We start from the raw sequence: 54,627 nt of genomic DNA on the forward strand, positions 1-54,627 counted from the left end.
GCCAGGCGGCGGCCGGCCAGGCGGCGCCCGACCGACGCCCGACCGACGTCCGCCCGGCGCCCGGCGGACCGCCGCCCGACGGCCTCCTCAGCGCAGGCCGAGGGTCGCGAGCGCGCCGGCGTGCCGTGCGAGACCCGCATCGACGGCGTCGGGATGCTCCGCGTACCAGGCGAGATGGGCGGCGCGGACCTCGTCGGTCGAGACGGACGCGCCGTCGACGACCCAGTGGTCGGTCGGCGACGCATCGAGGCCGAACGCCTCGATCACGGCCGCCTCCCGCGGCGCGTGCACGCGGTCGAGCAGCGGCCGGCCCGGATCGACGACGTGCTCGGGCAGACCGAGTGCGGCGCGCACCCGCGTCGCGGCCGCACTCCAGACCGGGTTGCCGGGGTGGTTCAGCGTGCGCATCTGGTCGAACGAGGGGCGCTCGAACAGGTCGGACAGCACGACGGTCTCGTTCGCGGCCTCGCGGCGGCGCAGCTGGTCGAGCGACTCGTCGGCGATGGTGTGGACGGTTCTCGTGTCGAGGCGGGCGGCGACTCCGGCTGCCGGCACCGCGCCTCCTTCGCGTCGGATCGCCGCTTCGATCAGCACCCGCAGGTCGTGGTACTCGACGACGGGCGGCACGAGCGACGTGTCGCTCGGCGGTCGGACGATCGCGTGGGTCGGGTAGAGCCCGGCGACGCGGATCACCGGCACGCGCAGCACGCGCCCTCCGGCGGGCAGCAGCGCGGCCAGCTGAGCCGTGCCGAGGGGCATGCCGTGGTAGTCGGTGCGCACCGGCTGCGACACGAGCACCGCCGCCCGCGACAGCCAGTACCGCAGATACGGCAGGTCGCTCGCCGTGAGCTCGTGCACCGCCGGGATGCGGATCGTCGCGAGGCCCGGCCCCTCGAGCATCTGCCGCAGACTCTCGGCCTGGCAGTTGCCGACCACGATCGCGACGTCGTCGGCCGGGCCCTCCGCCAGCGAGTAGAAGACGCCGTAGTGATGCGCGCGGGGGTCCGCGTCGACCGGAGGCGCAGGAGGCGCAGGAGGCGCGGCAGAGGGAGAGGAGTCGGTCACCGTCCCAGCATGGCCCGGTGCGGCGCCGGGTGCGTCGCGGTCGGGCCCGGACGTCGGGCACCCGGCACCCGGTGCGGCGCCCGGTGCGTCGCGGTCGGGCCCGGACGTCGGATGCCCGGCACCCGGTGCGGCACCGGGTGCGTCGAGGTCAGCGACCGTAGCTCAGCCGACGGAGCAGCCGCTCGGCCGGCCCCGGCGTCCACGTGCGCTCGAGCACCACGGCGACGACCACGGTGGCCAGCCACACGCCGACGGCGACGAGCGCCACGCGCAGCGTCCCCGCTTCGACACCGAGCCCCAGCGCCCACGGCTTCAGCAGCACGACGAAGAGCACCGACTGCAGCAGATAGCAGGTGAGCGATCGACGGCCCACCGCGACGAGGGCCGACAGCACGAAGCCCGGCTGCGCTCCAGGCCCCACGACGGACCCCGCGGCGGGCTCGGCTGCGCGCCCCGCCGCCCCGGCACCCGAGGAGGCGCGCTCGGCACGCCGCGCCGCCCACCAGCCGACGAGCCCGAAGAATGCCAGAGCGCCTGCGATGCCCGTCGTGCCGTGCAGCATGCCGAGCAGGTAGAGCAGCCCCTCGCCGGGCTGCCAGAAGCCGATGGCGGCGAGCACGAGCGGCAGGGCGCCCAGGATGCTGATCGGGAACCCGACGAGCGTCAGTCGGCGCAGCAGCACGACGTGCCGCTCGGGCTGCTCGAGCACGCGGCGGCGGCCGAGCAGGGTGCCGATCGCGGCGAGCGGCAGCAGCATCGCGACGGTGAACGGCGCGGTGAAGACGAGCCCCGCGAGGGCGATCACCCGCCAGAGGAGGTCGCCGAGCACGGTGCGCTGATCGAAGGGGAGCCAGGAGGTGTCGCCCGCACCGCCGCCGAGGCCGTCGACCCCGGCCATGACGACGAAGACGACGAGAGTCGACCAGCCCACGACCCGGAAAACCTTGTCGCTCGCGGCGAACATCGCCGCGAGCACCAGCCCGAGGGCGCCGTAGCTGAGCAGGATGTCGCCCTCGAAGAGCAGCACGATGTGCAGCGCGCCGAACACGATCAGCCAGAGGCTGCGCCGCAGCAGCAGCGACCGCGCTCGGCCCCGATCGACGCCCCGCTCGGCCTGTCGGCGGATCAGCACGGTGAAGCCGTACGCGAAGAGCAGGGTGAACAGCGGGAAGGCCCGGTTGTCGACGAAGGTGCCGACCAGCACGTCGGCCACGTGGTCGCCCGTCGAGCCGTCGACGGGTCGGGCCAGCGGACCCATGGTGCGGCCGACGATGTAGTAGACCGAGTTCGCGAGGGCGATGCCGAGCAGCGCGACGCCCCTCAGCAGATCGGGTGCGACGAAGCGTTCGGACGCGGACACCGGCCCGCTGTACGCGACGGGCGGCGGCTTCGGCGAGAGGTCGGTGCTCATGCGATCAGCCTGGCCGAGCGCGACCGTGCGACACCACCGCCGGGAGAGGGAGATGGGGACGACGCGCAGGCCGCGCGGCCTGGGGAGGACCGGTCAGAGCTTGGCCGCGAGCTCCGGGTCGGTCGGCTCGACGAGGTGCGTGCCGTCGGGGAACACGACGACGGGGATGTTCGTGCGACCGCTCACGGCGTAGGCGCGATCGGCGCCGTCGGCGACGGCCTCGAGGTCGACGTAGTCGTACTCGACCCCGCGCGAGTCGAGCAGCGCCTTCGAGCGACGGCAGTCGCGGCACCATTCGGCGCCGAACATGAGGATGCGGTCGGGGGCACTGTCAGACATGAGCGTGATTCTAAGCCTCGGTTCCGAGGGCATGCTGGGACACCGGCGGAGACACCCGTCCGCGGGCTCCGTCACGCGGCAGCCGGCGGGTCGGGCCGAGGAGGCGCGGGTAACGTCCCCGACACACGTCGCTGCTAGACACGCCCCATGCTCGAGATCACCGGCGCCACCCGCATCGTCGTCGACGACCAGACCGAGACCACAGGCAGCCTCTTCGTCGAGGGAGGGGTGATCGTCGACGGCTCGTCGGGCGAGGTCACCGAGACCCTCGACGCGAGCGGCTGCGTCGTCACTCCCGGCCTCGTCAACGCGCATCACCATCTGCTGCAGAGCGGGTTCCGCACCCTGCCGGGCACCCGCGGGGTCCCGATGGCCGACTGGCTGCCCGCGATGGCCGGGGCCTACGGCGCCGCCGGCATCGTTCCGTCGCTCGTCGCCGCGACCGCGGCCGTCGGCGTCGCCGAGGGTCTGCTCAGCGGGGTGACGACCGTGGCCGACCACCACCTGAACTGGCCGGTGCCGGCGGTCTCCGCCGCCGACACGGTGGCCATCGCCCGGGCCGTCGCCGAGGCGGCACGAGCGCTCGGGGGGCGACTCGTGTTCGTGCGCGGCTCGGCGCGCGACGATCCGCAGACGGCGGCCGGCTCGGCGGAGGCGATCGTGCGCGGCCTGCTGACCCGCGCCTCCGGAAGCATCCCGACCGGGGGCGTCTCGGACGACGGCATGCTCCAGGTCGCCGTCGGACCGGCCGGCGTGCACAGCGACGGCCGCGAGACGTTCGAGCTGCTGGGCGAGGTCGCCGCCCGCCACGGGCTCAGGAGGCGCACCCAGGCGAACGAGCAGGTCGACGTCGTCATCGCCCTCGAGCGCTACGGACGACGCCCGCTCGACCTGCTCGACGAATGGGGCTGGCTCGCGGACGACGTCACGATCGCCCACCTCTGCGCCGTCGAGCCGGGCGAGATCGCCCGTCTGGCCGCCGCGGGCGTCAGCGCGACGCACGCCCCGGGGTGCGACCTGCCGATGGGCTGGGGCATCGCCCCGGTCGCCGCCCTGCTGGCCGCCGGAGTGCCCGTCGGCCTCGGCACGAGCGGGGGCGGCAGCAACGACGCCGGGCATCTGCTCGCCGACGCGCGGCTCGCGATGCAGGTCGCACCGCTCGTGGGGCCGCCGATCGCGGCGCGCACGATGCTGGGCCTGGCGACGGCGGGCTCGGCGGCAGGGCTCGGACGACCCGAGCTGGGGCACCTGCGACCGGGCGCCGCGGCCGACCTCTGCCTGTGGGACGTCACCGGGGTTGCCGACGCGGGGGTCGCCGACCCCGTCGCCGGGCTGCTCTGGGCGGCGCCGGGGCGCCGACCGCGCGACGTGTACGTGGCGGGGAGGCGCGTGGTCGAGGGCGGGCGGCTGGTCGCCGCCGACGAGCGCGACCTCGTCGTCGCGCTGGCGACGCGCCTCGCCCGCTGACGCGCCGGAGGCGGAGCCGCCCGCACCGCACCGCCCCGCACGCACCGACTCGCCGAGGAACCGCGTTCGCGAAGATGAACCGCGATATATCGCGGTTGATCTTCGCGAACGCGGTTTTTGGCCGAGGCTGGGGGCTGGCGGGGGCGGGCGGGGCGGCGCGCCGCTACAGGTCGAGCACGAGGCGGGCGCAGGCGGCGCGCGAGACGCAGACGAACATGCGGTCGCCGGCGGCCTGCTCGTCGGGTGTGAGGATCGAGTCGCGGTGGTCGACCTCCCCCTCGAGCACGGTGGTCTCGCAGGTTCCGCAGGTGCCCTCGCGGCAGCTCGACAGCACGAGCACGCCGGCCTCCTCCACCACGTCGAGCACCGAGCGGTCGGGCGGCACCGTGACGGTCAGCCCCGACTCCGCCAGCTCGACCTCGAACGACTCGTGCCGCACCGGCTCGCCGACGGCCTTGGCCTCGAAGCGCTCGACGACGACCTGCCGCCCGGCCCCCGCGGTCTCGACCGCCTCGACGAGCCGCTCGGGCCCGCAGCAGTACGTCGTCGTGAACGGGGCCATCGACGCGAACAGACCGTCGACGTCGAGCCGGTCGCCCTCGTCGGCGACGTGCAGCCGCAGCCGGTCGCCGTGCAGCGCGACGAGCTCGTCGATCAGCGCCATCGTCGAGCGCGACCGCCCGGCGTAGTGCAGCACGTAGTCGACCCCGGCCGCCGCCGCGGCCCGCGCCATCGCCGACACCGGGGTGATGCCGATGCCGCCGGCGACGAAGACGTACGACGTGCCGCGACGGGGCTCGAACTCGAAGTGGTTGCGGGGGCCCGCGAGGCGGACCGTGTCACCGACGGCCACATTCTCGTGCAGCCAGGCCGAGCCTCCTCGTCCGTCGGTCTCGCGCAGCACGCCGATGCGCCACCCGTCGGCGTCCGGGTCGCCGCAGAGCGAGTACTGCCGCACCTCGCCCGTCGGCAGGGCCACGTCGATGTGGGCGCCGGGCTGCCAGCGGGGCAGGGGCGAGCCGTCGAGCGCGGCGAACTCGAACAGGTCGACGGCGTCGGCCGCGGCGGTGCGGGCGGTGACGACCGCGTCGAGCGCGGTCTCGGGAAGTCGGGTCGGGGCGGTCACACGGGCTCCGGTCTCTGCTTGACGACGAACAGCGTGTAGCCGTCGTCGCCGACGGCGCTCCAGCGGTGGCGGGTGCCGCCGCCGTAGTACAGCGAGTCGCCCGCGGCCAGAACCCGCGCGCCCTCGGCATCGAGGTCGACCCGCAGCCGCCCGGCGACCACGTGCACGAACTCGTCTTCGGCGTGCACGAAGAAGTCGCCGGGATCGAGGTTCGCCCCCGACATCTCCATCACCCGGAACGGCCGGTCGGACGGGGTCAGGAGGCGCGCGGCGGCCTGTCCGTAGCGCCCGGTCGACCCGTCGGCGGCACCCACGAAGCCCACGACCGGCCCGTCGGCGGCGCGTCGGTCGTCGACCGCGGCGAGGATCTCGACCTGGCTCGACCCGAGCGCCCGGGCGATGCGCTCGAGCGACACCATGCTCGGCCTCGCGAGCCCGCGCTCGAGCTGGCTGAGGAACGGGTGCGACAGCTGAGCCTCGGCGGCGAGCTGCACGAGGGTCAGCCCGCGAGCGCGGCGGAGGGCGCGGATCCGACCGCCGACCGCCAGGGCCTGCTGATCGACGGGGGCGTCGAGGGACGTGACGGGGGCCTCCTGGGTCGGGTGGTCTGACGAGGTCTACCACGGGGTCCGGTGCTCGATCCGAGCAATTTACACGGCGAAACGGTCGCGTCATCTGTCGGAAACGAGCACTCCTTAGATTGACGCATGTTGACGCCATCAACATTCTGCCCCGTCGACCACCTGATCGCCAGCCCGACCCGAGAGGCCCTCCGTGACCCGACTCCCCCGCCAGCTCGCCCTGCTGCGGAACGCCACCCTGCCGAGCGGCGACGTGGTCGACGTGCTCATCGAGGGCGACACCGTGGAGGCGGTGGTCGCGGCGGGCACGGCGCCCGCAGCCCCCGAGTCGGAGACCCTCGACCTCGCCGGCCACGTGCTGCTCACGGCGCCCGCCGAGCCGCACGCGCACCTCGACAAGGCCCTCTCGTTCGACGCGATCCGCCCGCCGATGGGCGACCTCGAGCTCGCGATCGCCTCATGGCGCGTCTACGCGGCCACGATGACGGTCGACGACATCGCCGATCGCGCCCGACGCCAGCTGCTCGCGATGCTCGCCCAGGGCACCACGGCCGTCCGCACCCACGTCGACGTGCTGCTCGGCGACGGGCCGACCCGCGGGGCCGAGGCGCTCGTGCGGGTGCGCGACGAGCTCCGCGGGCTGATGGACGTCGAGATCGTCGCCCTCGCCTCGCAGGACTCCCCCGACTCCGACGTCGAGGCCGTGCTCGATCTCGGGGTGGACCTCGTAGGAGGCGCGCCCCACCTGGCGAGGGATCCCCATGGGGATCTCCACCGCCTCCTCGACATCGCCGAGCGCCGCGGAGTCGGCGTCGACCTGCACACCGATGAGAGCCTCGACGGGGCCGTCACCCTCGACGAGTTCGCCCGACGGGTCGTCGGCTGGACGACGAGCGTCTCGGCCGGGCACTGCAGCCGACTCGGGTCGATGCCCGTCGCGCAGCGCGACGACATCGTCGCCGCCGTGCTGGCGGCCGACATCGGCATCATCGCGAACCCGATCACGAACCTGTACCTGCAGGGCTGGGACCACCCCGTCGCGACGCCCCGGGGGCTCACCGCGCTGCGGCCGCTGCTCGACGCGGGCGTCCGACTCGCGGCCGGGGCCGACAACGTGCGCGACCCGTTCAACCCGCTCGGCCGCAGCGACGCCCTCGAGACGGCCATGCTGCTCGTCACCGCCGGCCACCTGACGATCGACGAGGCCTACGCCGCCGTCAGCGACTCGGCGCGATCGGTCATGGCGCTGCCCCCGGCGGGCGTGACGGCCGGGGCGCGGGCCGAGCTGCTCGCCGTCCGCGCGACCTCGCTGGCCGACGTCGTCGCGAACGCCCCGGCCGACCGGTACGTCGTGCACGCCGGTCGCCTCGTCGCCGAGAGCCGCGTCACCCGCGAGGTCGCCGACCCCGCGGCGGCGCTCGCGACGGCGTCCACCACGACGTCGGCGAGCGCGACGTCGCCCGCCGCGACGTCGGCGGCACCCCCGACGTCTCCCTCCTCGCCCCGCCCGACCCTCGCAGAGACCCGGTGACCCGATCATGACCATCGCCAGCCCTCCCGTCGCCCCGCCGACGTCGACCCGGGTCGACACGCTGCTCGACTTCCGCGACGTCGCCATGCGGTTCGCCAACGGCACCGTCGCCCTGCAGGACGTCGACCTCACCGTCGACCGGGGCGAGTTCGTCACCGTCGTCGGCCCGTCGGGCTGCGGCAAGTCGACGCTGCTCCGCATCGCGTCGGGTCTGGAGCAGGCGTCGCACGGCAGCGCCGAGGTCGACACCGACCGCATCGGCTACGTCTTCCAGGACGCCACGCTGCTGCCCTGGCGGAGCGTCCGCGACAACGTCGAGCTGCTCGCCGAGCTGAACGGGGCGCCCAAGGCGACGCGTCGGGCGGCCGCGCAGGAGTCGATCGACCTCGTCGGCCTCTCGGGGTTCGAGTCGAACCTGCCGAAGGAGCTCTCGGGCGGCATGAGGATGCGCGCGTCGCTGGCCCGCTCGCTCACCCTCGACCCCGAGCTGTTCCTCTTCGACGAGCCGTTCGGCGCCCTCGACGAGATCACACGCGAGCGTCTGAACGACGAGCTGCTGCGGCTGTTCGTCGAGAAGCGCTTCGCGGGCCTGTTCATCACCCACTCGGTGTCGGAGGCCGTCTACCTCTCGACGAGGGTCGTCGTGATGTCGGGCCGCCCCGGTCGCATCGTCGGCGAGTTCGACGTGCCGTTCCCGATGCCCCGCGACCCCGAGATCCGCTTCACCGCCGAGTTCGCCGAACTGGTCGGCGAGGTCAGCCACGCACTCCGAGAAGGGCACAACTGATGGCCGTCGACACCCGCGTCTCGCGCACCGAGCCCGCCGCCACGACGGCCACCCGCCTCTCGGGGCCGAAGCCGCCGCGTCGCCAGGCGTCGCCCCGGGCGACGCGCGTCCGCGACATCGTGCTGCCGATCGTCGTCTTCTTCGCGCTGATCGGCGTCGGCTACGGGGTCGCCGCGTACTACGACCAGGTGCGCGGTCTGCCGTTCCTGGTGCCGTACCCGCACCTGGTCGTCGAGGCGCTGCTCTTCGACGGCGACTTCCGACCCGACCTGCTCGAGGCGCTCGGCAACACGACCCTGATCGCCGTCATCGGCCTCGCGATCGCCATCGTGATCGGCATGGCCTGGGCCGTGCTGATGGTGCAGGCCAGCTGGATCGAGAGCGCGCTGTTCCCCTACGCGGTCGTGCTGCAGTGCATCCCGATCCTCGCGCTCGTGCCCCTGATCGGCTCGCTCTTCGGCTACGAGATGCCGTCGCGGATCATCGTCACGGTCATGTTCGCGCTGTTCCCCATGGTGTCGAACACGCTGTTCGGCCTGCAGTCGGTCGACAAGGGCCAGCGCGAGCTCTTCCAGCTGCAGGGCGCCTCGCGTCTCACCCTGCTGACCAAGCTGAGGTTCCCCGCCGCGCTGCCGTCGATCTTCATCGGACTCCGCAACTCGGCCGGGCTCTCGGTGATCGGCGCCATCGTCGCCGACCAGTTCTTCCAGCGCGGCGACGGCGGCCTCGGCGTGCTCATCTCGGTGATGAACCAGCGCCTCAACGGCGCCGAGATGTTCGCCGCCATCGTCGTCGCCAGCGTGCTCGGCGTGGTCGTGTTCGTCGCCTTCGGCTGGCTCCGCCGCCTCGCGATCGGGCGCTGGTACAGCGCGAACTGACCCGCGCCTCCTCGGCTCCTCCCCTCTTCCTCCCTCCGCACCTCCCGCACACAGCCCCGCACCATCCCCTGCTCCACCCCCGACAGGAGACCCCATGCCCCGCACCTCCCGCACCCTCACCGCGCTCGGCCTCGTCGTCGTCACCGCCGCCGCGCTCTCCGCCTGCTCGAGCGGCTCGAGCGACGACGCCGCCCCGCAGGCCGCCGCCGGCTCGGCCGTCGACCTCTCGGGCGTCTGCCCGGCGACCGTGGTGATCCAGACCGACTGGAACCCCGAGGCCGAGCACGGCCACGCGTACCAGCTGCTCGGCGACGACTACACCGTCGACGCCGACCAGAAGTCGGTCTCGAGCGATCTCGTGATCGGCGGCGAGCCCACCGGCGTCAAGGTCGAGATCCGCGCCGGCGGCCCCGCCATCGGCTTCAACACCGTGCCGTCGCAGATGTACCAGGACGACGAGATCACGATGGGCTACGTCACCACCGACGTCGCCGTGCAGAACTCGGCCGACCTGCCCACCACCGCCGTCTTCGCCGAGAACGACATCTCGCCGCAGATGATCATGTGGGACCCGGAGACCTACCCCGACGTGTCGACCATCGAGGAGCTCGGCACCGAGCTCGAGGCCGACGGCGGGGTCGTCCGCTACTTCGGCGGCGCCGCGTACATGGACTACCTGGTCGGCAACGGGATCCTCCCCGAGTCGGTCGCCGACGGCAGCTACGACGGCACCCCGGCGAAGTTCGTCGTCGCGCAGGGCAAGGACGCGCAGCAGGGCTTCGCGACGGCCGAGCCGTTCGTCTACGAGAACCAGGTCTCGGCCTGGGGCAAGCCGCTCGACTACCAGCTGATCAACGACACCGGCTACCCCATCTACCCCGAGGCGATGTCGGTGCGCACCGGCGACCTCGAGGAGCTCAGCCCCTGCCTCGAGAAGCTCGTGCCCGTGCTGCAGCAGGCCGACGTCGACTACTTCGCCTCGCCCGACGCGACGAACGAGAAGATCGTCGACCTGGTCGACCAGTACGACACCGGCTGGGTCTACGACGAGGACGTCGCCGCGTACGCCGTCGACAAGATGAAGGAGCTGAAGATCGCGACCGACGGCGACAACGGCTACGTCGGCGACATGGACGAGGAGCGCATGCAGACGGTCATCGACCTCGACACCGAGATCTTCGAGAAGCAGGGCTCGACGCTGAAGGAGGGCCTGGTGCCGTCCGACCTGTACACGAACGAGTTCCTGGACGACTCGATCAGCCTCGGCTTCTGATCACCCGGGGGCCCGGTGCGAGCCGGGCCCCCTCCCCTCCTTCTTCAGACAGGACGCACCATGAACGACATCCGTCCCCCGGCAGCCCAGGAGGCGCTGGTCGCCCTCGAGGGCGAGCTCCGCACCCTGCTCGGCGAGCGCGGAGTCTCGGTCGAGCTCGCCGCCCGCGAGAAGGCGTCGCTCGACGGCTCGCGGCTCTCGCCCGTGATCAGCGAGCAGCTGCCGCTCGGTCTCGCCGACCTGGTCGCCTACCCGGCGAGCGCCGAGCAGATCGCCGAGGTCGTCGCCGCGGCGGTGCGCCACGGCGTGCCCGTCACCCCGCGGGGCAAGGGCACCGGCAACTACGGCCAGGCGATCCCGATGTCGGGCGGGCTCGTGCTCGACATGACGCGCGCCAAGGCCATCGTCGAGGTCGGCGACGGCGTCATCACCGCCGAGGCGGGTGCGACGATGGTCGCCCTCGAACAGGCCGCGAACAAGACGGGTCAGCAGATCCTGATGTATCCGTCGACGGCGCAGTCGTCGCTCGGCGGGTTCCTGTCGGGCGGCTCGGGCGGCACCGGGTCGATCAAGCACGGCTCGAACAGCTCGGGCTTCGTCACGGCGCTCGACGTCGTGCACGCGTCCCCCGAGGCGCGACTCGTGCACGTCGAGGGCGACGACGCCCAGCCCTACGTCCACAACTACGGCACGGCCGGCATCATCGCGCGCGCCACGGTTCAGCTCGAGCCGTTGCAGGACTGGCGCGGCTTCTTCGCCAGCTTCGACACGTTCGAGCAGGCTCTGAGCCTGATCCGCCCGTTCGCCGGCCTCGAGCCCACGCCGCGGCTGGTCAGCGCCGATCTGCCGACCCTGGCCGACGCCCTGCCCGCCGACCCCGGCATCCCGGCCGGGCGGGTGAGCCTCCGCGCCATCCTCGACGTCGCCACGGTCGAGCTCGCCACGCGGATGGTCGAGGAGGCGGGGGGCCGCGTCGAGGACGTCCGCGAGGGCGCGCAGACCTCGATGAAGATCAGCATGATGTCGTACAACCACCCGATCGAGTGGCTGCAGAAGGCCTACCCCGACCGGTACTTCCATGTCGAGGTCTCGGGTGACGCCCTGGTCGACCGCATCGACGAGGTGCACGCCGTCTACGAGGGCGGGATGCTGCACATCGAGTCGCAGCACGGTCGGCCGATCGGCATGCTGGCCGGCGTCTACACGACCGCCGCCGACGTCTACGCGGGCTTCGCGAAGCTCAAGGCGCTCGGCGTCGGCTATCACAACCCGCACCAGTGGTTCGTCGACTTCGAGCCGGCGCGCACCCGCGAGCTGGCGGCGTCCACCGACCCCGAGGGGCTGCTCAACCCGGGCAAGCTCGTCGACCCCGCGACCGTCGGCGGCCCCGACACCGGCGTGAAGGGCGGGCACGCCGTGCCCACCGGACGCCTCGGCATCGACACGGGGGTGAAGGTCTCGTGAGCCGCCTCGACGACGTCACCCGCGCCTCCTCGGCCCCCGGGCGGCGCTCGCGCGACCTGATCGAGCTGAGCGGGCCGGCCGCGGCGGCCGCGCTGACCGAGGAGAGCATCATCGTGCTGCCGACGGGCGCGATCGAGCACCACGGGCCGCATCTGCCGCTCGCCACCGACTGGCTGATGGCCGACATGATCGGCCGAGCCGTGGTCGAGGAGGCGGCGGCCGACGGGCAGGACGTCTGGCTGCTGCCGTCGCTCGCCTACACGAAGTCGGACGAGCACCACTGGGCGCCGGGCACGATGTGGCTGACCGCCGAGACGCTGCTGCAGACCGTGGTCGACATCGGCCGGTCCGTCGCCGCGACCCCGGCGCGCACCCTCGTCTTCTACAACGGGCACGGCGGCAACATCGCGCTGCTGCAGGTCGCCCTGCGCGAGCTGCGGCGCCGGTTCGGGCTGCGGACCTTCCTGATGGGCACCGGCATGGCGCCCGGCGACGGCGTCAACGGGCCCGACGAGCACGGCTTCGGCGTGCACGGCGGGCACAGCGAGACGTCGATGATCCTGCACCTGCGACCCGACCTGGTCGACATGACGCAGGCCGCCCGGTGGATTCCCGACCACATGATCGACCTCGACTACGTGAAGTTCAACGGCGGGCCGGTGCACTTCGGCTGGCTGAGCGACGACTTCGGCCCGGCCGGCGTGGTCGGCGACGCGAGCGGGGCGACCGCCGAGTGGGGCGCCGAGCTCTACGAGACGGCGCTGCGCAAGGGGGTCGCGTCGCTCGCCGAGATCGCGCGGTTCCGCCACCTGCCGGCGCCCGGGCCCGTCGGCTTCGGCGCGTGACCGGCACCGCGAGCCACCCGCTGCCCGCCGAGGCCTGGGAGCTCGCCGCCGAGTGGCTGCCGCCGAACGACGACCCCGAGCGCCCGCAGGTGACCCTCTCGACGGTCGACGTCGACGGCGCACCGGACGCCCGCACCGTGCTGCTCAGCTCGTTCGACCGCGACGGCTTCGCGTTCCACACCGACGCGGCGAGTCGCAAGGTCGAGCAGATCACGGCCAGGCCTCTGGTGGCGATGACCGTGCTCTGGCCCGGGTTCACCCGGCAGCTGGTGGTGCGGGGTCGCGCCGAGACCGCCGACGACGCGGCCCTCGCCGGCGCCTACGCCGCCCGCTCGCCCTACCTGCAGCAGCTCGCCTGGCTGAACTCGCACGAGTTCGCGGCCCTCCCCCTCGACGAGCGTCGCCGACGCTGGGACGCCTTCGAACGCGAGCACGCCGACGGGTTCGAGCAGCCGGCGGGCTGGACGGGCTTCGTCGTCCGCCCGACCCGCCTCACCTTCTGGGTCAGCGCGCCCGACACCGCGAGCCGGCGCCGGGAGTGGTCGCTCGGGCCCGGCGGCTGGGCGCACGAGTACCGCGCCGGCTGATCCCCCCACAGGGCCCGAGCCGGGCGTCCGACCCGCGCGACGGGCGGATCATGCCGACCCGCGCCTCCTCGGCTGGAAGAATCGGACCACCGTGCCGTGACGAAAGGACCCCCGTGAAGAAGTTCCGTGCCGATCAGGCGCGCATGCACCTGTTCATGATGCTCGCGCTGACGTTCACGACCGGCATCATCGACGCCGTCGGCTACCTCGGTCTCGACCGCGTGTTCACGGCGAACATGACCGGCAACGTGGTCATCCTCGGCATGGCGATCGCGCAGGCCGACGGGCTGCCGATCGTGGGCCCGATCGTCGCGCTCGTCGCGTTCATGATCGGCGCGGCGATCGGCGGGGCGATGCTGCGCTCGGCTCGCGCGGGCTGGTCGGGTCGCAGCACGATCGCGTTCTCGGTGACCGGCACGGTGCTGCTCGGCCTCGGGGTGTCGTGCTTCGTCGTGCTGCCGGTCGAGGGGTCGCCGTGGGCGTTCACCATCACCGGGCTGCTCGGTGCGGCGATGGGTCTGCAGGCCGCGGCGGCGCGCAAGCTCGCAGTCGCCGACGTCACCACCGTCGTCGTCACGTCGACCATCGTGGGGCTCGCATCGGAGTCGAAGCTGGCCGGCGGCACGGGCAAGAACTTCCCGCGGCGGGTGCTCGCGGTGCTGATGATCCTGATCGGCGCGGGGGTCGGGGCCCTGCTGCTGCAGGTGCACATCGGCATCGGCATGGGGGCGGCCGGCGGGCTGACGCTGCTGGTCGCCCTCGCCGGTCACCTGCTGCGGAAGCGCCGCAAGGAGCTCGAGGCGGAGGAGGCGGAGGCCGCTGCGGCCGCCGAGACCGCCGCGCCCGGGACCGCCTCGCCCGGGACCGCCGTCGAGGAGGCGCGGGTCGCCCCGACCGCGGAGGGCACCCGTGCCTGAGCCGCTCGCCTCCGCTCCCTTCGATCTCGTGCTGCGCGCCGAGCGGGTGCTCGTCGACGGCGCTTGGCGGGCTGCCGCGGTGGCCGTGCGCGACGGCGTCGTCGCCGCGATCGGTCCCGTCGATGCGCCCTTCGCCACGACCGGCGTCGACGACGACCGTCTGCTGCCGCCCGATCAGGTGCTGCTGCCCGGCATGGTCGACACCCACGTGCACGTCAACGAGCCCGGTCGCACCGAGTGGGAGGGTTTCGCGTCGGCCACCCGCGCCGCCGCGGCCGGCGGCGTGACGACGATCGTCGACATGCCGCTGAACAGCATCCCGCCGACGGTGACGGTCGAGGCGCTCGATCTGAAGCGGGCCGCCGCCGCCGCGCAGTCGGTCGTCGACGTCGGCTTCTGGGGCGGCGTCATCCCGTCGAACCTCGGCACCGGCGATCTGCGAGCGCTGCACGAGGCCGGGGTGTTCGGCTTCAAGGCGTTCCTCTCTCCGTCGGGCGTCGACGAGTTCCCGCACCTGTCGACATCGCAGCTGTTCGAGGCCCTGCGCGAGCTGACGGCCTTCGACGGTCTGCTGATCGTCCACGCAGAGGACCCGGGGCAGCTCGACGCCGCCGCGGCCTCGCTCGAGATCACCGCAGGAGGCGCGGTGTACGACGACTTCGTCCGGTCGCGCCCCGAGGCGGTCGAGCAGACCGCCATCGACCACGTGATCGAGGCGCTGCGCGAGACCGGTGGGCGGGCGCACGTGCTGCACCTGTCGTCGGCGTCGGCGCTGCCGGCGATCCGGGCGGCCAAGGCCGAGGGTCTGCGGTTGACGGTCGAGACCTGCCCGCACTACCTGACCTTCGACGCGGGCTCGATCGGCGACGGCGAGACGCAGTACAAGTGCTGCCCGCCGATCCGCGACGAGCGCAACCGCGAACTGCTCTGGGAGGCGCTGGTCGACGGGACGATCGACATCGTCGCATCCGACCACTCCCCCTCGACGGCGGCGTTGAAGTTCGCCGGCGACGGTTCGTTCGACCTCGCCTGGGGCGGCATCGCCGGTCTCGAGGTGAGCTTCCGGGCGGTGTGGACGGGTGCTCGGGCCCGGGGCATCGCGCTCGAGACGGTGGTCGGCTGGATGTCGTCGGGGACGGCCGCGCTGGTCGGGCTCAGTGCGGTTGCTGCCTCGAAGGGCTCGATCACCGTCGGCGGGGCGGCGGACCTCGTCGCGTTCGCGCCCGAGACGCCGTTCACGGTCGACGCGTCGGCGCTGCGGCACCGCAATCCGGTGTCGGCGTTCGACGGCGCGTCGCTGATGGGCGCCGTCGCGGGGACCTGGGTGGCGGGCGCCATCGTGGACTCCGACGCGCCTCCTGCCCGCCTGCTCCGCCGGAGCTGACCCCCGACGCCGGGGAGGCGGCGGTCAGGCCGCCTCACCGGTCGTCGGCAGGTCGCAGTGGAACTCGTGCCGGCCGTGCGCGACCTCGACGGTGGTGCCGTCGGGCAGCGAGACCTCGCCGGTCGTCCCCACGGGCAGAGCGACCGCCAACCGGAACACTCCGCCGTCGATCCGCCACGCGGACGAGACCTCGCCGTAGGGCGACAGATGCCGGCCCGACGCGTGCGTGAGACCGCCGCCGGGGCGAGGGGCGAATCGCACCCGCCGCCACCCGGGCGCCGCCGGCGCGAGCCCGGCGACCGTCGAGTGCAGCCAGTCGGCCACGGCGCCGAGGGCGTAGTGGTTGAAGCTGGTCATCTCGCCCGGGTTGACCGTGCCGTCGGGCAGCATGCTGTCCCAGCGCTCCCAGATCGTCGTCCCGCCCATGTCGACCGTGTAGAGCCACGACGGGCACGACCGCTCGAGCACCATGTCGTAGGCGCGGTCGACGTGCCCGGTGCGGGTCAGCGCGGGGGCCACGACCGGCGTGCCGGCGAAGCCCGTGGCGATGCGGTTGCCGGCCTCGGCCACCAGTTCGGCGAGGCGGTCTCCCCCGGCCTGCGCCTCCTCGCCGTCGACCAGCCCGAACTCGAGGGCGAGCCCGTAGGCGGTCTGGGCGTCGCTCGTCGTCCGACCGCGGCCGTCGGTGTAGCGGCCTACGAAGGCCTCGCGCACCTCCTCGGCGATCGCGCCGTACCGGGCGGCGTCGCCCGTCTTGCCGAGCACTCCGGCCGTCTGCGCCAGGTGCCGGGTCGACCAGTGCAGGTACGCCGTGGCGACGAGGTAGCGGTCGGTGAGCGCGTCGGCCGGGTCGTCCGGCGGGGCGGCCGGGTCGAGCCAGTCGCCGAGCTGGAAGCCCTCGTCCCAGACGCGGTCCTCTCCCGCTCGCGACAGGATCAGGTCGACCCACGCCTTCGCGGAGTCCCACTGCCGGGCCAGCACGCCCGCGTCGCCGAACCGCTCGTAGAGCGTCCACGGCGTCAGCACGGCGGCGTCGCCCCAGACCGCGCCCGGCTCGATCGGCTCCCACGACGGGCCGCCGGGGATCCGCGGGACGAACCACGGCACGGTGCCGTCGGGCAGCTGATCGACGGCGAGGTCCTGCAGCCACGAGCCCAGCATCCCCGAGCAGTCGAACAGGAAGGAGGCGGTGGGCGCGAACACCTGGATGTCACCCGTCCAGCCCAGGCGCTCGTCGCGCTGCGGGCAGTCGGTCGGGATGTCGACGAAGTTGCCCCGGGTGCTCCAGAGCACGTTCTCGTGGAGGCGGTTCAGGCCCGTGTCGGAGCTAGCGAACCAGCCGGTCCGCTCCATGTCGGTGTGCAGCACGCGGGCCACGACGGCCGCCGGGTCGAACTCGCCCGGCCAGCCCGTGATCTCGGCGTAGCGGAAGCCGTGCACCGTGAAGCGCGGCTCCCAGCTGGTGGGGCCGTCGCCGCGCAGCGTCACGACGTCCTCCGCGGCTGCCAGACGCAGGGTGCGCCGGTAGAGCTCGCCGTCCTGCAGCACCTCGGCGTGGTGCAGGGTGATCTCGCGACCCGCCTCGCCGTCGACCGTGATGCGGAGACGCCCGACGAGGTTCTGGCCGAAGTCGAGCACCACGGTGCCGCGCGGGGTGGTCCAGTGCTCGACCGGCCGGACCTCCTCGGTGCAGCGCACCGGGGGCTGCTCGGGGGCGACGAGGGTGCTCGGGTCGCGCTGACCCAGGGCGACCGGGGTCCATCCGTCGCGATCGGCTCCCGCGGTCGACCAGGCGTCGCCGTCGAGCCGGAGGTCGTGGCGTTCGCCGTCGTAGAGCCCGCTGAAGGTGATCGGGCTGGGCTGCGCCTCCCACCGGTCGTCCGTGGCGACGACCACGCGCCTCCCGTCGACGAGCTCGACCTCGAGCTGCGCGAGGAACGAGAGGTCGGCGCCGTAGAGATCGTGGTAGCCGCCGTTGAAGCCGAGACGGCCTCGGTACCAGCCGTCGCCGAGCCAGGCGCCCACGACGTTGTCGCCGTCGACGAGCAGGTCGGTGACGTCGTAGGTGCGGTAGCGGAGGCGCGTGTCGTACGAGGTCCAGCCCGGCGAGAGCTCGTCGTCGCCGATCCGGGTCCCGTTCAGCTCGGCCTCGAAGACTCCGTGCGCCGAGGCGTAGAGGCGGGCCGAGGCCACGGGCGCGTCGAGTCGGAAGCCGCGACGCACGCGGGAGGGACGCCGGTCGGTGCCGGCCTCCTCCGGCCAGGCGCCGCCGACCGGGCGGGCCTGCCAGTCGTCGGGGAGGAGGAGACCCGTCTCGACGGGCGTGGGGTCGCTCCACGGCGAGACGGATCCGTCTTCTCCCGTGACGCGCACCCGCACCGAGACGCGCGCGCGCGAGCCGAGGTCGGCGAAGGGCCAGTCGACCAGCACCTGGTCGACGGTGTCGAGCAGTGCCGTCTCGGTCGCGCCCGACGCCGTCTCGAGGGCGATCTCGGCGGACGCCTGTCTCCAGCCCGGGGGGCCGTCGAGTCGCCAGGAGAGGCGGGGCCTCGGGGTGCCGAGGCCGAGGGCCGGGCCGCCGTGCTCGATGCGGAGGTCGGTGACTGTCGCACCCATGGTCAGCCCTTGACCGCGCCGGCGGTCAGACCCTTCTGCACTTGCTTGTTCAGGAACAGGTAGATGACGAGGATCGCCACGACGTTGAGGCAGATCGCGGCGAAGAGCGGCCCGTACTGCACCGAGCCGAACTGGCCCGTGAAGTTGAGCAGCCCGACCTGCAGCGTGCGGAGCGAGCCGGAGTTCGTGAAGGTCAGCGCGATGAGCAGGTCGTTCCAGAGCATGAAGAACTGCACGAGCCCGACCGTGAAGAGGGCGTTCCGCACCATCGGCAGGCCGACGAGGAAGAACGACCGGATGAGGCCGGCCCCGTCGAGGGTGGCGGCCTCGAAGATCTCGCGCGGGACGGCCCGGAAGAACGTCGCCATGAGGAACACCGCCAGCGGCAGACTCGTCGCCGTGTAGGTGATGAGCAGAGGCCAGAGCGTGCCCGTCAGACCGAGGCGGAAGTACGCGGCGAACAGCGGCAGGAGGATCATCTGCGTCGGCACCATGATGCCGGCGAGGAACGTGATGAGGATCGCGCCGCGGCCCTTCCAGACCAGCACCTCGAGGGCGAAGCCCGCCATCGAGCCGAACAGCAGCACGAGCAGCAGCGACGGGAACACCGTCAGCACCGAGTTCGACGCGTACTGGGCGAAGTTCCCCTGGGTCCAGGCGAAGACGTAGTTGTCGAGGTTCCACTGCTGGGGCAGCGCCCAGACGGGCTGCTCCAGGAACTCGGTCTGCGTCTTGAACGCGCCGAGCAGCATCCAGACGAGCGGGCCGACGACGATGACGAGGAGGAGCGCCACGAGCACGCCGCTGACGATCTGCCCGAGGCGGCGGCGGGGTGCGAGACGACGCCGCGGCGTCGGACGGCGGGCGGCGGACGGGACGGGGACGGTGGTGTCGACGGAGGTCATCGGTCAGTCCTTCGTGAGGTCGCGGCGGTTCGCGCGGAAGATGAAGACGGTCACGAGCAGGGACACGACCGTGAGGAGGAAGGCGACGGTGCTGCCGTAGCCGTACTGCCCGAAGCGGAACGACGTGTCGAACATGTAGATCGTCAGCGGACTCGTCGACGTGCCCGGCCCGCCGTTGGTGAGGGCGAGGATGCTGTCGAACACCTTGAGCGTGCCGTTGACCGAGAAGATCAGCGACGAGATCAGCACGGGCAGCGAGAGCGGCAGGACGATCCGCCTGACCAGGCCGAAGCCGGAGGCGCCGTCGATGCGGGCCGACTCGAAGACCTCCTCGGGGATGTCGAGCAGGCCGGCGTAGAGGAGCACGCCGTAGAAGCCCATCGACCGCCAGACGTCCATGACGATGATCACGAGGAACGCGGTGCCGCCGTCGCCGAACCAGTCGACGGACGAGAGCCCGACGGCCTCGAGAGCAGTGTTCACCAGGCCGTTCTGCGGCGCGATGGCGAACATCTGCTGGAAGAGCAGAGCCACGGCGACGGTCGGCAGCACGACCGGGAAGAACACCAGGGTCCGGACGGCGCTCGACCACTTGCGGAGCACGAAGACGTAGAGGAGCGAGAGCAGGTAGCCGAAGCCGACCTGCAGGATCGTCATGAGGACGGCGTAGCGGACGGTCAGCAGCAGCGCGTCGCGCACCCGGGTGTCGGTCACGAGTCGCTGGTAGTTCTCGAGCCCCGCGAAGGTGAACCCGGTGATGGCGTTGCCGCTGGTGAGGGTGTAGCCGAACGAGACGATGATCGGGACGAGCATCACGACGGTGTAGATGAGCAGCGCGGGCCCGATGAGGATCAGGGTCGCGCGACGGTCGCCGAGCAGGGGGTTCATGAGGGGCCTTCGGTGCGAGCGGGAGGGAGGTCGGGGTCGCGACGGGGGCGGGGACGCGCTCGGCGCGACCCCGCTCCCCCTCGGAGGGAGGCGCTAGTCCAGATCGCCCTGGACGAGCGTCATGAACTCCTCGGCCGTGATTGCGCCGGTGACGAGCTGCGCGGCGTTCTGCTGCGAGGTGGTCGTCGCCTGCGTGCTGAAGTAGGCCTCGAACCACGGGATCGTCGTGTCGGTCTCCGAGATCCGGTCACGCACCTCCGTCGTCAGGGCGTTGCTCGACGCGTCGCCGGACACCGTGAAGCCGGAGATCCGGCTGCTGTCCTGCAGAGCGACCTGACCGTAGTTCTCGGCGATGCAGGCGACCCACGCCTTGCTGTCGTCGTTCAGCGCGCTCGGGTTGATGGTGAAGGGCAGTCCGACGTTGGCCACGAGCTCGCTGCTGTCGCCCTCGCCGCCCTCGACGTCGGGGAACGGCAGGTAGCCGATGGCGTCCTCGCCGATCTGGTTCGCCGTGTCGTCGGCGAAGTTGCTCAGCACCCAGCTGCCCATGTAGAGCATGGGCGAGCTGCCGTTCAGGAACTCGTTGATCGAGGTGTCGTAGTCGATCGAGCCGACGCCCTCGCCGAAGTAGCCCTCGGCGCCGAGGTCGGCGATCTGCTGCGCCGCGGCCACGTACTCGGGGTCGGTCAGCGAGGCGTCGCCGTCGGCCACAGCCTGGAGGGCGTCGGGGCCGAGCTCGCGCTCGATGAGGTTGCCGACGAGGCGCGTGAGGGGCCAGCCCTGCTCGCCGCTGGCGGCGAACGGGGTCAGCCCGGCGTCCTGGAAGGTGGCGGCCGCGTCGACCACGTCGTCCCAGCTCTCGGGGATGTCCACGTCGTTCTCGGCGAACTGGTCCTTGTTGTACCAGATGCCCTCGATGTTGTACTCGGTCGGCAGCACGAGGAACTCGCCGTCGTAGAGCGACTCGACGGTCGATCGCGCGGCGGGTTCGATCGAGTCCGCCACCCCCAGCTCGTCGAACAGCTCGTCGAAGTGCGCGACGAAGCCCGCGTCGTCGAGCTGCTGGACGAGCTCGTTCGTGTCGACGGCGTACATGACGGGCAGACCGCCCTGGCCGGCGAGGAGCTGGACCTGCTGGTTGAGGTTCGTCTGCGGGACGGTCTCGACCTTGAGCGGCATGGCCTCGTTCTCGGTGGCGCAGGCGCCGTCGGCGAGAGTCTGAAGCGTTGCAGGGACGACCTCGTTCTCGACGTTGCCGAGGACGGTGAACTCGGTGGCGGCCTGACCCGAACCCCCACCCGAGCACGCGGTGAGAGCGGCGATGGTCAGGCCGGCGACGGTGAAGGCGGCAACACGGCGAGCGGTGCGGGGCATCATTCCTCCTTGAATGGTGGGCGCCTCAGAAAAGTTGAAGCGCTTCATAATCAACTGACCCGAGTGGGCTTGTCAATACCCGATCGAGGCCGATCGGGAGCTAAGCTCGGCGCCACGATGACCACCTCGACCCCCTCCTCGCAGCGCCGACCGCCCGTGATGGCCGACGTCGCACGCCTGGCGGGCGTCTCGCTGGGGACGGTCTCGAACGTCGTCAACACCCCGGCCCGGGTCAAGCCCGCGACGCGGCGGAGGGTGGAGGACGCCATCGCCTCGCTCGGGTTCACGCCGAACACGTCGGCGCGGACACTGGCAGCCGGCCGCGGCACCCTCATCGGGTTCGTCGCCGTCGACCTGGGCAACTCGTACTTCCTCGACATCGCGCGCGGCGTCGAGCGTGAGGCCGACCTCGGCCAGCAGTCGGTGCTGCTGGGGAACTCCGACGTCGATCTCGACAAGCAGACCGGCTACCTCAAGCTCTTCGAGCAGGCGCAGGCCGCGGGGATCGTCCTCGCCCCGTTCGACGGCCCGATGGACGAGGCACGTCGGCTGCGCCGGCGCGGCCTGCGCGTGGTGAACGTGAACTGGCCGGGCGAGGCGGACGAGAGCTGCGGCGTGGTGGTCGACGAGGTGCTCGGCGGTCGCCTGGCCGCGCAGCACCTCCTCGATCAGGGGCGTCGTGAGCTCGTCTTCGTGGGCGGCCCGCTCGATCTGACCGCCGTGCGACACCGCTTCGAGGGCGCGTCGGCGGCGGCCCGCGAGGCCGGGGTGCCGCTGCAGCTGATCACGACGGCGGCGCTGACGGTGCGCGCGGGGCTCGCCGTCGGAAGCGACCTCCTGGCGCAGGACGCCTCGGCCCGGCCCGACGGCATCGTCGCCGCTTCGGACGCCCTGGCATCCGGCATCGTCCAGTCGCTGCTGCTCGGCGGCGTGCGGATCCCCGACGACGTGTCGATCACCGGGTACGACGACAACCACTTCGCGCAGGGCACGACACTGCCGCTGACGACGGTCGGCCAGCCGGGCGTCGAGATGGGCGGGCAGGCCATGCGCCTGCTTCGCGACGAGCTCGACGACCCGACGGACCACCGCCACGAGACGGTCGTACTGCCGCCCCGCCTGATCGTGCGCGGCAGCTCGCTGCAGCGGCCGGGCGCGGAGGTGTGAGGGCGGCCGTCGAGGGAGAGCCTGAGCCGTTCAGCTCGGCGCGGGGCAGCGGCGTACTCCGCAGGCACCGCCGGCTCCTCGGGAACCGCGTCACTGAGGTGCCGGTTGCCACAGGCGAACTCGGCCGCACCCATGGGCGGCCTGACTGACGGCGACGCCCAACCCACCACGGGCGGACGACCACGATTCGCCCTGGTCCCGCTTGCGGATCGAGCCGATTCCGTGTGACGATGAAGGCGTTACCGCTATGGAAACGTTTCCACAGAAAGGTGTCATCGTGGCCACCATCAAAGACGTCGCCGCTCGTGCCGGCGTCGCCCTCGGCACCGCCTCCCGAGTGCTCAGCGGCAGCAGCCAGACCTCGCCGGACTCGCGCTCGCGAGTGCTCGCCGCGGCCGCCGAGCTGAACTACATCGCGAACGGTCCTGCTCGATCGCTGCGTCGTGCCAAGACCGATGTGCTCGGGCTGGTCGTCTCGGACATCCGCAACCCGTTCTTCTCGGAGCTCGCGCACGCCGCCGAGCAGGAGGCCGGCCGACTCGGCTACACCCTTCTGCTCGCCAACGCCAACGAGGACCAGGCGATCGTCGACGATTACCTCCGCACCTTCGCGTCGCAGCGCATCGATGGCCTCCTGCTCTCTCCGCAGGGCGGCCTGTCGCCGCAGCTCGCCGAGCTGCGAGCGAGCGGACTCCCCCTCGTGCTGCTGAACCGACTGGTCGACGGGCTCGACGTGCCGATGTTCGGCTCGGACAACGCCGCCGGGGTCGCAGCAGTCCTCGACTGGCTCCGAGACCGGGGTCACACCGATGTCGCCTACATCGGCGGTCCGCCGTCCATCTCGACCGGCGCCGAGCGGCTCGCGGCCTATACCGCGGGGCGCGAGGCGCATGGGATCAACCCGTCGGAAGCGCTCATGGAGGCGGGCGACTTTCAAGCCGAGGGCGCCTCGGCGGCGATGCACCGCCTCCTCGACCGGGAGGTGCCCTTCACCGCCGTGTTCGGCGCGAACGGTCCGACCACGCTCGGGGCCGTCCGCGCCCTCCGCGCCCGGCTCGGCAGCGAGGCCGCATCGAGGATCGAGGTCGTGTCCTTCGACGACCTCGACTGGTTCGAGTTCGCCTCCCCACCCATCAGCGCAGCTCGGAACGACGCTGCGATGATCGGCCGCCTCGGCGTGCTCGGTCTCGTCGACCTCATCGAGGGCCGCGAGACGGCATCACAGCGCGTGCCCGCGGACTTCATCGACCGGACCGGAGCGTCGTCGTGAGCGCCCGGACGATCGTCGTCGTCGGCAGCGTCAACATCGACGACGCCATCCGCATGGCCCGGCTGCCGGGGCCGGGCGAGACCGTCGGCGCGAGATCGCTGGAGACCGGACTCGGGGGCAAGGGCGCGAATCAGGCGGTGGCGGCCGCCCGGGCCGGCGCCCGCGTCCGCATGGTCGGGGCCGTCGGGTCGGACGGCGACGTCCTCGTCGAAGCGCTCGTCGCGGAGGGCGTCGACACGGACGGCGTCGTCCGCCTGCCGGGTCGGGAGTCGGGCCATGCCGTGATCCTGATCGACGACGGTGGGGAGAACTCCATCGTCGTCGTCCCCGGCGCCAACCAGTCCATCCCGCCTTCGGTCGTCGAGGACTCGTGCGGGCGGATGCTGCCCGGCGACGTCCTGCTCCTGCAGCACGAAGTCCCCATCGAGACGTCACGTGCTGCGGCACGGGCTGCACGTGCGGCCGGCGCGACCGTCATGTGGAACGCCGCCCCGGCACCCACGAGCGTCGACGAGCTCGTCGAGGAGATCGACGTCCTGGTCGTCAACGAGCACGAACTCGCGGCCATCGCCGGGCTGCTCGGGCTCGAGGCGGACCGGCCCGATCTCATCGGGGTCGTCGCCGACCGACTCTCCGCCGACGTGATCTGCACGCTCGGCGCGGCCGGCGCGATCCACCGCGTGGACGGCGTCACGGGCACCGCCCCCGCCCCCCGCGTCGAACCCGTCGACACCACCGCTGCCGGAGACACCTTCATCGGCTACCTGGCCGCGACCACCGACCTGCCGTTCGCCTCCCGTCTCGCGACGGCCCTGACCGCCGGAGCGCTCGCGGTCACCCGGCCGGGCGCCTCCGCATCCATTCCGACCCGCGCTGAGGTCGACGAGATCGTCGTCGCCCGAGCCTCCTCCACACCCACCGAAAGGACCACCGCATGAAGGTCGCCCTCGGCGCCGACCACGCCGGCTTCCCGTTCAAGCAGCACGTCAACGACGCGATCGTCGCGCTCGGTCACGAGGTCATCGACTGCGGCACCGACAGCACCGACCCGGTCGACTTCCCCGACATCACCGCCGCGACCTGCATCCCCGTCCTCGACGGGCGCGCCGAACGCGCGATCCTCGTCTGCGGCACGGGTGCCGGCGCGATCATGGCCGCCAATGCCATCCACGGCATCCGGTGCGGCCTGGCGAACGAGCCGTACTCGGCGCACCAGGCCGTCGAGCACGATGACGCCAACACCATCGCGATGGGCGCCTGGCTGACGCCCCGCGCCTTCGTCGACGAGATCGTCGCGTCGTTCCTCGGCGCCAGCTTCGACGACGACGCCGACACCCGACGTCGCGTCGCGAAACTGAACGCCCTCGACGACCGGACGACTCCGTTGGTCCCCTGACCCGCACCTCCTGCCCCTCCCCCTGCACTTCGCGCAGCAGCGCGCCCCGATCAAAGGAGATCCATCATGAGCAACCCTGCCCAGACGACCCCCAGGACGTCCCTCCGCGGGTCGCCCGACCGGCTCAAGACGTCCATCGCCGCCGGCATCGGCACCAGCGTGGAGAACTACGACTTCATCGCCTACGGCACCGCCTCGGCCCTGTACTTCGGCGCCGTGTTCTTCCCCGAGAGCGACCGGTTCATCGGCACTCTGCTCAGCTTCGCGACCCTCGCCGTCGGATTCCTGATGAGGCCCCTGGGAGGCGCGGTGGGCGGATACTTCGCCGACAGGTTCGGTCGCAAACCCGTCCTCGTCGCCGCCATGCTCGTCATGGGCGGCGCGACGTTCCTGATCGGCCTCCTGCCCACGTACGCCACGGTCGGCGTCCTGGCACCGATCCTGCTCGTCATCATCCGGATGATCCAGGGCCTGGCCTTCGGTGCGGAGTGGGGCGGTGCCATCACGATGGCCTACGAGCACGCCCCGGCGAACCGTCGTGGGATGTACTCGGCCATCCCGCAGGCCGGCAACCCGCTCGGGATCGCGCTCGCCAGTGCGATGTTCGTGATCAGCTCGGGCCTCGAAGGCGACTGGCAGTGGCGTCTTCCGTTCCTGCTCAGCGCGGTGCTCGTGATCGTGGCCCTCATCGTGCGGTCGCGCCTCAGCGAGAGCCCCGAGTTCGAGGCTGCCAAGGCCTCGGGCGAGACGGTCAAGAACCCGTTCCTGTCGGCGATCCGCAACGACTGGAAGAGCATCCTCCGGGTCGTCTCCCTGCGCATCGTGGAGTCGTTCACCTACTACTCGACCGCCACCTACCTGCTCAGCTACCTGACGGAGCGGCACCCCGACATCCGGCCGCTCGCGCTCGGCGCCATCACAGCGGCGAGCATCATCGCGATCTTCGTGACGTTCACCGCCGGAGCCATCACCGACCGGATCGGGCGCAAGCCGCTCTACATCGGCGGCAGCATCGCGGCCATGCTGTTCGCGTTCCCGATGTACCTGCTGACGAACGATGCCGTACCGGCGCTGGTGATCCTGACGTTCATCATCGGGATCGGCGTCATCCACGCGACGCTGACCGGTACGCAGGGCTCGCTCCTCACCGAGCAGTTCGGCACGTCGACGCGCACGTCGGGGGCCTCGCTCGGATACCAGATCGCAGCCTCCATCGGCGGGTTCGCGCCCTTCATCGCCGCCCTCATGGTCGGGCTGTTCGGCTGGCCCGGAGCCTCGCTCGTCGTGCTGCTCGCCGCGGCGATCGGACTCGTGGGCATCCTCACGACCCGGGAGACCTGGGGCCGGGAACAGCGCGAACACGTCGCGACGCAGCTCGCGGAGGAGGATGCGCGGCGATAGGAACGCCGTACCTGACACCCCCGGCCCGGTCGCCGTGCGATGAGCGACATCGGTACCGTCGAGGCATGACCCGCCGATCTCTCACGCACGCCGACCGGGCGCTCCTCCGGGAGGCGACCCTCGCGAACATGAACTGGAACACGACCCGGTTCACCTTCGACGACCTGGACGCCGCCGACGCGATCGCGCATTACTACACGGGCTTCCCCGCAGAAGGCGACTTCGGGCTCGTCGACTCTGACGGGGACATCGCACGGGCCGTCGGCTGGGTCGTCTTCCTGCCGGAGGACGACCCCGGCTACGGATACGTCGACGCCGACACTCCGGAGCTGAGCCTCACGACCTTCCAGGGGTTCCGTGGCCAGGGCATCGGGCGCGACCTGCTGTCGGAGCTGATCGGCCTGGCGTCGGCCCGGGGCCTCCCCGGCATCAGCCTGAGCGTCGAGGACGGCAACGGCGCACGACGTCTGTACGAGCGGGCGGGATTCCGGGTCGTCGGGCGGAACGGCGACTCGGACACGATGCTGCTGAGCCTCGTCTGAGCCTGAAGGCGTCGGCGACGACCGTCGTGTCGAGCTGACGATCGACGAGGAGGCGCGGGCCTGGAGAACCCGGACCGCGCCTCCTGCAGGTCCGGTCAGCTCCGGCCACCGCGACATCGTCGCCGCGCGCGATACGGTGCGGGGATGCTTCCCGCCCCCTCCGCGCGGCTCCGATTCCGCGAGATGACCCGAGCCGACCTCGACGACATGGCTGATCTGCTCGGCGACCCGAGGGTCATGGAGTTCTACCCGGCACCGAAGAGTCGCGACGATGCGGCGCGATGGATCGCCTGGAACGAGGACAACTACGCCGCGCACGGCTTCGGTCTCTGGATCGTCGAGACGCATGCAGGGCTGTTCGTCGGCGACTGCGGGCTGACCTGGCAGGACGTCAACGGCGTCCCGATGCTCGAAGTCGGCTACCACGTGCGCGCGACGCTTCAAGGACGGGGCTACGCGACGGAGGCGGCAGCCGCCTGCCGGGACTTCGCCCGTGTCGAGCTCGACGCCACCGAACTCGTCGCGATCATCCATCCCGACAACACCGCCTCCGAGAGGGTCGCGCAGAAGATCGGGATGACTCGACGAGAGGACGACCACGGCGGACCCGTCGCCGTGCGCAGGGTGCTCGGCATGACGCTGTGAACGCGTCTCGGCGGCGATCCCCGGACCATCCGCGCCGCAGCAGGACGACCGGACGGACGGGCCGATCCGGAGGTCAGACGCGCACGTGGTGCAGCGGGTCGAGCGCCGAGTCGAGTGCCGCCTCGAGCGGCCAGGACGAGCGCAGCGGCTGACTCATCACGAGACCGCCCTGCACCGCGGCGAGGATCACCATGGCGATGCGGTCGGGGTCGGCGTCCGCGTCGACGTCACCCGTCGACTGCATCTTGCGGACTCCCGCGGCGAGCAGGTCGCGCCACGCGCCCATGCTCTCGGCGATGACCCGTTCGAGCTCGGGGTCGGTCATGGCCGCCTGCGTCGCGAGTGATCCGATCGGACACGCCCATCGACCGAGGCCGAGGTAGTAGTCGACGAGGGCCTGCCGCCAGGCGATCCACGACTGCCACGAGCCGAGGTCGTCGATGTGCGGCTGCTGCGCTTCGAGCAGCTGGGCGCCCTCCCACGCCGCGACCTCGCGCACCAGCTCGGCTTTGCCGCCGGGGAAGTAGTGGAACAGCTGACTCTTGCTCGTCAGCGTCGCGGCCCGGACGGTGTCGAGGGTCGTCCCGCCGATGCCCGATGCGAGGATCTGCTCCCCCGTCGCCTCGATGATCCGTTGCCGGGTCGCCCTGCCGCGCTCGGTGAGCTTCGTCTCGTCCACTCGGCGATCCTACTCTCTTGGACCATTCAGTCCATTCGTGTGCTAGTAATGGACCATGAAGTCCAATGAAGAAGAACTACAGACCCTGGCCGTCGATTCCCGCCTCGCCGGCAGGACCGCCCTGGTCACCGGCTCGACCAGCGGCATCGGCGAGGCGATCGCCCGCGTGCTCGCCGCCTCCGGAGCCGAGGTCGTCGTGAACGGGCGCGATGCCGACCGCGCCGACGCCGTCGTGCGCGTCATCACCGATGCGGGCGGGCGCGCCCACGCCGTCGTCGGCGACCTCGGCGGAAGCGCGTCGGAGGTGCGCCGCATCGCCGCAGAAGCCGAGTCCGCTCTCGGCGGGCGCGTCGACGTCATCGTCAACAACGCCGGCATCTACCCCGCGGGCCCCACCGCCGACCTCGCCGACGCCGATCTCGACGCCGTGCTGGCGGTCAACGTCCGTGCGCCGCACATCCTCGTCGCCGCCCTCGCCCCCGCGATGGTCGCGCGCGGCGGAGGTGCGATCGTCAACATCGGCTCGTGGATGTCTCGCGTCGGGGTCCCCTTCGGCGCCGCCTACACCGCCTCGAAGGCCGCCCTCGAACAGATGACCCGCACCTGGTCGGCCGAGTTCGGACCCTCCGGCGTGGGCGTCACGACCGTGGCCCCCGGCGCGACGAGCACACCCGGCAACGCCGAGAGCGCCGACGTCCTCGCGGCGATGACGGCGGGCACCGTCGCGGGCCGACCCGTCCGCCCCGTCGACGTCGCCTTCGCGGTGCGCTGGCTCGTCTCGGACGAGGCGGTGTTCGTGCACGGCAGCACCGTCGACGTCGACGGCGGCATCACCGCGACTCGACTCGCATGACCGTCGACCCGGCCAGCCCGAGGTTCGGGGAGTCCTCGACCGCCCACGACGTGATCGAGGGGATCGATCTGCACGGGCGGAACGCCCTGGTCACCGGCGCCAGCTCGGGCATCGGCGTCGAGACGGTGCGGGCTCTCGCCGAGGCCGGTGCCACGGTCGTCCTCGCGGTCCGTGATGTCGAGGCCGGCCGGAGCACGGCCGACGAGATCAGGGCACGGAACCCAGCAGCGGACCTCCGCGTGCTGGAGCTCGATCTCGCCGACCTCGACTCCGTGAAGCGGTTGTCCGGGGCCTGGTCGGGGCCTCTGCACCTGCTGGTGGCCAACGCCGGCGTCATGCACGTCCCCGAGCGGCGCACCGCCAGGGGGCACGAATGGCACTTCGGCGTCAACCACCTCGGGCACTTCGCCCTGGCGACTGGTCTTCACGGGCCGCTGGCCAGCGCCGACGGAGCGCGCATCGTCTCCTTGTCGTCGAGCGGCCACGGTGCGAGCGGGATCCGCTTCGACGACATGCACTTCCGCCGCACCCCGTACGACTCGGGGCTGGCCTACGGGCAGTCCAAGACGGCGAACGTGCTCTTCGGCATCGAGGCCACGCGCAGGTGGCGCGACGACGGCATAACGGCCGCGGCGGTGATGCCCGGGGGGATCTGGACCGGGCTGCAACGCCACTGGGACCCCGCGGTTCTGGCCGAGATGAAGGTCCGCTACTCCGACGGCGTCAAGACGGTCGAGCAGGGCGCCGCGACGTCGGTGTTCGTCGCCACTCGAGCGGAGCTCGGTGTCGGCGCCCCGGCGTACTGGGAGGACTGCGGCCCGGCGGACGTCGTCGACGACATCGTCGACGGGATCCACGGCGTCGTGCGTCACGCCCTCGACCCCGACGCGGCCCGGCGCCTCTGGTCGGAGTCCGAGGCCTTGATCGGCTAGAGATCGGTGGCGGCGGGTGTCAGTCGACGGAGGATCGATCGACGATCGTGTCGGCGTGCTCGACGATCCAGTCCATGAGGGGGACGAGTCGCGCGGCCAGTTCGGCGCCGCTCTCGGTGAGCGAGTAGTCCACCCGGGGCGGGATCGTGGGCTGGGCGACCCGGTTCACGATCCCGTCGTGCTCCAGCGTCCGCAAGGTGGAGGCGAGCATCTTCTCGCTGATCCCCTCGATCGTGCGCCGCAGTTCGCCCCACCGCATGCCGCCCTGCTCGAGCGCCAGGAGCACGAGCACTCCCCACCGGCTCGTGACATGTGTGAGCACGACTCGCGAAGGACACGCCGCAGGGAAGCGCGCCGGGGCGTCCCGACCGTGCGCGGGCGGTGCAGGCGTTTCCACGATTCCGACATCCATGTAAGCAACTTACAAAAAAGTGCGTACCTCCGCTGGGGAGAGTTCTCTGCGATGCTGCGATCCCGATCGCTCACCATCGAAGGAGTACTCGTGCCCACCATCTCCACCGCCCGTCGTGCCCGCCTCGCCCGCGGCACGGCCGTCCTCGCCGGAGTCGCCCTCCTCACCGGAGTCGGCGTCGCCACACCGGCAGCAGCTGCTCCCGGCGACCGACCGGAGGCGAGCGTGACGGTCGCCGCAGACCGTGCGGACACCCGCACCGAACAGCGCAACGCCTGCACCGTGCGGATGCTCCTCACGAAGACCTTCGGCGACCCCGACAGCAGGTCCTCCCAGCAGCTCGCGGCTCGGTTCGTCTCGCCGAGCGCGGTCGCACGCGGAGCAGGGACCGCCGCGGGGCCCGAAGGACTCCTGGCCCGGTTCGCGGCGGACCGCGCTCGCGTTCCCGGTGCCCAGGCGGTGATCAAGCGCGTCGCAGCCGACGGCGACCTCGTCGCGGTGCACTGGCAGATCACGTCGGACCCCCGCGACGAACGGAGCGGTGACGCCGCCGTCGATCTGTTCCGCCTCCAGCACGGCCGGATCGTCGAGCACTGGTCGCTCGAGCAGCCCGTTCCGACCGGCACACCGGCGAGCGGGAACACGAACACAATGTTCAGCGATCTGTACCGGCCGGCACGTCCGACCGCCGCACCGTCGGAACGTCAGGAGGAACGCAACCGCATCCTCGCGGTGTCGGCGTACGACACGCTGTTCCGCGACCAGGACGCCTCGATCCTCGACCGGGCCTTCGACCCCGCGTACCTGCAGCACAACCCGGTCGCTCCGAACGGGACGGCAGCGCTGAAGCAGCTGTTCGGCAGCGGTGCGCAGTTCCCGGCGCAGCAGTCCGTCATCTCGCTCTCCGACGGCGACATCGTCTGGACCTTCTCCCAGGCGGTCGGCGCGAAGCCCGGCGACCCGCTGCTCGCAGCCGACCTGTTCCGCGTCGACGGCGGCCTCATCCGCGAGCACTGGGATGTGGTCCCCACCAGCTAGCGGCCGGACGGCCGCCACCCCGAGCAGCGAAGTCGTCGTCGGCGGGGTCGCAGGCGGCGGGATCGCCTTTCGGGGCGGCACCGGGCGGCACCCGGCATCGCCCCGCTCGACGGAGCCGCTCCGCTCGACGGAGCCGCTCCGCTCGACGGCGTCAGCGTGACGTCGCGGCCAGAGCCGTGTTCAGCTCGAGCACGTTCACGGTGGGCTCGCCGAGGTAGCCGAGGTCGCGGCCCCGGGTGTGCTCCGCCACGAGGGCCTCGACGTCCGCCACGGGCAGGTCGCGCGCTGCGGCGACGCGATCGATCTGGATGCGCGCGTACTCCGGGCTGATGTGCGGGTCGAGCCCGGACGAGGAGGCGGTGAGCGCGTCGACGGGGACGTCCTCCGGGGCGACGCCGTCGCTCTCGGCGATCGCGGCACGGCGTTCGTCGATCGCGGCGATGAGGTCCTCGTTCTCGGGTCCGTAGTTGCTGCCGCTCGAGGCGGAGGCGTCGTAGCCGTCTCCCGCTGCGGATGGTCGTGACTGGAACCACTCCGGCAGGGCGGCCCCGTCGGCGTCGGTGAACGACTGCCCGATCAGGGAGGAGCCGACGGTCTCGCCGTCGAGGGCGACGGCGGATCCGTCCGCCTTGCCGCCGAGGGCGAGCTGTCCGACGCCGGTGATGACGGCCGTGTAGGCCACGCCGAGCACGAGGGTGAAGACGAGCATCGCGCGGAGGGCGACGCCGTGCTGGCGGAGGAGGGTGCGTGTGTTCATGGTCTCTTTCCCGGTTCCGGTCGCCGGCTAGAAGCCGGGGATGACGCTGACGACGAGGTCGATGAGCTTGATGCCGACGAACGGGGCGACGACGCCGCCGAGTCCGTAGACGAGGAGGTTGCGCGACAGGATCGACGAGGCCGACGCTGCGCGGTACTTCACGCCCCGCAGGGCGAGCGGGATGAGCACGACGATGACCAGCGCGTTGAAGACGATCGCCGACAGGATCGCGGAGGCCGGCGAGCTGAGCTGCATGAGGTTGAGCAGCCCGAGCCCGGGGAACACCCCGGCGAACATGGCCGGGATTATCGCGAAGTACTTCGCGATGTCGTTGGCGATCGAGAACGTGGTGAGGGCGCCGCGGGTGATGAGCAGCTGCTTGCCGATCCGGACGATGTCGATCAGCTTCGTCGGGTCGCTGTCGAGGTCGACCATGTTGCCGGCCTCCTTGGCGGCCGACGTGCCGGTGTTCATGGCGACGCCGACGTCGGCCTGGGCCAGCGCGGGGGCGTCGTTGGTGCCGTCGCCGGTCATGGCGACGAGCGCGCCTCCTTCCTGCTCCCGGCGGATCAGCGCGAGCTTGTCCTCGGGGGTGGCCTCGGCGAGGTAGTCGTCGACACCGGCCTCGGCCGCGATCGCCTTGGCCGTGAGCGGGTTGTCGCCCGTGATCATCACGGTGCGGATGCCCATGGACCGCAGCTCGGCGAAGCGCTCGCGCAGCCCGGTCTTGACGACGTCCTTCAGGTGGACCACGCCGAGCACCCGGGCATCGGCCGTGGTCGTCTTCATCGCGACCACCAGCGGCGTGCCGCCGGCGTTCGAGATCTCGTCGATGCGGGCCTGGAGCTCGTCGTGCTCGCTCGAGGCGAGGCGGCGATCCTCCTCGACCCACGAGATGATCGAGTTGCCGGCGCCCTTGCGGATCCGGGTGCCGTCGGGCAGATCGAGCCCCGACATCCGGGTCTGCGCGGTGAACGGCACGATCTCCCCCTGCTGGTCGCCGGCATCGAGCCAGCCCGTCGTCAGGGCGAGGTCGACGATCGACTTGCCCTCGGGCGTCGGGTCGGCGAGGGAGGACCGCGCCGCGGCGTCGACGAGCTCGGCCCGCGCGATGCCGTCGAGGGGCGTGAACTCGGCGGCCTGCCGGTTGCCGTAGGTGATGGTGCCGGTCTTGTCGAGCAGCAGCGTCGTCACGTCGCCTGCGGCCTCGACCGCGCGCCCCGACATGGCGAGCACGTTGCGCTGCACGAGGCGGTCCATGCCGGCGATGCCGATCGCGCTCAGCAGCGCGCCGATCGTCGTCGGGATGAGGCAGACCAGCAGGGCGATCAGCACCGGGATGCTGACGGAGGCGTCGCTGTACCCGGCGATCGGGTTCAGCGTCAGGGTCACGACGACGAAGACGATCGAGAGGCTCGCGAGCAGGATGTTCAGCGCGATCTCGTTGGGCGTCTTCTGTCGGGAGGCGCCCTCGACGAGGCGGATCATCCGGTCGACGAAGGTCTCGCCCGGCTTGCTCGTGATGCGCACGACGACCCGGTCGGACAGCACGCGGGTGCCGCCGGTGACGGCGCTGCGGTCGCCGCCCGACTCGCGGATCACCGGGGCGGACTCGCCCGTGATCGCCGACTCGTCGACGCTGGCGATGCCCCAGACGATGTCGCCGTCGCCCGGGATCAGCTCGCCGGCGGTCACGACGACCGTGTCGCCGAGCGTGAGGTCGGCGGATGACACGGACTCCGAGGAGGCGCGCTCGGCACCGGCGTCGGACGTCGCGTCGTACGAGAGGACGCGCTGGGCGGTGGTGCTGGTGCGGGTCGCCTTGAGAGTCTCGGCCTGCGCCTTGCCGCGCCCCTCGGCGACGGACTCGGCGAGGTTGGCGAAGACGACGGTCAGCCAGAGCCAGATCGCGATGGCCCAGGTGAAGGAGCCGGGGACGGGCGACCCGCCGGAGGACTGCGGACCGGTGAACAGACCCGCGATCGCGAGGATCGTCGTGTAGGCGGCGCCCACCTCGACGATGAACATGACCGGGTTGTGCCACATCTCGCGGGGGTCCAGCTTGCGCAGGGCGCCGGGCAGCGCCGCGACGAGCTGGGCGGCGCTGAAGGCGCCGCCGCGGTCCGTCGGAGCAGCCTCCTGGTCGTGATCGACGGTGGCGGGTGTGTCGGTGATGGTGGACATGGTTACTGCAGCCCTTCAGCGAGCGGTCCCAGTGCGAGGACGGGGAAGTAGGTCAGCGCGGTGATGATCACGGAGACGCCGGTGAGCAGGCCCACGAACTGCGGGCGGTGGGTGGGGAGGGTCCCGGCGGTGGCGGGGATCCTGTCCTGCGCGGCGAAGGAGCCGGCGAGGGCGAGCACGAGCACGATCGGCAGGAACCGGCCGAGCAGCATGGCGACGCCGAGGGTCGTGTTGAACCAGGGGGTGTTCGCGGTGAGACCGGCGAAGGCCGAGCCGTTGTTGTTCGCGGCCGAGGTGAAGGCGTAGAGGACCTCGCTGAAGCCGTGCAGGCCGGGGTTCCAGATCGACGTGCCCTCGACGTCGGCGCGCACCGCGGGGATCGCGAAGCTCAGCGCGGTGAAGGCGAGCACGATGGTCGGCGTGACGAGGATGTACAGGCTGGCGAGCTTGATCTCGCGCGGCCCGATCTTCTTGCCGAGGTACTCCGGCGTGCGGCCGACGAGCAGACCCGCGATGAACACCGTGATGACGGCGAGCACGAGCATCCCGTAGAGACCCGATCCGACGCCGCCGGGGGCGATCTCGCCGAGCATCATGTTGATCATCGGCATCATGCCGCCGAGCGCCGTGTACGAGTCGTGCATCGAGTTGACGGCACCGGTCGAGGTGAGGGTCGAGGTGGAACCGAAGAGGGTCGACCCCCAGATGCCGAACCGCGCCTCCTTCCCCTCCATCGCGCCGCCGGCGAGCTGGGTCGCGGTGCCGGCACCGCGGAGCTCGAACCAGGTCATGGCGCTGAGCGAGACGGCGAAGATCGTCGTCATGACCGCCGCGATCGCGACGCCCTGCTTCGTCGAGCCGACCATGCGGCCGAAGGTGCGCGGCAGCGAGAACGGGATGACGAGCATCATCAGGATCTCGAACACGCTCGTCCAGGGCGCGGGGTTCTCGAAGGGGTGCGAGCTGTTGGCGTTGAAGAAGCCGCCGCCGTTCGTGCCGAGCATCTTGATCGCCTCCTGCGAGGCGACCGGCCCGCCGGGGATCGTCGCGGTCCCCCCGGTCAGGGTCGTGACGTCGGTGAACCCGGCGAAGTTCTGGACGACCCCGCCCGCGACGAGCACGACGGCCGCGACGACGGCCAGGGGAAGCAGGAGACGGACGAGCGTGCGGGTCAGGTCGACCCAGAAGTTGCCGAGCGTGCCGCTCTTCGCGCGGGCGAGCCCGCGGATGACGGCCACGGCGACCACGATGCCGACGGCCGCCGAGACGAAGTTCTGGACCGCGAGACCACCGAGCTGGACCGCGTACCCGAGGGTCGTGTCGGGCGAGTACGACTGCCAGTTGGTGTTCGTGACGAAGGAGGCGGCGGTGTTGAAGGACAGCCCCTCGGGCACGGCGGGGAAGCCGAGCGAGTACGGCAGGAACGCCTGGAGGCGCTGGATCGCGTAGACGAAGAGCACGCCGACCAGCGAGAAGGCGAGGACACCGCGCAGGTAGGCGGGCCACGTCTGCTCGGAGGCGGAGTCGACGCCGATCAGGCGGTAGAAGCCGCGTTCGACGCGAGAGTCCTTCGCGGTGGTGAAGAGGCGGGCCATGTAGTCACCGAGGGGGCGGTACACGACGACCAGGACGACGACGACGGTCAGGATCTGGAGGATGCCGAAGAGGGTGTCCATCAGAACCGCTCGGGCTTCACGAGCGCGTACACGAGGTAGGCGAGCGCGGCGACGGCCAGTACGGCCGCACCGATGCTGAAGACGATCACAGCTTCTCGACCCCCTTCGCCACGAGGGACACCACTGCGAACACAGCGATGACGGCGAGCACGTACACGATGTCGAGCACTACGACTCCAAGAGAAGGATCGACGGGCCACCAGGACCCGGTGCCCGTCGTGGGCACAGCGAGTCAGTAGACACCGGGATACGTCCGTCTCGGACGGCCCTTACGGGTTCCTCACGCGAAAACAGGTGTTCCTCACGGAGACCACACGGCCGGACAGCGTCGCGGTCTCGTAAGAAAGTACTTGCAACGTTGGAAAGTACTTTCTATGATGAGAACACGAACACCCACCCAGAGAGGATCAGCACCATGACGAACAGCACATCCCTCCCCACACCCGACGAGGCCCGCCGCCTCCTCGCCGACGCCGATGCGACCGGCCGTCAGGCGACCTCGACCGCCAGCTGGCCCGCTGTCGCCGTGCTGCTGGCCCTCGGGTCGACCCTGTCGCTCGGCACCCTCGCCATGGGTCTCACCTCCGGCACGAACTACCTGATCGCGATGCTCGCTCTCGTCGTCTGGATCGCGGTGATCATCACGTTCCAGCTCGCGTTCCTCCGCTCGCACAAGAACGGGTTCGGGCGACGATGGGGCCTCTACTTGGGCGTCATCTTCGCGGTCTACCTCGTCGCGATGCTCGTCGTCTCGACCTCCCAGGGCGAGGCGCTGCTGGCCTCGAGCCTGCTCGCCCTCGCGCTGCTCGCACTCTCCGTGGGTGCGGCGACGTACGAGGCGAAGGCGGCTCGGCGATGAGCGAGCAGCACCCGCGCCTCCGGCTGTCGGACACCCTGCACCAGCCGGTGCGCTTCTCGATGACAGCGGCCCTCGCGGCAGCGGACCAGCTCGACTTCGCCGACCTCCGCGATGCCGTGCAGGTCAGCGACTCGACGCTCAGCAAGCAGGTCAGCGTGCTCGAGACGGCCGGCTACGTGCAGGTCAAGAAGGGGTTCGTCGGCAAGCGACCACGGACCTCCCTCAAGCTCACAGCCGAGGGCCGCACGGCGTGGTCGGCCCACCTGGCGACGTTGCGCGAGATCGCCGCCGGCTGAGCCCGCGATAGCCTCGCGACATGACCTTCGTGAACGTGGGCACCCTCGGGGCCGCACCCGGAAAGCGCGACGAACTCGTCGCCCTCCTCACCGAACGCAACGAGAGCCTCACGGGCGCCGGATGCCAGGCCTACGAGGTCGGGGTGGACGACGATCAGCCCGACACCGTCTTCGTCGTCGAGCTCTGGGACTCGGCGGAGGCGCACCGCGCCTCCCTCGCCCTCCCCCAGGTGCAGGACGCGATCGCCAGAGCCCGCCCCCTGCTCGACGGCACCTTCGGCGGTCACCGCTTCACCGTCGTGGGATCACCCCTCCGCGACTAGATCGGCGTACGCTCCCCGCTCCCCGCTCGGCCGTCGGGCGGGGCGCGGGCGCGGGCGCCGGCTGCCGACTCTGAAGAGCCCGCGCCATCGTGAGCTCGCTCCGGAACCTGCCGTGACGCCGAATCCGTTCTTCGCCTTGCTAGCGTCGACGGATGGCCGGCATCACGTACCCCACGCCGCTCCGTCCGGGAGGACGCATCGAAGTGCCCGCTCCTTCGATGGGGGTCCCTGACGAACTCCACGAGCGTCTCCGTGCAGCGGTGGCCTCGCTGACCGACCGCGGTCTCGATGTGCACGTCCGGGATCACGCCACCATCGGCGGACTCGTTCCCGCCTCCGCTGGCGATCGCATCATGGACCTCCACGACTCGTTCCGCTCCGGCGACGCGGTGCTGCCTCCCTGGGGAGGTGAACTGGCCGTCGAGCTGCTCGACGGCATCGACTGGGCGGCCCTCGCGTCGACCCGGACCTGGTTCGTCGGCTGGTCGGACATCTCCACCCTGCTCCTGCCGTTGACCACCCTCACCGGGCTGGCGACGATGCACGGTGCGAACCTCATGGACGAGCCATGGGAGTCGCCGACGGAGTTCCACCGCTGGACGGACGTCGCGAGCATGCCGGCCGGGAGCTCGTTCGAGCAACGCAGCGCACCGCGTCGCCGCTCGCGCCCCTGGGCCGCCTGGAGCGAAGAGCCCCTCGATCGAGACAGCGCGTACGAGACCCCGACCAGATGGCGCACGCTCGACGGTGAGGATGACGTCAGCATGAGCGGGCGACTCATCGGCGGATGCCTCGAGACCGTGTCGCTCTTGGCGGGCACACACTATGGAGACGTGCCCCGTTTCGCCCTCGAACACGCCCCCGAAGGAACCCTCGTCTACCTGGAGGCCGCGGGCTCCGACTCGGTCGCCGTCCTGCGCATGCTCCGATCCCTTCGGCTGGCCGGATGGTTCGACGCCGCCGAGGGCGTCTTGATCGGGCGCACGAACGGCCCGGACAGCTCGGAACTGAGTCAGGAAGATGCCGTGCGACGAGCGCTGGGAGACGTCGACATCCCCGTCATCCTCGATTTCGACACCGGCCATCAGCCCCCGCAGATGCCGTTGGTCAACGGCGCTCTCGCCGACGTCGCCCTCGTCGACGGGCAGGGCAGCATCACGCAGCACCTGACAGCCTGACGCGTCGGTCGACGATCACCTACCTGTCGGCCGGAGACGACCCCTTCCGATCATGCGCCGGCGGCACTCTTCGGAGTGGATCCTTTGCATTCTCAGCAAACGGAGATAGTCTCCTGATCTATGCGGAGAAGGTCTCCGGTCAGAGCAGAGGATCTCCATGGTCGAAGACGTGGGCACGAGGGCCCGTGCGCCCAGAGCTGATGCACGACGCAACCGGGATCTCATCCTGGGGACGGCCGAGAGGCACTTCGCCGAGCACGGAGTCAGCGGCTCACTGGACGCGATCGCGAAGCAGGCAGGTGTCGGCGCGGGCACGCTCTACCGTCATTTCCCGACTCGCGAAGCACTGCTGGCCGCTTTGCTGGCCGGCCGCGACGAGGAGCTGATAGCTCGACGCGAGCGCCTGCGAACTGCGTCCGTCAGCACCGCCGAGGCGCTCGACGGCTGGCTCGGAGCCGTCGTCATGTGGGCTGGGGCGTTCGAGGGCCTCCCTGAACCTCTGCGGGAGGCGACCACGACGAGTGCATCGCCCCTCGCCACGACCTGCGAGGGGTTCGTGACGACCACGGCGGAGTTCCTCGAGGCGGCCCAACGAGATGGTCTGGCGCGCAGCGACATCCGCCCACGTGACCTGTTCCTCGCCGCACTGGCGACGAGCTGGGTGCAGGGTGCCGCTCTCGCCGACCATGCCTCGGCTGCGGCGCTCTCCGCTCTGACACGGACGGGATGGGCGGCGCCGGAACCTCCTCGGCCCGCGCGACCCCGCGACTGACAGCACGTTCGCCTGCCCATCATCAGCACCGACCACGACACGAAGGAGATAGACATGAAGCGCATCGGAATCATCGGCAGCGGAGCCATCGGAAGCGGCATCGCCCGGTTGGCCGTCGCCGCCGGCTACGAGGTGCTGATCGCGAACTCACGAGGCCCGGAGTCGCTGCGTGGCCTGATCGACGAACTAGGTACCCAGGCGCAGGCCGGCGACAGCCGCGAAGCCATCGAGTTCGGCGAGGTGCCGGTCCTGGCCGTGCCACTCGGCGCGTATGAGGCGCTCCCTGGCGAGGCGTTCTCCGGCAGGACCGTCCTCTCGACGGGCAACTACTACCCGCACCGGGACGGCCGGATCGCGCGCCTCGATTCGCTCGAGGTCAACACCGCCGAGTTGGAGCGCGAGCTGCTGCCCGGGGCCGTCGTGACCAAGGCCTTCAACAACATCCTGTTCCACCACATCCCCGCCCTGGCCCACTCCACTCCCCGCACCGCCCTCGCGGTCTACGGCGACGAGGATCATGCCAAGAAGCGGGTCTCGGCGATCGTCGACGACCTGGGCTTCGAGCCGGTCGACGGGGGGACGCTGGCCGAATCGTGGCGAGCAGAGCCCGAGTCGGGGGCGTACACGCCCATCTACGCCGCCGACCTCGATGGGTTCATTGCGGACTATCTGTCCGATCCTGGGGCCCCCGTCACCGCGGACCGCCTCCGTGAGCTGCTGGCCGCGTCGACGCGGCCGGACGTCGCCGCACGTCAGTTCTGACTCGGACTGATTCCGTGGCGGATCGGTGTCCGTGCAGCAGCGGTCACCCCTCGACGGGAGCGATGGCCACGGCGTAGACGGTCGGGTCACCGGAGAGGCCGAGACTGACACGCGGTGCGTCCGGGGTGCTGTCGTATTCGAAGCTGATCGTCTCGTCCGAGCATGTCGCATCCGGGGAGCCGGGAGCCGCGGGGTCCTCGGGTTCCTGCAGGCGGACCGTGATCGTCCCGCTACCCAGGCACGCCACATCGACCGCGTATCGCCCAGCGGGCTCCTCGGGTGCGGACACGGTCAGCTGAGACGAGGTGCCGTCGCTGAGCCAGCCACTCTGATTCACCAGCCGCCCTGCTGCACCTGGTGCGGGGAGTGCACTGGCCGCCCAGTCGGAGATGTCTTCGCGAGGCAGCGGCAGCTCGCCCAGATCCGCTTCCGCCCCGTCCGCGGGAGCCTCGGAACCGCCTGGAGACGGAGACGCAGAAGCAGTGCTCGTCGGCGGGGAGCTCGCCCCTGCGTCGTCGTCGCTCGTCGTGCACGCGGCCAAGAGCCCCGCCACGACGGCCGCCACGGCAGCCGCTGCGGCTCGGAGAGACCGGACGGTGAGCCGGCCCCTGCGGGACGGACGCGATGACGACATGCGGTTCCTCTCGACGGTGAGCGCCACACGGTACCCGGTGCGATCGAGCGCCGTACAGCCCTGTCCGTAGCCTCGCGTCCGCAGGGCACTCCCTATCGGGCGCCCTCGGATGCTGCGATCGAGGACGCGATGAGCTCACCGATCGGGAGCCCACGGCGCCGGTGGTCGGCGATCAGAAGCGTCTGCATCCCCGCTGCCCTGGCTCCGTCGGCGTCCTTCACCGGATCGTCGCCGACGAAGAGGCACGCCGCCGGCTCAACCCCCAGTTCAGAGGCGAGAACTGCGAAGGCCCGCGCGTCGGGCTTCGCGAAGCCGATGCGCTCCGACGTGCAGACGACGTCGAAGGCGTCGAAGAGACCTGTCCGCCGGAGCTTCGCCAGCTGCTGAGCCTCCGTCCCGTTCGTCAGCAATCCGATGCGGTGACCGGACGCGCGAAGGCTCCGAAGGAGGGGCAGCGCATCGGGAAATGCCCGCCAAGCCGACTCGTACGCCCGCAGGTATCCGCTGAACAGCTCGTCGATCTCGACATCACCGGGAGGGACGTCGACCCCGAGTGGCGTGAGGACCGAGCGCAACCGCCGACGGCGCTGCTCCGAGAAGCTGATCTCACCCGACCGCCAGCGTTCGTAGTGCTCCTCTTCGGCGGCGAACCAGCTCGCGATCGTCGATTCCGACGCGACCACGTCGAGTGAGTGGAGGAAGCGGACCACCGCTGCACGTGCCGAGCCCTGGTGATCGAACAACGTGCCGTCGAGGTCGAAGCAGACCGCATCCACTGGCGTCACCGCGCCAGTCTAGAAGCGGCCGTCGGGTTCTTCGAGCTTCGAGATCTGGACGGAGACGAGATCGGCTTTGTGACGGAACCGGGCTGATCCCGGCCACGGTCGGTGCACGAGACGCCTCATTGCCGGGCTATCAGGCGCGCTCCTTTCGCCCTCTTCGGAGGGCGAGCCCCGTCGCGACGGTCATCGTCACGACGAGGAGGACGAGTGACGCGATGATGAGGACGCGCTCGTCAGCCGCGAATCCGCTCGCGAAGAGCGTCCAGAGCGGTACGACAGAGCAGCTCAGTCCGAAGAGCGTGACCGCCACGACGCTTATCGCACGTTCGTTCTTATGCCCGACGAGAACGATGGTGAGGGCGAGAAACGCGAGGATGATGAAGGCCCCGACTGTGGCGGGGGCGATGCGCGCGCCGGCTCTGCACGATTCAGGTGCTGGGTAGATCGCCGGGCAGATCTGTTCGGCGCCCGTCGCGAGCCATGTCGCGGCCAGCCCGGATGCCGCGATCGCCAGGAGTCGAAGCACGAAGGTCCCCATGCCGACATTGTCTCAATCGATCGACTACAGGGGCTCGTCGTCATCCGAGGTCGAGGCAGAACGCCATGATCGCCTGCTGCACAGGGAGGAGCGGGGTCTTGAACGCGTGACCGACGAAGGCCGCGTGCGACACGGCGTCGGCACTCACCTCGCGGCCGCGTACGAACGGCGGGCACGGAGCGAAGCGGACCCCTGCCGGCGCGAGGTCGAGAAGGGCCCCAGTGACCCGATAGGGCTCGAGGAGCTCGGCGTGAGGGCCGGGACCGTCGGTGAGGACGACGTCCGCTGATCTGATGGCCGATTCCAGGTCATCCGTCCAGAGAGCGCCCGGGGTCGCGAGCTCAGCCGGGCAGCACTGGATGAGATCCAGCTGCAGCACCCTCGCGGCCTCCTGCCATGCCCTGGAGATGTTGCCGTCGGCGCCGACGAAGAGGAAGCGGAGCTCTGAGATGTCGCCCCTGCGGCGCAGCGAGTACAGGTCGGAGAGCACCTCGCAGGGGTGGTTGACGTCGGTCATCGCGTTCACGACGGGCAGCGAGTGAGCCACCGCCAGGCCCTCGATGACGGAGAGGTCGGGGTGCCGAGCCACGATGATGTCGACCCAGGCGTCCAGATACCGGGCGACATCGGCCGGAGCCTCCGGCTTGTCGAGCGTGGTGTCGGGGAGAACGATCGGCTGGAGCCCCATCAGCGAGGCCCCGCGCTCGAACGTGACTCTCGTCCGCAGACTGCTCGGCGGGAAGAACATGACCGCCGCCCCCTCCTTGACCGGCCCACGGCCCTCGCTGTACGCATCCGCCAGAGCGAACACCTGGAGGACGTCTGCCGCAGACCACTCGTCGAGCTTGGTGAGAGAACGCATGCCACCACCGTAGAGACCGCCCGGTCATCGGGTGACATCGGCACCGGCCACTCCGGACGGCACCGGGCGCACCTGGCAACGAGTCCAGAGCGGAACCGTCGGAGGCGCCAGGCCGTCGGATGCGTCAGACCGTCGCAGGTCAGAAATCCTGTCCGCTGTCTCCGGGTGCGCCGCTGCCGGAACGCTGCAGATGGATGCGACGAGCGAGTCTGATGAGGGGTCGGATCATCAGCTGGATGCTGCCGAGCAGGAAAAGCCACGTACCCGTGATGGTGGTGGACTCGGAGAAGAAGAGGATGCTGCCCACCACGAACCAGGCCGCGACCATGATGTCGTTGACGATGCTCACGACTTCGTACTTGTGTCGGATCACGATCTCGTCTCGTCCGATGGAGAAGCTCACGGTCCGGCCGTCGGAGTCTGAGTCGGGTGCCATCGCTCCATGGAACCACCAGCCCCCGGCCACGGTCGTGGCGCAAAGGGGCGGAGATCCGGGTTTCGGTGCTTTCAGGCGGGGCCGCCGCGCAGGGGTGCGCGAAGCCGGCCCCGCCCTCGACATCGACAGACGGCCGACGCGACGAGGATCAGAATCGCCGCGGTAGCCGGTCGAGGGCGGATGGCCGATCCCGAAATCGGGCCATTCCTGGCGCGTAACCAGCGCGCTTACCGAGATCTATTACAACGCATGCACTTTGCGCTGTCGACCCTGGCGTGCGCCCGTCTCGCATTTCGGCCAGACCTCGATGAGCGTCGGATCCGCGGCGACTGACTCCTGATCGACGACGCACGGGAGAATGGTGGACATGACCCACCCGATCCAGGCGACGCTGACCGAGCGTCTGACGCTCTCCCGCCCGACCGATCGAGATCTGCCGGAACTCCACGCCCTGCACGCCGACCCGGAGGTCTGGAGGCACCTCCCGTCCGCACGCCACACCGAGCCGTCCCAGACACGCGAACTGGTCGATCGGTACCTGGCGGGATGGGAGGTCAACGGCGTCGATGTCTGGGTCGCGCGGGACACGGCGACGGGCGCGCTGGTCGGCATGGGCGGCCCCAGCCTCCGCGGGGGCCTCGCCTGGAACATCTACTACCGGCTGGCTCCATCGGCGTGGGGCCGGGGCTACGCGCAGGAGATCGTCGCAGCGGCTCGACAGGCGGTGTCCGCGACGGGGCGCGACCTGCCGATGGTCGCGTCCCTCCTCGAGCACAACGAGGGATCGCGTCGTGCGGCCCAGCGGGCGGGCCTCGAGCTCGTGTGGCGCGGCCCGGACGAGGGGAACCCCGACCCGGATGCGGTACGGCTCCTCTTCGCAGACCGCCCGCTCAGCGAGGATGCACTCCGCCTCTTCGCCTCCTAGACGAGGGTCGGCGGACTGCCTCCGGGGACCAGCAGCCGAGCCGGAACGCTGTCGTCGCAGCCGGATCCCAGCGCTCACGCCCGCCCTTTCCGCGATCGTCCACCGGACGAACCGTCGGCCCTGCTGTCCAGGTCAGCGGAAGTCGCCGATCTGCCTCTCGACCGGAACGGTGCCCTCGACGACGACGTCGCCGGTGTGGGCCGTCGTGATCGTCTCGATCAAGACGATCTCGACCTCTTCGTCCGCGATCGGGTTGTGCTGCACCCCTCGCGGGACGACGTGGAACTGCCCCGGGCCGAGTACGACCTCCTCGTCGTCAGGCAGTTGGATCCGGAGGCGGCCCGAGACGACGAGGAACATCTCGTCCTCGGCATCGTGGGCGTGCCAGACCAGCTCACCGAGCAGCTTGGCGACCTTCACGTACTGGTCGTTCACCTGCCCGACGACCCGCGGCGTCCAATGATCCCGAACCTCACGAAGCTCAGCAGCGACGTCGATCCCGTGCAGATAGGTCATGAGACCATCGTGGTTCCTGGGTGGCATGACCGGCAGGTCGCATCCGACAACGAATGAGGCTCCGCATTGGAGGACCTGGATGGTAGCCAGAGCACGCCCGCTTCCTCGACCGCGTCGGCGGCGCTGCGTCCTGCTCGCGGCCGCCGGGGTCGCCGGGGTCGCCCTCGCCTTGCTCGTCGTCGCCGCGCTCCTCCTGACGGGAACGCTCTGGCCCACCCGCACGGCGGCCCTCCGGTACCCGGTGCAGGGCGTCGATGTGTCCGCCTACCAGGGCACGATCGACTGGGACGTCCTGGCGGAAGAGGACATCGACTTCGCGTGGATCAAAGCCACGGAAGGCTCGAGCTACCAGGACCCCCGATTCGACGACAACTGGGCCGACGCACACGACACCGACCTGCTCGTCGGCGCGTACCACTTCCTCAGCGTCGACAGCCCGGGAACGGATCAAGCAGCCAACGTCATCGCCACCGTCTCCCGGAACGGGGGTGATCTGCCCGTCGTGGTCGACGTCGAGTGCTACGCGGAGTACTGCGACACCCCTCCCCCGGCAGACGCGGTCCGGGAGGTGCTCGACCCGCTCCTGCTCGCCATCGAACGGCACTACGGCCGACCGGCTGTGCTCTACGCGACCCGCGACTGGTACGAGCGGTACCTCGTCGGGAACTACCCCGACAACCGCATCTGGTTCCGCTCCGTCGCCACCTCGCCGCATCTCGCCGACGACCGCGACTGGACCTTCTGGCAGTGGTCCGCGCGCGAGCGACTCGACGGATACGACGGTGATGAGGAGTTCGTCGACATGAACGCCTTCCGAGGCGACCGAAGGGAACTGGAGTCGCTGCTGCTGCCCTGACACCCCGCCGTGCGTCGCCGGAGAAGGAGACGTCGGAGACGCGGGAGCGGCCTCGGTGGGCCTTGCCGCTCCTCCCGTCCTTCTTGCCAGCGAGCCGGCCGACCGGCCGACGTTCAGTCGGACGGCGGGCCGAGGATCGCCTGCATCTGCTCGTAGAACGCCTTCGGGTCCGCGCTCAGCGAGTCCTTCACCATGCGGCTCCAGTCGTCGACGACGACCTCGATCTCGCCGGCGGCCACGCCGTCGAGCGCGGCGCGTGCCACGTCCCGCGGGTCGATCTTCGGGCCGTCGTAGCCGGCCATGATGTCGGTGTCGGCCGCGCCGAGGTGCACGCCCTGCACGAGGGTGCCCTGGCCGGCGAGCTCCTGCCGGAGCGCGTTCGTCATGTTCCACTCGGCCGCCTTGGCCGCTGCATAGCCGCCCGAGCCGGGCGCTGCGAACCACGATAACGCCGACAGGATGTTGACGATCCCGCCGCCGCCGTTCGCGGCGAGGACCGGCGCGAAGGCGCGGATCACGCCGAGCGTGCCGAAGTAGTGGGTGTCCATCTCGCGGCGGATCTCCGTCATGTCGCCCGTGAGGAGACCGGCTCCGGTCGAGATGCCGGCGTTGTTCACAACGAGCGTGACGTCCTGTGCGGCCTCGGCGGCGGCGGTCACGGATGCGGGGTCGGTGAGGTCGAGGCGCACCACCTCGGCCCCGGGGATGTCGATGGTCTCGGGTCGGCGCGCGGTCGCGTAGACCTTGCGGGCGCCCCGCGCGAGGAGCTCCTCGACGAAGGTGCGGCCGATGCCGCGGTTGGCGCCGGTGACGAGGGCGACCTGATCCTGGATGTCCATGCGTGCTCTTCCTTCTGCCGCCCGAAGCGGATGCGCGGTGCGGCACGGCCTACGCTAGGAGTTGACGTTGACGTGAAGGGCAAGTCCGCCCGTCAGATCGGCGCCGACGACGTGATCGACGGGCCGAACGGCCGGGAGGAAGACGCATGCTGCGCATCGGCGATGTGGCGACGAAGGCCGGCGTGAGCACGCGAGCGCTCCGCTACTACGAGGAGCAGGGGCTGCTGCCAGCGGAGCGCACCACGAGCGGCCAGCGCATCTACCCCGAGTCCGCGATCGAGCGCGTGCAGCTCATCCAGCGCCTGTACACGGCGGGGCTGCCGAGCCGCACGATCATGCAGCTGCTGCCGAGCGTCGACACCGGTGTCGCCGCCCCCGAGGCGATGGCCCTGCTCCACTCCGAGCGCGACCGCATCACCGCGGGTATCGCCGAGCTCGAACGGGCCCGCGAGGAGCTGTCCCGCGTCATCGACATCTGCCTGAACCCGACGCCCGAGCACTGCCCGGCGCTGCGCGAGGGTGGACCGGCGCACGAGGGAGCGAATGCGAAGGCCGTCGCGGCCTGAGCCATCGCGGGGTCGAGGGCGAGCGTGCTGGGAGCACGCGAGCCGGAGAGCAGCGGCGGCGATCCCACCACCTCCATCCAGGGCCGACCCTTCCCCGGACGACTCGTCCCTGGCTGCGGATGAGCCCGTCCGACATGCAGCTCGCCGCCGCCGGTCATGAACCCCTGGGTCATCCCAGGGCGGACGGTGAAGTCGGTCGCGGAGACCAGGCCTTCGTCCTGGTGCAGCCGGTCGGGAGCGTGATCAGCGTCACGGCAGTGCCCGCGGTGATGCCCCGGGGCCAGCTCACGTCGTCGCCTGGCCGGCGACCCCCACGAGAACGTCGTCCAAGGATGTCCGACGCCATTCCTGCAGCACGTCGTGGAACGCGACCGGGCCGGGGCCGTACGAGGAGGTGTTGGGTCTGCCTCTGCCCTCGGCGTTGTAGTAACCCGGGGTGCACTCGGCTTGGAACGTCGCGTTGTCGATCGCGGTCGTCCGGACGATGCGGCCCCATTCGGCCTGCGCCTCCTTCGTGGGCTCGACCATGCGGGCGCCGGCGGCGCGCGCCGCACCGATGACGGCGGCGATGTGCTCGGCCTGGTCCTGGAGGATGTGCACGAAGTTGACCGAGTTCGCGTTCTGCAGGGAGCCGAGGTGGAACAGGTTCGGGAAACCGTGCGTGTAGAAGCCGTGAAGCGTCTCCGGGCCCCGCCCCCACGCCTCGAGCAGGGTCGCTCCTCCGCGACCGGCGACCGGCAGCGTCCCGCTCAGAACGCCGGAGACGCCGACTTCGAACCCCGTGGCGAAGACGACGCAGTCGACCTCGTACTCCGTGTCGCCGACGATGACCCCGGTCTCGGTCATGCGCGTGATGCCCCCGTGATCGGCGGTGTCGACCAGCGTCACGTTCGGGCGGTTGAACGTCTGCAGGTACTCGTCGCTGAACCCGGGGCGCTTGCACATGTAGCGGTACCAGGGCTTGAGCGCCTGCGCCGTGGCCGGATCATCGACGAGCTCGTCGACCCGAGCGCGGATGGCCGTCATCTTGCGGGCGTCGAGCATCTCGTCGGCGAGCTCGCGCTCCTCCGGGCTCAGGTCGGGATCGACGCGCCCGGTGATCATGGCGCGCTGGAGCTGCGGGACGCTGGTCCAGCCGTCCCCGACGAGATCGACGTCATGAGCCTCACCGGAGATCACGGCGAGGAAGTTGTCCTGCCGCTCTCGCTGCCACCCCGGGCGGAGCGAAGCAGCCCACTCGGGATCCGTGGGTCGGTTGTCGCGGACGTCGACCGTCGAGGGCGTGCGCTGGAACACGACGAGGCTCCCGGCGTCCCGGCCCAGGTGAGGGATGACCTGCAGACCGGTGGCGCCCGTGCCCACCACGGCGACCCGCTTGTCCGCGAGTCCCTCCAGGCCCCCTGCGGCGTCGCCGCCGGTGTAGGCGTAGTCCCAGCGACTGGTGTGGAAGGTGTGACCCCGGAACGTCTCGATGCCCGGGATGCCCGGGAGCTTCGGCGTCGTCAGAGTGCCCGAGGACGTCACGACGAATCGGGCGCGCATCCGGTCCCCGCGGTCGGTCTCGACGACCCACTCCGCCGCGTCCTCGTTCCAGGTCAGTCCGGTGACCCGGGTCTGGAAGGCCGTGTCGCGGTAGAGATCGAATCGTTCGGCGATCGCCACGGCGTGCTCCCGGATCTCATCCCCGGGGGCGTACCGCCACCCGGGTATCGTCCCGACCTCCTCGAGCAAGGGCATGTAGACGTACGACTCGATGTCGCAGCGCACACCCGGGTAGCGGTTCCAGTACCACGTGCCGCCGAAGTCGCCCGCCTCATCCATCATCCGGATCGACTCGACACCGGCCTGCCGGAGGCGCGCCCCCGTGACGAGGCCCCCGAACCCTCCGCCGATCACCAGGACCTCCACCCGGTCGGTGAGCGGCTGACGCTCGACCAGGGGGGTGTAGGGGTCTTTGGCGTAGTAGCCGAACTCGCCGGCGGCTCTGCGGTACTGACCCGATCCTTCGGGGCGGATCCGCCGCTCACGCTCGGCCGCGTACCTGTCGCGCAGCGCCCCGAGATCGATCTCGTCCGTTCCGATGGTGTGCGTGTCGGGCTGGTTCGTGGTCATGGTCGTCCCTGTTCTCGTCGAGGGGGTGGGCCGGCACGTCGTCGTCTGGCATGGACAAAGGTTAGCTTCGCACTAAGCACTTCGGCTGGGCACCGACTGCGAGACGCCCTACTGTGGCCTGATGATGCAGGAGGGCGATGGGCGGAGCGCGATCCTCGAGCGGCTCCGCGGGGCCACCACGAGCATGGAGTCCGCGGTCCTGCCCTCGTCGGTCATCCCCTTGCTCTCACTGGAACTCACCGCGCGGCAGCTCAAGGTCCTGACGGTGCTCGTCACAGCTGAAGGCGGTACGACCGCGAGTCGGCTGGCTCAGAGCTTCGACGTGTCGCTGGCCACGATGTCGGGCGTGATCGACCGACTGGTCGGGCAGGGGGTCGCCGTCCGGACCGACGACCCCGATGACCACCGAGTCAGACAGGTACGGGCGACGCCCTTAGGCCGCACCGTCGTGCAGCGGCTCGTAGCGCGAAGACCCGAGTTCGACGACGAGGTGCTCGCCGCACTCACCGACGACGAGCTGGCCGGGCTCGAGCGGGGCATGTCGGCGATCGCGCGGCACCTCGGAGCCGAGGGGCGACCAGCCACGTCCGATTGACTAGGGCGCGTGAACACCCTCATCGTCACCGCGCACCCCGATCAGACCTCCCTCACCGCCGGCATCGCCCGGCAGATCCTCGAGGCACTGCGACCCGGCGAGGGCGCAGTCGCCGACCTCGCCGCTGAGGGCTTCGACCCACGCTTCGGTCTCGCCGATCGGGCCTGCTACCGCGGCGGCGGGGGGACCCCCGCCGACGTCGTCCGTGAACAGCTTCGGCTCGATGCCGCCGACCACCTCGTCCTGGTGTTCCCCGTCTACTGGTGGTCGATGCCGGCGCTGTTGAAGGGCTGGATCGATCGCGTGTTCATCAACGGATGGGCCTTCAGCATCGACGAGAGCGGCACACGGCGCAATCTCGGCAGGCTCACCGTCCACCTCGTCGCCGTCGCGGGCGACGCCGCCGGCACGTACGAGCGGCACGGCTACGAGCAGGCGCTCCGCACGCAGATCGAGCACGGGATCGTTGACTACGTCGGAGCTCGGCGCGGTTCCGTGGCCTTCGTGCACGAGTCGGAACAGGACGATGCGAACGCTCGCCAGGCCCTCGTCGAGGACGCGGTCCGAGAGACCGTTCGCGCCGTCCAGGGGTAGGGGCCAAGGGCTCAGCCCCAACCGTGCCCTCGTGGCACGCCCGATGCACGATTCGGCTACCGGGCGACCGGGCGACCGGATGCAGGAGCCGTCGATCCTCTAGCGGAAGCGCTTCGCATGCTCCGCGATGACCTCGTAGAGCTGCTTGTGCAGATCCAGGGAGCCGTGCCAGTCGTCGGCGAGGAGCAAGCTGTGATCGGCACCCTCCATCGTCTGGACGACTGCATCTGTCTGGAGGCGCATCGCAGGTGACCACAGCGGATCCCGACTGCCTCCGACGGCGAGATGGGCCGCCGAGGCCTGAGCCAACGCGTCGAGGATCACCGCCTCAGTCAGGACCGGCGTCAGCCACACGCCCGGAACAGCGTGTGCCACTGCCCACGGCAGGCCGAGGGTGCCGAACGACTTCGCGACGACGAGATCGATACGGCCACCCGCTGCATCGCCGGCCTGCTGCAACTCACGCTCGACGTGAGCCTGTGATTCGTCGGCCGCCTGTGGATCCATGTCCCATTCGACCGCCTGAACACGCCACCCTCGTTGACAGAGCAGGACAGCAGACCAGTAGAGCAACGGCGCTTTAGCGGTATACCCCGTGCCGGGAAGGATCACGGCCACCGGAGCGGCCTCCTGCTGGGCCGACCCCGGCCAGGTGAACGAGCTCATGCCTCGAGACTAAGAGCCAGCTGGCGACAGCGGGGCGGTTCGGTGCACGATCCCCTTCGGGGCCTGCACAAGAGGACCACAGGGGTAGCTCAGTTCTGCTCGATGTCTGTGAGGGTGCGCTGCAGAGCGTGGATCGTCTCTCCGAGCACACCGGAAGCCAGGAGCCCCGGACCGAGAGGGCCGGACGAGTCCTCCCCGAGAAGCGGCAGGGTGCGGAGTGCGGTCCGGACCGAGCGGCTCATGTGCTGCACTTGCCACTGGACCTCGGTCTCACCTCCGCTCGGCGATGCCAGCTCGGCCGCTTTCGCTGCATAGGCGGCTGCGCCCAGAGCGTGGGCGCCCATGTGCGCTACGCCGGCCGCTTGCCCCGCGGACCACGCAGCGGCCTTCCCCGCCGGCGACCTGGCTGACTGCGCGGCCCGCCCCGCGACGAAGCGCCGCCGTATCTCTCCCGCTGCATCCAGTTCACCTCGCGAGAACGCACGCGCTCGAGCGATCCCGTCCCGTGGTCGGTCGTCATCCGGAGCCTCGGCCTCGAAGAGAGGCAGGACTCTCTCAGCGCAGTCAGCAGCCCATGCTGCGACGAGACGGCGGTCACCTTCGGACAGCGACTGAGGAGAGAGCATGCCAGCACTCTCGCAGACGGCCCGGCCGACGATCGGCCGGAGCGGTCCTCCAGGTGGCCTCCTCGGCTCCGTCAGACCCCGTCCCCGCCTTCTACTCGTGCTCGAGGCGGCAGGATTCGTGCACGTCAAGAAGGGGTTCGTCGGCAAGCGACCACGGACCTCCCTCAAGCTCACGGCCGAGGGCCGCACGGCGTGGTCGGCCCACCTGGCGACGCTGCGCGAGATCGCCGCCGGCTGAGCCCGCGGTAGCCTCGCGACATGACCTTCGTGAACGTGGGCACTCTCGGGGCCGCACCCGGAAAGCGCGATGAACTCGTCGCCCTCCTCACCGAACGCAACGAGAGCCTCACGGGCGCTGGATGCCGGGCCTACGAGGTCGGGTTGGACGACGATCAGCCCGACACCGTCTTCGTCGTCGAGCGCTGGGACTCGGCGGAGGCGCACCGGGCCTCCCTCGCCCTCCCCCAGGTGCAGGACGCGATCGCCAGAGCCCGCCCCCTGCTCGACGGCACCTTCGGCGGTCACCGCTTCACCGTCGTGGGATCGCCCCTCCGGGACTAGATTCGTCCCCATTCCCCGATCGGCTATCGGGCACTAGCTCCCCGAAACCTATAAACCACGCTTGGCCTGCCAGCAGTTGACAAGAACATGGCCACTCCACTAACGACGAGGCCGGTCGCGACGGACATTGGCAAAGGTCCTCCACCGTTGCTGAACCCAACAACGGCCCGTTCGGCCATGAAGCCACCCACGACGACAAGGATCGTAGGACGACTCGTTGCTGGTTGAACTTCAACCGCCGGAATCGCTTCGGGACTTGCCTTCCTTCGGCGCCACCGTCAGTCATGCGGAGCGTCTCAGATCGCGACGACCAATGACCGCTGATCCAGCCCCATCAAGCACCCTGATCGCTTGCCTGCTAACGACTCGCTCGACCCGGTTGCGGAGAGCCCCAGGCGCGGAAAGCGACTCTAGGGATTGGGTCGTTCTACCCTGACGACGGGGATGACCTATACCTGACTGTTGGGAGGCGAGTCCGGATCAAAGTCTGCGAGCACGACACCACGGATGTAGGCGACCTTTTCCGCATCGTTGAACTGCGGACCAGCTACAGAGGGGACACAACGGGGGTCAGCGAGTGAGATGCTCATTAAGTCAAGCTAGCCTCGCCAATAGACACAGCAGCATACGATATACTGTCGGTCAAGCGGACAAATCTCGCGGGCTTCCAGTACGTCCTGACTGCATGCCGACGTTTGTCGCGTGCGGTCCAGACTCCTCACTCGACGCTCCGGCTATAGGCCCGTTCTGGCGCCTTGACGGGTAGTTTGACCACATTCTGGAGAAATCGCTTTCGAACCGCTGAGTCAGTCGAAGTACTTCATTGGGCTCAGCAAAGACAGCGGCCCGAATTATGTATTGCGACGTACGAAGATCTGGGAGCCCCATCCAGTCGAACTTGGAAGGCCTCGCAAAGAGGTGTTCGACACTTCGGGGGCCGGAGAAGTGATGCTTGCTCCGCCCCCACGCATCGGACTCAACTGCAGCGGGGAAGCAAAGAAGCCGGGCCATGCCCAAATTCTCAATTTCCTTAACGGCGACGCCAATTTCATCTAGCGCTCTCGCCATGCGATCAATCTCCGGGGACGTCCGTCGATAGTGCGAGTAGTCGTTCCGGACTTGGTGCACTTCAACGGGACTGAGCATGCCCGTCGAAATGGATCGCAGCCCTGACTTAAGGCGATCTTGCGACGCGGATGTAACATTCAGAAAGGGTACTCGCGATTTAAAGAGGAATTGCTTTACCGCTGTCTTTCCGTCAAAGTCAGGTATTTCATTGGCGGGGCGATCATGCAAGTCTCCCTCTTTTTGCATCTTATCGAGCTCTTTAGCAAGCACCTCGAAGCCGCGAATCAGGGAGTATAGCTCCAACCGGTCTGAGATGAAGTTAAATTCTTCGACAGTGTTTCCGGACGTATCATGAGCTTCTTGGAGCCTCTCCAGGGCTCTCTGCCTATCGAAACTATCGTCGTAGCTAAAGGGATACGCCTGCCGCGTGTGATCGATCAGCAACACAAAGACTGAAAAGGCAAGGGCGTCGGCGAGGAGGCCTTCAAGCTCTTGAAAGAATGAGCTGGCCACGCCACGGAAAGTCTCCGATTCCCCGATGCCGGAAATACGAGACGCTTGAGTCAAAGCTGAGATTCGCTGATGAAGGTCCCAAAAGCTTCGATGGGAATCCTGCTCGGTTCTGACATCGAACCCCAATTTCCAGAGGACGGTTTCCACCAATTGCTCGTCGGTCAGGTCGCTTCCATCCTCGATGCCGACGTACTCGCAAGCAGCAATCATGTTCGTCTTGCGGGCAAGAATCATTCGAGTGAGCGCTGTCCGCGGGTCGGTGGAGCGGAAAAAGTTTTCCAGGCGCTCGTCCAAATCGTCCGACTCAAATCCGCGCAGTTGCCAGTCAAGCTCTTCCGTATCCGTCTGATTGTCGCGA

The 54,627-nt window shown here is 70.3% G+C and carries 59 protein-coding genes (1 of these 59 only partly in view); 33 read left to right on the forward strand and 26 right to left on the reverse strand.

The genetic code is table 11. The features are described 5' to 3' along the window. Positions 1–87 precede the first annotated feature (87 nt). The 3 genes from SOM13_RS10010 to SOM13_RS10020 all read right to left on the reverse strand — a co-directional run bounded on the left by SOM13_RS10010 (position 88) and on the right by SOM13_RS10020 (position 2,815). Positions 88–1,065: a WcbI family polysaccharide biosynthesis putative acetyltransferase gene (locus SOM13_RS10010; protein WP_320479610.1), complete on the reverse strand. Its 978-nt coding sequence runs from the start codon at positions 1,063–1,065 to the stop codon at positions 88–90. Between the two features lie 148 nt (positions 1,066–1,213). Next, positions 1,214–2,476, reverse strand: coding sequence for a DUF418 domain-containing protein (locus SOM13_RS10015; protein ID WP_320479611.1), 1,263 nt, complete (start codon positions 2,474–2,476; stop codon positions 1,214–1,216). Positions 2,477–2,569: 93 nt separating this feature from the next. Further along, positions 2,570–2,815, reverse strand: coding sequence for a glutaredoxin family protein (locus tag SOM13_RS10020; RefSeq protein ID WP_192059425.1), 246 nt, complete (start codon positions 2,813–2,815; stop codon positions 2,570–2,572). A 147-nt stretch (positions 2,816–2,962) separates the two neighbouring features. Between SOM13_RS10020 and SOM13_RS10025 the strand changes: the two genes are divergently transcribed. Next, positions 2,963–4,282, forward strand: coding sequence for an amidohydrolase family protein (locus SOM13_RS10025; protein WP_320479612.1), 1,320 nt, complete (start codon positions 2,963–2,965; stop codon positions 4,280–4,282). 163 nt (positions 4,283–4,445) lie between these two features. Here the strand turns inward: SOM13_RS10025 and SOM13_RS10030 are convergent, their stop codons facing one another. Together SOM13_RS10030 and SOM13_RS10035 are read right to left on the reverse strand one after the other, a co-directional pair. Then, positions 4,446–5,408: a PDR/VanB family oxidoreductase gene (locus tag SOM13_RS10030; RefSeq protein ID WP_320479613.1), complete on the reverse strand. Its 963-nt coding sequence runs from the start codon at positions 5,406–5,408 to the stop codon at positions 4,446–4,448. Beyond that, a complete protein-coding gene (locus SOM13_RS10035) occupies positions 5,405–5,956 on the reverse strand; it encodes a helix-turn-helix domain-containing protein (RefSeq protein ID WP_192060168.1) in 552 nt (183 codons plus the stop codon). The genes SOM13_RS10030 and SOM13_RS10035 overlap by 4 nt, the downstream gene beginning before the upstream one ends. A gap of 226 nt (positions 5,957–6,182) precedes the next feature. Here SOM13_RS10035 and SOM13_RS10040 point away from each other — a divergent pair, with 226 nt between their 5' ends. The 9 genes from SOM13_RS10040 (at position 6,183) to allB (ending at position 15,655) form a co-directional block, all read left to right on the forward strand. After that, positions 6,183–7,520 (forward strand): amidohydrolase family protein, encoded by a 1,338-nt coding sequence (locus tag SOM13_RS10040; protein WP_320479614.1) that lies wholly within the window; start codon positions 6,183–6,185, stop codon positions 7,518–7,520. A gap of 7 nt (positions 7,521–7,527) precedes the next feature. After that, positions 7,528–8,307: an ABC transporter ATP-binding protein gene (locus tag SOM13_RS10045; RefSeq protein ID WP_320478363.1), complete on the forward strand. Its 780-nt coding sequence runs from the start codon at positions 7,528–7,530 to the stop codon at positions 8,305–8,307. After that, a complete protein-coding gene (locus tag SOM13_RS10050; RefSeq protein WP_320479615.1) occupies positions 8,307–9,185 on the forward strand; it encodes an ABC transporter permease in 879 nt (292 codons plus the stop codon). Before SOM13_RS10045 ends, SOM13_RS10050 begins: the two co-directional genes overlap by 1 nt. A 94-nt stretch (positions 9,186–9,279) precedes the next feature. Next, entirely contained in the window at positions 9,280–10,458 is a 1,179-nt protein-coding gene (locus SOM13_RS10055; protein ID WP_192059413.1) for an ABC transporter substrate-binding protein, read from the forward strand. A 60-nt stretch (positions 10,459–10,518) separates the two neighbouring features. Beyond that, positions 10,519–11,922, forward strand: a complete 1,404-nt coding sequence (locus SOM13_RS10060; protein WP_320479616.1) for an FAD-binding oxidoreductase — start codon at positions 10,519–10,521, stop codon at positions 11,920–11,922. Then, positions 11,919–12,767 carry a creatininase family protein gene (locus SOM13_RS10065; RefSeq protein ID WP_320479617.1) on the forward strand — a complete coding sequence of 283 codons (849 nt, stop codon included), beginning with the start codon at positions 11,919–11,921 and terminating at the stop codon, positions 12,765–12,767. The genes SOM13_RS10060 and SOM13_RS10065 overlap by 4 nt, the downstream gene beginning before the upstream one ends. Then, positions 12,764–13,354, forward strand: a complete 591-nt coding sequence (locus SOM13_RS10070) for a pyridoxamine 5'-phosphate oxidase family protein (RefSeq protein ID WP_320479618.1) — start codon at positions 12,764–12,766, stop codon at positions 13,352–13,354. Before SOM13_RS10065 ends, SOM13_RS10070 begins: the two co-directional genes overlap by 4 nt. Positions 13,355–13,467: 113 nt before the next feature. Beyond that, positions 13,468–14,271 (forward strand): YoaK family protein, encoded by an 804-nt coding sequence (locus SOM13_RS10075; protein ID WP_320478367.1) that lies wholly within the window; start codon positions 13,468–13,470, stop codon positions 14,269–14,271. After that, the gene (gene allB, locus SOM13_RS10080) at positions 14,264–15,655 is read left to right on the forward strand and encodes an allantoinase AllB (protein ID WP_320479619.1); all 1,392 of its coding nucleotides are present in this window, start codon (positions 14,264–14,266) and stop codon (positions 15,653–15,655) included. The genes SOM13_RS10075 and allB overlap by 8 nt, the downstream gene beginning before the upstream one ends. A 24-nt stretch (positions 15,656–15,679) precedes the next feature. Here the strand turns inward: allB and SOM13_RS10085 are convergent, their stop codons facing one another. The 4 genes from SOM13_RS10085 to SOM13_RS10100 form a co-directional block, all read right to left on the reverse strand. Next, positions 15,680–18,271: a glycoside hydrolase family 78 protein gene (locus SOM13_RS10085; RefSeq protein WP_320479620.1), complete on the reverse strand. Its 2,592-nt coding sequence runs from the start codon at positions 18,269–18,271 to the stop codon at positions 15,680–15,682. Between the two features lie 2 nt (positions 18,272–18,273). After that, positions 18,274–19,176, reverse strand: coding sequence for a carbohydrate ABC transporter permease (locus tag SOM13_RS10090; protein ID WP_320479621.1), 903 nt, complete (start codon positions 19,174–19,176; stop codon positions 18,274–18,276). A gap of 3 nt (positions 19,177–19,179) precedes the next feature. Further along, entirely contained in the window at positions 19,180–20,064 is an 885-nt protein-coding gene (locus SOM13_RS10095) for a sugar ABC transporter permease (RefSeq protein ID WP_320479622.1), read from the reverse strand. 93 nt (positions 20,065–20,157) lie between these two features. Further along, positions 20,158–21,438, reverse strand: coding sequence for an ABC transporter substrate-binding protein (locus SOM13_RS10100; RefSeq protein WP_320479623.1), 1,281 nt, complete (start codon positions 21,436–21,438; stop codon positions 20,158–20,160). 117 nt (positions 21,439–21,555) lie between these two features. Here SOM13_RS10100 and SOM13_RS10105 point away from each other — a divergent pair, with 117 nt between their 5' ends. From SOM13_RS10105 to SOM13_RS10135, 7 genes are all read left to right on the forward strand, one after another. Further along, the gene (locus SOM13_RS10105) at positions 21,556–22,605 is read left to right on the forward strand and encodes a LacI family DNA-binding transcriptional regulator (RefSeq protein WP_320479624.1); all 1,050 of its coding nucleotides are present in this window, start codon (positions 21,556–21,558) and stop codon (positions 22,603–22,605) included. Positions 22,606–22,882: 277 nt separating this feature from the next. After that, entirely contained in the window at positions 22,883–23,875 is a 993-nt protein-coding gene (locus SOM13_RS10110) for a LacI family DNA-binding transcriptional regulator (RefSeq protein ID WP_320479625.1), read from the forward strand. Next, positions 23,872–24,813, forward strand: coding sequence for a ribokinase (locus tag SOM13_RS10115; RefSeq protein ID WP_320479626.1), 942 nt, complete (start codon positions 23,872–23,874; stop codon positions 24,811–24,813). Before SOM13_RS10110 ends, SOM13_RS10115 begins: the two co-directional genes overlap by 4 nt. Continuing rightward, on the forward strand, positions 24,810–25,271 hold the full coding sequence (locus SOM13_RS10120; protein ID WP_320479627.1) for an RpiB/LacA/LacB family sugar-phosphate isomerase: 462 nt from the start codon (positions 24,810–24,812) through the stop codon (positions 25,269–25,271). The genes SOM13_RS10115 and SOM13_RS10120 overlap by 4 nt, the downstream gene beginning before the upstream one ends. Before the next feature lie 66 nt (positions 25,272–25,337). Next, a complete protein-coding gene (locus SOM13_RS10125; RefSeq protein ID WP_320479628.1) occupies positions 25,338–26,672 on the forward strand; it encodes an MFS transporter in 1,335 nt (444 codons plus the stop codon). A 65-nt stretch (positions 26,673–26,737) separates the two neighbouring features. Continuing rightward, complete coding sequence (locus SOM13_RS10130; RefSeq protein WP_320479629.1) at positions 26,738–27,214, forward strand: GNAT family N-acetyltransferase; 477 nt, start codon at positions 26,738–26,740, stop codon at positions 27,212–27,214. Between the two features lie 144 nt (positions 27,215–27,358). After that, positions 27,359–27,859, forward strand: coding sequence for a GNAT family N-acetyltransferase (locus SOM13_RS10135; RefSeq protein ID WP_320479630.1), 501 nt, complete (start codon positions 27,359–27,361; stop codon positions 27,857–27,859). Between the two features lie 73 nt (positions 27,860–27,932). Here the strand turns inward: SOM13_RS10135 and SOM13_RS10140 are convergent, their stop codons facing one another. After that, positions 27,933–28,538, reverse strand: a complete 606-nt coding sequence (locus tag SOM13_RS10140; protein WP_192059399.1) for a TetR/AcrR family transcriptional regulator — start codon at positions 28,536–28,538, stop codon at positions 27,933–27,935. A gap of 55 nt (positions 28,539–28,593) precedes the next feature. Between SOM13_RS10140 and SOM13_RS10145 the strand changes: the two genes are divergently transcribed. Both SOM13_RS10145 and SOM13_RS10150 read left to right on the forward strand, forming a co-directional pair. After that, a complete protein-coding gene (locus SOM13_RS10145) occupies positions 28,594–29,391 on the forward strand; it encodes an SDR family NAD(P)-dependent oxidoreductase (RefSeq protein WP_192059397.1) in 798 nt (265 codons plus the stop codon). Further along, positions 29,388–30,323: an SDR family NAD(P)-dependent oxidoreductase gene (locus SOM13_RS10150; protein ID WP_320479631.1), complete on the forward strand. Its 936-nt coding sequence runs from the start codon at positions 29,388–29,390 to the stop codon at positions 30,321–30,323. Before SOM13_RS10145 ends, SOM13_RS10150 begins: the two co-directional genes overlap by 4 nt. A 19-nt stretch (positions 30,324–30,342) precedes the next feature. On the opposite strand, the gene SOM13_RS10155 is transcribed toward SOM13_RS10150, so the two are convergent. Then, positions 30,343–30,735 (reverse strand): helix-turn-helix domain-containing protein, encoded by a 393-nt coding sequence (locus SOM13_RS10155; protein WP_320479632.1) that lies wholly within the window; start codon positions 30,733–30,735, stop codon positions 30,343–30,345. Between the two features lie 90 nt (positions 30,736–30,825). Here SOM13_RS10155 and SOM13_RS10160 point away from each other — a divergent pair, with 90 nt between their 5' ends. Next, on the forward strand, positions 30,826–31,773 hold the full coding sequence (locus SOM13_RS10160; protein WP_243214372.1) for a nuclear transport factor 2 family protein: 948 nt from the start codon (positions 30,826–30,828) through the stop codon (positions 31,771–31,773). Between the two features lie 151 nt (positions 31,774–31,924). Here SOM13_RS10160 and kdpC read toward each other — a convergent pair whose 3' ends face one another. The 5 genes from kdpC to SOM13_RS10185 are packed head-to-tail and all read right to left on the reverse strand — an operon-like array spanning position 31,925 to position 36,616. Continuing rightward, entirely contained in the window at positions 31,925–32,530 is a 606-nt protein-coding gene (gene kdpC, locus SOM13_RS10165; protein WP_320479633.1) for a potassium-transporting ATPase subunit KdpC, read from the reverse strand. Positions 32,531–32,557: 27 nt separating this feature from the next. Continuing rightward, positions 32,558–34,714 carry a potassium-transporting ATPase subunit KdpB gene (gene kdpB / locus SOM13_RS10170; RefSeq protein WP_320479634.1) on the reverse strand — a complete coding sequence of 719 codons (2,157 nt, stop codon included), beginning with the start codon at positions 34,712–34,714 and terminating at the stop codon, positions 32,558–32,560. A 2-nt stretch (positions 34,715–34,716) separates the two neighbouring features. Beyond that, on the reverse strand, positions 34,717–36,390 hold the full coding sequence (kdpA, locus tag SOM13_RS10175) for a potassium-transporting ATPase subunit KdpA (protein WP_320479635.1): 1,674 nt from the start codon (positions 36,388–36,390) through the stop codon (positions 34,717–34,719). Then, a complete protein-coding gene (gene kdpF / locus SOM13_RS10180) occupies positions 36,390–36,479 on the reverse strand; it encodes a K(+)-transporting ATPase subunit F (RefSeq protein WP_071257733.1) in 90 nt (29 codons plus the stop codon). Before kdpF ends, kdpA begins: the two co-directional genes overlap by 1 nt. Next, the gene (locus tag SOM13_RS10185) at positions 36,476–36,616 is read right to left on the reverse strand and encodes a hypothetical protein (protein ID WP_192059384.1); all 141 of its coding nucleotides are present in this window, start codon (positions 36,614–36,616) and stop codon (positions 36,476–36,478) included. The genes kdpF and SOM13_RS10185 overlap by 4 nt, the downstream gene beginning before the upstream one ends. Positions 36,617–36,805: 189 nt before the next feature. On the opposite strand from SOM13_RS10185, the gene SOM13_RS10190 reads away from it, so the two are divergent. The 6 genes from SOM13_RS10190 (at position 36,806) to SOM13_RS10215 (ending at position 40,580) form a co-directional block, all read left to right on the forward strand. Next, the gene (locus SOM13_RS10190; protein ID WP_320479636.1) at positions 36,806–37,249 is read left to right on the forward strand and encodes a chemotaxis protein CheY; all 444 of its coding nucleotides are present in this window, start codon (positions 36,806–36,808) and stop codon (positions 37,247–37,249) included. After that, entirely contained in the window at positions 37,246–37,545 is a 300-nt protein-coding gene (locus tag SOM13_RS10195) for a transcriptional regulator (RefSeq protein WP_320479637.1), read from the forward strand. Before SOM13_RS10190 ends, SOM13_RS10195 begins: the two co-directional genes overlap by 4 nt. 20 nt (positions 37,546–37,565) lie before the next feature. Then, a complete protein-coding gene (locus SOM13_RS10200) occupies positions 37,566–37,868 on the forward strand; it encodes a putative quinol monooxygenase (RefSeq protein WP_320479638.1) in 303 nt (100 codons plus the stop codon). A gap of 152 nt (positions 37,869–38,020) precedes the next feature. After that, complete coding sequence (locus SOM13_RS10205; protein ID WP_320479639.1) at positions 38,021–39,046, forward strand: LD-carboxypeptidase; 1,026 nt, start codon at positions 38,021–38,023, stop codon at positions 39,044–39,046. A gap of 157 nt (positions 39,047–39,203) precedes the next feature. Then, entirely contained in the window at positions 39,204–39,818 is a 615-nt protein-coding gene (locus SOM13_RS10210; protein WP_320479640.1) for a helix-turn-helix domain-containing protein, read from the forward strand. A 21-nt stretch (positions 39,819–39,839) separates the two neighbouring features. After that, complete coding sequence (locus SOM13_RS10215; RefSeq protein ID WP_320479700.1) at positions 39,840–40,580, forward strand: NADPH-dependent F420 reductase; 741 nt, start codon at positions 39,840–39,842, stop codon at positions 40,578–40,580. A 726-nt stretch (positions 40,581–41,306) separates the two neighbouring features. On the opposite strand, the gene SOM13_RS10220 is transcribed toward SOM13_RS10215, so the two are convergent. The 4 genes from SOM13_RS10220 to SOM13_RS10235 form a co-directional block, all read right to left on the reverse strand. Continuing rightward, entirely contained in the window at positions 41,307–41,999 is a 693-nt protein-coding gene (locus SOM13_RS10220; protein WP_320479641.1) for an HAD family hydrolase, read from the reverse strand. A gap of 130 nt (positions 42,000–42,129) precedes the next feature. After that, entirely contained in the window at positions 42,130–42,534 is a 405-nt protein-coding gene (locus tag SOM13_RS10225; RefSeq protein WP_320479642.1) for a hypothetical protein, read from the reverse strand. A gap of 40 nt (positions 42,535–42,574) precedes the next feature. Next, entirely contained in the window at positions 42,575–43,396 is an 822-nt protein-coding gene (locus SOM13_RS10230) for an ornithine carbamoyltransferase (RefSeq protein WP_320479643.1), read from the reverse strand. A gap of 139 nt (positions 43,397–43,535) precedes the next feature. Next, entirely contained in the window at positions 43,536–43,832 is a 297-nt protein-coding gene (locus tag SOM13_RS10235; protein WP_320478382.1) for a YrhK family protein, read from the reverse strand. A gap of 367 nt (positions 43,833–44,199) precedes the next feature. Between SOM13_RS10235 and SOM13_RS10240 the strand changes: the two genes are divergently transcribed. Then, complete coding sequence (locus tag SOM13_RS10240; protein ID WP_320479644.1) at positions 44,200–44,757, forward strand: GNAT family N-acetyltransferase; 558 nt, start codon at positions 44,200–44,202, stop codon at positions 44,755–44,757. A 132-nt stretch (positions 44,758–44,889) separates the two neighbouring features. Here the strand turns inward: SOM13_RS10240 and SOM13_RS10245 are convergent, their stop codons facing one another. Beyond that, complete coding sequence (locus SOM13_RS10245) at positions 44,890–45,273, reverse strand: cupin domain-containing protein (RefSeq protein WP_320479645.1); 384 nt, start codon at positions 45,271–45,273, stop codon at positions 44,890–44,892. A gap of 79 nt (positions 45,274–45,352) precedes the next feature. Here SOM13_RS10245 and SOM13_RS10250 point away from each other — a divergent pair, with 79 nt between their 5' ends. Further along, a complete protein-coding gene (locus SOM13_RS10250; RefSeq protein ID WP_320479646.1) occupies positions 45,353–46,129 on the forward strand; it encodes a GH25 family lysozyme in 777 nt (258 codons plus the stop codon). A 113-nt stretch (positions 46,130–46,242) separates the two neighbouring features. On the opposite strand, the gene SOM13_RS10255 is transcribed toward SOM13_RS10250, so the two are convergent. Then, positions 46,243–46,968 carry an SDR family oxidoreductase gene (locus tag SOM13_RS10255; protein ID WP_320479647.1) on the reverse strand — a complete coding sequence of 242 codons (726 nt, stop codon included), beginning with the start codon at positions 46,966–46,968 and terminating at the stop codon, positions 46,243–46,245. 146 nt (positions 46,969–47,114) lie between these two features. Between SOM13_RS10255 and SOM13_RS10260 the strand changes: the two genes are divergently transcribed. Next, positions 47,115–47,534, forward strand: a complete 420-nt coding sequence (locus tag SOM13_RS10260; RefSeq protein ID WP_320479648.1) for a MerR family transcriptional regulator — start codon at positions 47,115–47,117, stop codon at positions 47,532–47,534. A 285-nt stretch (positions 47,535–47,819) separates the two neighbouring features. Here SOM13_RS10260 and SOM13_RS10265 read toward each other — a convergent pair whose 3' ends face one another. Beyond that, positions 47,820–49,646 (reverse strand): NAD(P)/FAD-dependent oxidoreductase, encoded by a 1,827-nt coding sequence (locus SOM13_RS10265; protein ID WP_320479649.1) that lies wholly within the window; start codon positions 49,644–49,646, stop codon positions 47,820–47,822. 121 nt (positions 49,647–49,767) lie between these two features. Between SOM13_RS10265 and SOM13_RS10270 the strand changes: the two genes are divergently transcribed. After that, on the forward strand, positions 49,768–50,241 hold the full coding sequence (locus SOM13_RS10270) for a MarR family winged helix-turn-helix transcriptional regulator (protein WP_320479650.1): 474 nt from the start codon (positions 49,768–49,770) through the stop codon (positions 50,239–50,241). A gap of 9 nt (positions 50,242–50,250) precedes the next feature. Next, positions 50,251–50,835: an NAD(P)H-dependent oxidoreductase gene (locus SOM13_RS10275; RefSeq protein ID WP_320479651.1), complete on the forward strand. Its 585-nt coding sequence runs from the start codon at positions 50,251–50,253 to the stop codon at positions 50,833–50,835. Positions 50,836–50,934: 99 nt separating this feature from the next. On the opposite strand, the gene SOM13_RS10280 is transcribed toward SOM13_RS10275, so the two are convergent. Both SOM13_RS10280 and SOM13_RS15360 read right to left on the reverse strand, forming a co-directional pair. Next, a complete protein-coding gene (locus tag SOM13_RS10280; RefSeq protein WP_320479652.1) occupies positions 50,935–51,501 on the reverse strand; it encodes a hypothetical protein in 567 nt (188 codons plus the stop codon). 89 nt (positions 51,502–51,590) lie between these two features. Next, complete coding sequence (locus tag SOM13_RS15360; protein ID WP_341850029.1) at positions 51,591–52,127, reverse strand: putative immunity protein; 537 nt, start codon at positions 52,125–52,127, stop codon at positions 51,591–51,593. On the opposite strand from SOM13_RS15360, the gene SOM13_RS15380 reads away from it, so the two are divergent. Together SOM13_RS15380 and SOM13_RS10290 are read left to right on the forward strand one after the other, a co-directional pair. Further along, entirely contained in the window at positions 52,126–52,365 is a 240-nt protein-coding gene (locus tag SOM13_RS15380) for a transcriptional regulator (protein WP_414655521.1), read from the forward strand. The two genes, SOM13_RS15360 and SOM13_RS15380, sit on opposite strands and share 2 nt — an antisense overlap. A 20-nt stretch (positions 52,366–52,385) precedes the next feature. After that, complete coding sequence (locus SOM13_RS10290) at positions 52,386–52,688, forward strand: putative quinol monooxygenase (RefSeq protein WP_320479654.1); 303 nt, start codon at positions 52,386–52,388, stop codon at positions 52,686–52,688. Positions 52,689–53,330: 642 nt separating this feature from the next. On the opposite strand, the gene SOM13_RS10295 is transcribed toward SOM13_RS10290, so the two are convergent. Next, positions 53,331–54,627, reverse strand: partial view of a hypothetical protein gene (locus SOM13_RS10295; RefSeq protein ID WP_320479655.1) — the 3' portion only. The gene runs 1,169 nt beyond the window's last position; the window shows 1,297 of its 2,466 coding nt (coding positions 1,170–2,466); its start codon lies beyond the right edge, outside the window; its stop codon occupies positions 53,331–53,333.

This window comes from Frigoribacterium sp. CFBP9030 (assembly GCF_034045195.1).
Taxonomy (GTDB): Bacteria; Actinomycetota; Actinomycetes; order Actinomycetales; family Microbacteriaceae; genus Frigoribacterium.

What these genes read in the sequence shown, in the direction of transcription:
- SOM13_RS10135 (WP_320479630.1), top strand. Translation starts at nt 27,359, where the DNA reads ATGCTTCCCGCCCCCTCCGCGCGGCTCCGATTCCGCGAGATGACCCGA.
- kdpC (WP_320479633.1), bottom strand. Translation starts at nt 32,530, where the DNA reads ATGAACACACGCACCCTCCTCCGCCAGCACGGCGTCGCCCTCCGCGCG.
- SOM13_RS10120 (WP_320479627.1), top strand. Translation starts at nt 24,810, where the DNA reads ATGAAGGTCGCCCTCGGCGCCGACCACGCCGGCTTCCCGTTCAAGCAG.
- SOM13_RS10280 (WP_320479652.1), bottom strand. Translation starts at nt 51,501, where the DNA reads ATGAGCTCGTTCACCTGGCCGGGGTCGGCCCAGCAGGAGGCCGCTCCG.
- SOM13_RS10015 (WP_320479611.1), bottom strand. Translation starts at nt 2,476, where the DNA reads ATGAGCACCGACCTCTCGCCGAAGCCGCCGCCCGTCGCGTACAGCGGG.
- SOM13_RS10230 (WP_320479643.1), bottom strand. Translation starts at nt 43,396, where the DNA reads ATGCGTTCTCTCACCAAGCTCGACGAGTGGTCTGCGGCAGACGTCCTC.
- SOM13_RS10235 (WP_320478382.1), bottom strand. Translation starts at nt 43,832, where the DNA reads ATGGCACCCGACTCAGACTCCGACGGCCGGACCGTGAGCTTCTCCATC.
- SOM13_RS10240 (WP_320479644.1), top strand. Translation starts at nt 44,200, where the DNA reads ATGACCCACCCGATCCAGGCGACGCTGACCGAGCGTCTGACGCTCTCC.
- SOM13_RS10045 (WP_320478363.1), top strand. Translation starts at nt 7,528, where the DNA reads ATGACCATCGCCAGCCCTCCCGTCGCCCCGCCGACGTCGACCCGGGTC.
- SOM13_RS10025 (WP_320479612.1), top strand. Translation starts at nt 2,963, where the DNA reads ATGCTCGAGATCACCGGCGCCACCCGCATCGTCGTCGACGACCAGACC.
- SOM13_RS10060 (WP_320479616.1), top strand. Translation starts at nt 10,519, where the DNA reads ATGAACGACATCCGTCCCCCGGCAGCCCAGGAGGCGCTGGTCGCCCTC.
- SOM13_RS10260 (WP_320479648.1), top strand. Translation starts at nt 47,115, where the DNA reads ATGCTGCGCATCGGCGATGTGGCGACGAAGGCCGGCGTGAGCACGCGA.
- SOM13_RS10265 (WP_320479649.1), bottom strand. Translation starts at nt 49,646, where the DNA reads ATGACCACGAACCAGCCCGACACGCACACCATCGGAACGGACGAGATC.
- SOM13_RS10205 (WP_320479639.1), top strand. Translation starts at nt 38,021, where the DNA reads ATGGCCGGCATCACGTACCCCACGCCGCTCCGTCCGGGAGGACGCATC.
- SOM13_RS10050 (WP_320479615.1), top strand. Translation starts at nt 8,307, where the DNA reads ATGGCCGTCGACACCCGCGTCTCGCGCACCGAGCCCGCCGCCACGACG.
- SOM13_RS10155 (WP_320479632.1), bottom strand. Translation starts at nt 30,735, where the DNA reads ATGGATGTCGGAATCGTGGAAACGCCTGCACCGCCCGCGCACGGTCGG.
- SOM13_RS15360 (WP_341850029.1), bottom strand. Translation starts at nt 52,127, where the DNA reads ATGCTCTCTCCTCAGTCGCTGTCCGAAGGTGACCGCCGTCTCGTCGCA.
- SOM13_RS10210 (WP_320479640.1), top strand. Translation starts at nt 39,204, where the DNA reads ATGGTCGAAGACGTGGGCACGAGGGCCCGTGCGCCCAGAGCTGATGCA.
- SOM13_RS10270 (WP_320479650.1), top strand. Translation starts at nt 49,768, where the DNA reads ATGATGCAGGAGGGCGATGGGCGGAGCGCGATCCTCGAGCGGCTCCGC.
- SOM13_RS10190 (WP_320479636.1), top strand. Translation starts at nt 36,806, where the DNA reads ATGACGAACAGCACATCCCTCCCCACACCCGACGAGGCCCGCCGCCTC.
- SOM13_RS10290 (WP_320479654.1), top strand. Translation starts at nt 52,386, where the DNA reads ATGACCTTCGTGAACGTGGGCACTCTCGGGGCCGCACCCGGAAAGCGC.
- SOM13_RS10125 (WP_320479628.1), top strand. Translation starts at nt 25,338, where the DNA reads ATGAGCAACCCTGCCCAGACGACCCCCAGGACGTCCCTCCGCGGGTCG.
- SOM13_RS10245 (WP_320479645.1), bottom strand. Translation starts at nt 45,273, where the DNA reads ATGACCTATCTGCACGGGATCGACGTCGCTGCTGAGCTTCGTGAGGTT.
- SOM13_RS10150 (WP_320479631.1), top strand. Translation starts at nt 29,388, where the DNA reads ATGACCGTCGACCCGGCCAGCCCGAGGTTCGGGGAGTCCTCGACCGCC.
- SOM13_RS10200 (WP_320479638.1), top strand. Translation starts at nt 37,566, where the DNA reads ATGACCTTCGTGAACGTGGGCACCCTCGGGGCCGCACCCGGAAAGCGC.
- SOM13_RS10105 (WP_320479624.1), top strand. Translation starts at nt 21,556, where the DNA reads ATGACCACCTCGACCCCCTCCTCGCAGCGCCGACCGCCCGTGATGGCC.
- SOM13_RS10225 (WP_320479642.1), bottom strand. Translation starts at nt 42,534, where the DNA reads ATGGGGACCTTCGTGCTTCGACTCCTGGCGATCGCGGCATCCGGGCTG.
- SOM13_RS10085 (WP_320479620.1), bottom strand. Translation starts at nt 18,271, where the DNA reads ATGGGTGCGACAGTCACCGACCTCCGCATCGAGCACGGCGGCCCGGCC.
- SOM13_RS10250 (WP_320479646.1), top strand. Translation starts at nt 45,353, where the DNA reads ATGGTAGCCAGAGCACGCCCGCTTCCTCGACCGCGTCGGCGGCGCTGC.
- SOM13_RS10145 (WP_192059397.1), top strand. Translation starts at nt 28,594, where the DNA reads ATGAAGTCCAATGAAGAAGAACTACAGACCCTGGCCGTCGATTCCCGC.
- SOM13_RS10255 (WP_320479647.1), bottom strand. Translation starts at nt 46,968, where the DNA reads ATGGACATCCAGGATCAGGTCGCCCTCGTCACCGGCGCCAACCGCGGC.
- SOM13_RS10195 (WP_320479637.1), top strand. Translation starts at nt 37,246, where the DNA reads ATGAGCGAGCAGCACCCGCGCCTCCGGCTGTCGGACACCCTGCACCAG.
- SOM13_RS10100 (WP_320479623.1), bottom strand. Translation starts at nt 21,438, where the DNA reads ATGCCCCGCACCGCTCGCCGTGTTGCCGCCTTCACCGTCGCCGGCCTG.
- kdpB (WP_320479634.1), bottom strand. Translation starts at nt 34,714, where the DNA reads ATGTCCACCATCACCGACACACCCGCCACCGTCGATCACGACCAGGAG.
- SOM13_RS10055 (WP_192059413.1), top strand. Translation starts at nt 9,280, where the DNA reads ATGCCCCGCACCTCCCGCACCCTCACCGCGCTCGGCCTCGTCGTCGTC.
- kdpA (WP_320479635.1), bottom strand. Translation starts at nt 36,390, where the DNA reads ATGGACACCCTCTTCGGCATCCTCCAGATCCTGACCGTCGTCGTCGTC.
- SOM13_RS10095 (WP_320479622.1), bottom strand. Translation starts at nt 20,064, where the DNA reads ATGAACCCCCTGCTCGGCGACCGTCGCGCGACCCTGATCCTCATCGGG.
- SOM13_RS10130 (WP_320479629.1), top strand. Translation starts at nt 26,738, where the DNA reads ATGACCCGCCGATCTCTCACGCACGCCGACCGGGCGCTCCTCCGGGAG.
- SOM13_RS10090 (WP_320479621.1), bottom strand. Translation starts at nt 19,176, where the DNA reads ATGACCTCCGTCGACACCACCGTCCCCGTCCCGTCCGCCGCCCGCCGT.
- SOM13_RS15380 (WP_414655521.1), top strand. Translation starts at nt 52,126, where the DNA reads ATGCCAGCACTCTCGCAGACGGCCCGGCCGACGATCGGCCGGAGCGGT.
- SOM13_RS10020 (WP_192059425.1), bottom strand. Translation starts at nt 2,815, where the DNA reads ATGTCTGACAGTGCCCCCGACCGCATCCTCATGTTCGGCGCCGAATGG.